This window comes from Allobosea sp. GW823-FHT02B03, assembly GCF_058797755.1.
Genome location: NZ_JBXAJY010000003.1, coordinates 582,510 through 640,180, shown reverse-complemented (window position 1 = coordinate 640,180; position 57,671 = coordinate 582,510). Strand labels below are relative to the sequence as shown.

Genomic DNA, 57,671 nt, shown 5'->3' with positions numbered 1-57,671 from the left:
CGCAGCCGCTGAACTCGGCCCTGATCGCCGACAATGACGACGATGCGGACGAGGCGGTCGAGGCGCTGCACCAGCAGCCCATGGCGGCGCGCGCCACGCAGGTCGCCGAGAAGATCGTCGAGCGCATCGTCGAGCGGGTCGAGCGGGTGCGCGACCGCGAGAAGATGCCGGCGCGTCGCACCGGCTACATCCAGAAGGCGGTGGTCGGCGGCCACAAGGTCTACGTCCACACCGGCGAATATGCCGATGGCCGCCTCGGCGAGATCTTCATCGACATGCACAAGGAGGGCGCTGCCTTCCGGGCGATGATGAACAACTTCGCCATCGCGGTCTCGCTCGGCCTGCAATACGGGGTGCCGCTCGAGGAGTATGTCGAGGCCTTCACCTTCACCCGGTTCGAGCCCTCGGGCTTCGTCCAGGGCAACCAGTCGATCAAGAACGCGACCTCGATCCTCGACTACGTCTTCCGCGAGCTCGCCATCTCCTATCTCGGCCGGCACGACCTCGCCCATGTCGATCCCTCGGAGATCGGCCATGACGTGATGGGCGGCGGCGTCGAGCAGGGCAGGGCGGCGCCGGACGCTGTCGCGCCGATCACCTCGACCCCGCTGGCCTCCTCGGGCTTCCGCCGCGGCAAGCCGATCAACCTGCTCGCCATTCAGGGCGGCACGGCGGCGAACGATGCGGTTGCCCGTTCGGGCGGCAGCGTGACCGCGCTCGCCACCGCCGGCGCCACCGCGCTGAAGGAGGAGCCGGAGGCCTATGGCGAAGAGCAGATGAGCAAGCTCGGCTTCGCCGCTCCGGCCGCCCAGCCGAGCGCTTCCGAGCGCCGGGCCGAGGCGATCATGAAGGGCTATGTCGGCGACAGCTGCGGCGAATGCGGCAACTTCACGCTGGTCCGCAACGGCACCTGCCTGAAGTGCAACACCTGCGGCTCGACCACCGGGTGCAGCTGAGTATCTGAAGCGGCTGAAGGTATTGTAGGCGCGCCGGAAGTTTGGTCAGATTCTACCCAAAGTGCGCCTCGATGAGAGCGGAAGTCCGCCTCACCCCCAAAAATGCCCCCGCCGCATTATCGCGGCGGGCCTCAAGCCCGGAACGCGGATTTCCGAATCTGAGGGCGATCGCCCCGGGTGTGAGTGGAACCATAGTTTGCCTTTTTGACGCATCAGCGCACCGCAATTGACACATCAGCCTGCCGCACCTCGCGGCAGGCTTTTTCGGGCCCTCCTACTGCATCGCAGGCGTCAGAGAATGGCGCGTACGCGGTTGACGACGTCGCCCTGCGGCGCGCCCCGCAGTCCGGGGGCGGTTCAGCCCAGTGAGATAGCGGCCGTGCATCTCCACGCCCCTAGTGAGACGGGCATCGAGCCGCTTGGCCCAGGAGAAGATGACAGCAAAGATCCTCAACATGGTGTTTCACTCTGATGCGATCCGGTCGGAATGGCCGGTTGCACGAGAGCATGTGGGACCACGCCCATAGGTTATCGATTGGGGACAATGCCAGCCGGCATATGAACGTCGTAAAGGAAACGACCGCAGCGCTGTAACAGTCCCGGACCGGATAGGCCGTTGGCAACGTGCAGCCGTCGGGCGGTATCGCATCAACACGCGCTTCCTGAAGTTAGATGAGTGTAGCCTTTGGGCCAGGAATCTTCAGACAGCAGGGATGCGAGGGGGACTGTGGCTTGGCAGAAGGGGCCGCGCGGTCGTCACAATCATCTACCGTGAGATCACAAAAGAGCCCGACGCGGGGACGCGAGGTAGGCGCCCACAATTTCGATGAACCGTTCTGGATCGGGAGGTCGCTCGAAGCGTGAGCTCTTGAAGTCGACGCTCAACACATATCGACAAGCGGTCGAGTTCGCGACGGGCCAAAAGTCGAACGTAGAGTCATCGTTGGGGTAGGTCTCTCCCCGCAAATGCGTCTGGGCATTCAAGGCATTCTCTGCCGCCTTGATTTCTGCCTCGGTGACCACAGCACCGCCGATCGTGGCTTCCTGACGGAGCTGACCGCCCGTATCCGAGAAGATTACCGCGGGCGCCGCAAAAATGCGGCTCAGCGCAGTCGCGGCCGCGTCGACCACCTCCTTCTGCGATCGATCCTCGATGATTACGTGCGCAAGGGCCTGGAGCGCCTGGGACTGGTCTGCTGCGCGACGCGCAGCGAGCGCGAGCCGCCTGGACTCGGCCGCCACGGTGCTCACGATGGCGGAGGTCACCAACAGCAGCAGGGTTGCTGCGATCTCGGACGGCTCGGTCATCTGGAAGGTGAAGTAAGGCAGCGTGAAGAAGAAATCGAATGCCAGGACGCTCGCCACGACGGCGACCACCGACGGTCCCCAACCCAAGCTGGTCGCTGCCACAACCACCGGAATGACGAAGATGAGCGTGAGCGTGGGGGCGGTGACCACGCGATCCGCGACGAACGCAAAAAAGGTCGCGACAGCCACCAGCAACAGCGCCACGCCATATTGAGCAAGTGCGGGTAGTGGCCCCGCGCTTTCGGAGCGAAGATCGGTTGCCGAACTCAACGGCGTCGGAAACAACTCGCCCCTGTCATTGGCTGCATCTGGCATAGAACGCTCCATCGCCAGCCGACCTATCCAAGCATACGGCAGCTCACATAAAGAAGCGATATCGGGCACACGAAAGCGGTCCGGCCGTACTGGCGCTCGAAGTGCGGCAAACCATGGTTCCAGCCACACCTATGCCGAGCCTGCCCCTACAGCTCCATATCTGGACTCTGGCTCCTTGTCCGAAGGCAGACCTGAGTGGGATGGACAATGGGAGGAGGCTCCTGCGGGGCCACAGGTCCGACACTTGGGTATTTCCGATCGGCGGCGATACGACTGGGGCGGCGAATTGCCGAACGCGATTGTCGCGAAATGGCAAGACAGGCGGTCGCCTATGCTGGGAAGGGGTCTAGCTCAATGCCAGATGCGGCTGTCGCAACGACAGTTTTGTCTGTGACGCAGGCTAAACGTTCTCCGGATTCACCAACCGTCTGGCGCGGACAGACTAATGCCGTCGACTTCCACACGAGACAGAGACCATGGCTGCCAATTTACGGACCGACGAGCTCGAGGCTGCAACCGCGATACTCCATCGTTTCTCTATGCTGATCGAGAACGGTCTGGCAGCGAGGTTCTCGGGATGGCTCTCTTCCGGTGGCGCGTGGCAGGATTTCGTCCAAAGGCTCGAAACCGCCGGCTATAATCCCGCACTGCTGGCTCTCAGTATCGTAGCAATTTGCCTGATCGCCATTACTGCAACGGCAGCGATTGCCAGCTCAATCGTCAGCAGATTGCAGGCTCGGCCGCTTCTGTCCGCGGCGGCCTGGTTCGCGGCTGTCTTGGTCGTGGTGCTGGCGTCCTGGGTCCTGCTGGTAAGTCTCATCTCCGATCAAGTGCTCCGCCGCGCCTTGCTGAACTGCGTCGTGATCTCGGCTGTGGCGACCATGATATGTTTCCCATTGACCACAGGTCGCAGGTCGATCTTCTCGCGTTGGCGGCGTGATCTTGCCGTCGCAATCGGAATCGCGTCCGGCGGCCTGGTGGTGTTGGCCTGTTTGCGCGTATGGAATGCGGCCGATCCGCTGCGCGATCTCTTCGCAACATTCGCGGTGTCTTTGCCTTTCACGGTTCTGGTCGCAGCGGCGTATCTTCGTCATCGCAGGCTGGTCACCAGGGCACTGTCCTTCGGCAGCAGGGCTGGATCGCTGCGCCGGAAGCTGGCCGCAATCTGGCCCTGGCTCGTGGTCGCGATTGTCCTACTCGCTTTTGCCTTCATCCAGCTGGATTTGACGATTGGAAGGCCGACGCGGGGCGGATTGTTGCTGATTTCGCTTCTTCTGGCTCTCGCCGCCCCCCATCTCGACGTCGCCATCGAAAGGCGCGGCTGGCTGGCGGCTCGATCGCGGGGAGGCGAACTGACCGGCGCGCTATGGCGGACTTTCCGCATCGTGGTCGCCTCATCGATTCTCGCCGTACTGGCGACCCTCTGGCTCCTGCCCATTCTGGACGTCGTCGGCATCTCGCGGGGCACTGTCGTGCTGAAAGCCGCCGAGATCCTGATGCTCGTGCTGGTCATCGCCTTCTGCTGGAACTGGGTGGCGATCATGGCCGCGCGCATCAGATCTCATGCGCCGGGCGATCCCCATGTCACCACCGCCGTGGTCGGCACACGACTGACCACTGTCGGCCCGCTGCTCGTGGGCCTCGCCAAGGCCGCGCTTCTGACGCTGGGGGCTCTAACCGTCCTAGTCATGTTGGGGGTCAATGTCTGGCCGCTGATCACCGGACTCTCGATCTTCGGCCTGGCGATCGGTCTCGGCTCCCAGACATTGGTCAAGGATGTGGTGGCCGGCCTGTTCTTCCTCGTCGACGATGCCTTCCGCCACGGCGAGTACATCGAGACCTCGGGGGCCAAGGGCACCGTCGAGAGAATCTCGTTGCGCTCAGTCTCCTTGAGGCATCCGCGCGGCCCGGTTGCGACGATCCCCTTCGGCCAGATCGGGAAGATTCAGAACTTCAGCCGTGAATGGGTCGTGGAGAAGATGCTGTTCCGGGTGGCTTTGGATACCGATGTCGAAGCCGTGCGAAAGCTGTTCAAGAAGATCGGTCAGGAGGTTGCGGCGGATCCGGAACTGAACGCCGATCTCCTCGAGCCGTTCAAGAGCCAGGGCATCGCCGCGCTCGAGGAAGGCACTCTGGTGATCCGCGGTAAGTACAAGGCCCGGGCCGGGCGGCAGTTCCAGATCCGCAAGGCGATCCTTTCCAAGGTGCGCACCACGCTGGCCGAGAACAATATAAAATTGGTGCCCAAGCCGCTTCACGTGCCGCAGATGGGTGGCTGAAGTTCGGCTAATCATGTCCTGCTCTCCGCAAACGAGTTGGGACTTCATTATATTGGAAACTATGTGATCGACCCCGTTTGCGAAGAGTTTAGTGTGCAGCAGTTCAACCCTAGCGTCTGATCTGATATGCGGCACAACCCCGTCGACTCCCGCGACGAGCTTGCCATAGGCTGAGCGGCGGAGGGGCCACGCGGCCCATCGGAAGTCCGTCATGTCGGTCAGCTACCGTTCTCTTGGCGCTGCTCGGCAAGCGTGGATATCAAGGGAGGTTGTTGTGAGCATTGCTGCCTACAGGAGGAAAGCGACACTGGCCGCCGCGCTCCTCTCCACCGCATTCGTGCTGCCTCCTTCCGAGGGACGCGCTCAGGCACAGCCCGCTGTCCCGGAGTTGTCTCAGGCACGGCCCGCGGGACCCGTCTCTGGAACCACTTTGCAGAAAGCCTATGTGCGCGAGATGGCGAAGTCCGCCTACGTGTGGGGCTGGCCGCTGGTGAACCTGCACAACCGTCGCCTCGTCTTCTCGCAAGTGCCCGAATCCGGTCTTGGCGACGGCGTCCTGCCTGTCGCGCCGCTAAATCACCTGACGATGCTGACCGACTATATCGCGCCCGAGGAAAGGGCGGTCGCCTGCCCGAACCAGGATGTCGTCTACGGCTTCGGCATCTTCTCGCTCGACAAGGAACCCGCCGTCTTCCAAGTGCCCGATTTCGGCGACCGTTTCTGGGTCTACCAGCTCGGCAACCAGCGCACCGACTCGATCGGGCAAGCCGGCAAGATGTACGGTACGAAGCCGGGCTTCTACATGGTTGTGGGGCCGGACTGGAACGGCAGCGTTCCCGATGGCATCGCCGGCGTGTTCCGGTCGCCGACGAACCTCGCTTACATCATCCCGCGCGCCTTCGTAGACGATACCCCCGAGGACAAGCGCGCGATCCAGCCGGTGATCAGCCAGATCATGGCCTATCCGCTCAGCCAGTTCGACGGCAAGCAGAAGACCAAGGACTGGAGCAAGATCCCGAAGCTCGCGGACCCTGCCGGCGGCAAGCAAGGCGGCGGCGCCGAGACGCAATGGGTGAAGCCGGACAAGTTCTTCGACGAACTCCCGGCCATCCTGAAGGAAGTGCCGCCGATGCCGGGCGAGGAGGCGCTCTATGGCTGGCTCGGCTCGATCCTCGAGGCGGCAGCGAAGGATCCGGAACTGAAGGCCACGCTGAAGCAATCGGCGCTCGAGGCCGACAAGGAGATCCTGACGCCGCTCAAGGCCTTCCGCTATTCCGGCGTGCCGGTGCAGAACGGCTGGACCTCGCCGCTCAACGGCGCGAATTTCGGGACGGATTACTACACCCGGACCGCCGTCGCCCGCACCAACATCTTCGTCAACGCGCCCAACGAGACCGCGTATTTCTACCAGGAATACGATGGCGACAAGAAGCGGCTGAACGGCAGGAGCGCCTACACGGTGACCTTCGCCAAGGGCGAGGTTCCGCCCGTGGACGGCTTCTGGTCGCTGACGCTCTATGACGCCGACCACTTCTTCGCGCCGAACGAGCTCAGGCGCTTCTCGCTCGGCACCAAGAACAAGGACCTCAAATACAATCCCGACGGATCGCTGACGCTCCATGTGCAGCGCTCTCGCCCGAGCGCGGACAAGGTCTCGAACTGGCTGCCGGCGCCCAAGGGTGATTTCGAGCTCTATATCCGCGCGTACTGGCCGAAGGAGTCCGTCCTCAAGCGCCAATGGGCGCCGCCGATCGTCAACCGCGCCAAGTGAGGAACAGCAGCATGAAAAAGCTCAGTTTCGCCAAAACGATCGTCACGGCAGCGTTCGCCTCTGTCCTCGGCCTCGGTTCGTCGGCTCTTGCCCAGTCCTCGCGCTATGAAGAACTGTCGACCCTGCCGCTGACGGAAGGCTATCTGTCGAAGTCCGACACGGCGAAGCTCAAGGACGAGTTGCTGTTCCAGCGCGCGGTCCAGTCCTATCTCTGGGCCCAGCCGGCGCTCAACATCTTCGCGATGAAGGAAGGCTCGGAGAAGCTCTTCGGCAAGGGCTACAACATCCTCCCCGTCTGGAAGGAGCGCCTGAACGCCAACACCCAGGTCACCACGCCGAATTCCGACGTCATCTACGCGATGGGCTATCTCGACCTGAAGCAGGACGGGCCGATGGTGCTGGAGGTGCCGCCGGGCCTCCAGGGCATTCTCGACGATTTCTTCCAGCGGCCGATCTGCAATCCGGCGCCCGTCGCGGAGAAGACCTGGTATCCGGAACCCTATTCGAAGGACATCTGGTGCGGCGATGTCGGCCTGCCCGGACCGGATAAGGGCAAGGGCGCGAAATACCTCGTGATCCCGCCCGACTACACCGGAGAGATCCCGAAGGACTACATCGTCTACAAGTCGCGCACCTATAACGTCTTCGTCTTCTGGCGGGCCTTCTTCCACGATCCCAAGGATCTTTCGGGGCCGGTGAACCTGATCACGCAGACCCGGATCTACCCGCTCGGCAAGAAGGACGGCGCCAAGCCGATGCAATTCCCGGATGGCTCGGCGGCGGCGCCGAAGATGCTCTATCCGCAGGATGGCAGCGCCTTCGACATGCTCTCGCGCTTCATCGACAGCGAATATGTCGATCCGACCGACGCCGACATGCGCGGCATGCTCGCCAGCATCGGCATCATCAAGGGGCAGCCCTTCGCTCCTGATGCGCGGACGCGCGAGATCCTCGACCGGGCCGGGCGCACCGCCTTCCGCATCGGCCGCGCCATCGCCTACGATCCGCCGCCGATCGTGCCGAACACCCGCTGGTACAAGGACCGGCAATGGGTGAACCCGTTCCCGGCGAATACCGAGTTCACCGGGCCGTCCTTCAAGTACCTCGATCTGCGCACCGGCTTCTTCGCGCTTGCCTATTCGGCGAGCCCGGCGATGGCGGTGAACATGGCCGGAATGGGCGCGAAATATCCCGTCGCCTTCACCGATGCCGATGGCGATCCGCTTTCGGGTGGTAGGTCCTACAAACTGCATCTGCCGAAGGACATCCCGGCCGGGATCTTCTGGTCCGTCACCGTCTATCGGCCAGAGACCGCCTCGGGATTGGCCAATGGCCAGCCCTTTCCGTCTCTCAATACGATGGACAAGCCGGAGATGAATGCCGACGGCTCGCTCGATCTCTATTTCGGGCCCCATGCGCCGTCCGGCAAGGACAAGAACTGGCTGAAGACGGTTTCCGGCCAGGGCTTCTTTGTCATCCTTCGCCTGTACGGTCCGACACAGCCCTTCTTTGATCAGAGCTGGGTGCCCGGCGATGTGGAGAAGGTGAAGTAGTAGTGCCGCAATTTGCCTCGACGATCGGACTGGATGAATGATCCAGGCCGATCGCCCCGGTAAACGGCTGCTCCCCCGTTCCTCACACTGAATTTAGTCGGTTCCAGTCAATGGACCCGGCCTCGTTCTTGCCGACCGGGCTTCTCGAAACGAATGAGCACGACATGAGCGCACTCGACATCTTCGCCTGGATCGTCCTGGTCGTGCTTTTAGCCAGCACCGTTTTTGTAATCGTCTTCATGGCAATGTGGCCGGGTGTGGTCGCCAAGCGACGTAACCATCCCTGGGCGGAGGCCGTCGCGATCGGCGGCTGGGTAACGCTCTTCCTCGGCTTTATCCTCTGGCCGGTCGTTCTGATCTGGGCCTATGTCGACGTGCCATCAAGCTCGCGGCGGCCGGTGCTAGACGAGAAAGCGGCACGATGATCGTCGTCCTCCTCAATAGCTATCTCGCGCTGCTCTTCATCCTCGTAAAGCTGCGCGTCGTGCCCTTCAACCTGTTCTGGAAGGTCTCGCCGGTTCTCGTCCTGCTGCTCCTGCTGATCGGGTTGTTCATTCCCATGGGTTGGGGCGCGCCTCAGGGGGCGGCCTTGGTGGTGCGTAACTCGGTGGCGATCGTTCCCGACGCGGCCGGCGAGGTCATCGACGTTCCGGTACAACCCAACCAACGGCTCAAGGCGGGCGACGTGCTCTTCCGAATCGATCCGGTGCCGTTCCAATCCCAGGTCGATGCGCTTAGCGCCCAACTCAAATTTCAAGAGACGCGCCTTGCCGAGATGACGCAACTCCAAAATCGGGGAACCGGCCGCTCCTTCGATGTCGAGCAACGCGAGGCCGAGGTCGAGCAACTCAGGGCACAGCTCATCGGTGCCCGGTGGAACCTAGAGAAGACCATAGTTCGCGCCCCGGCCGACGGCTACGTTACCAATCTGGCGCTGCGCAAGGGCGCACGGGTGACCAATTTGCCGCTCGCCCCCGTCATGGCCTTCATCGACACCTCGGACACGATCGTAGGCGTCGAGATCAATCAGATCGACGCGCGCTATCTCGCCCCTGGCCAGCCTGTCGAACTGACCTTCAAGATGACACCCGGCACGGTGCAGACCGGCAAGGTCGAGAGCATTCTCCAAGCCGTCGCCTCGGGGCAGGTTCAGACCTCAGGGCAAGCAGTGACGCCGAAGGCGCTCCAGGCTGCCCCCTTCGTTGCGCGCGTCCGGTTCGACGACGAAGGCTTCGCGAGGTCCCTTCCGGCTGGCAGCGTGGGCACGGCTGCGATCTTTACAGATCGCGTCAAAGCCGCCCACGTCATCCGGAAGGTGCTCCTGCGGCAGATCGCGATCACGAACTACGTCAACCCGTTCTAGCAAGATGGAGGATCACCATGAGATCGGTTCTCTCAATCGCCGCTACAGAGCTTGTCGCCGCCTTCGCGATCGTGTTGATCGCTTCCAATACGGTGCAGGCCCAGACCCCTGGACCGGCCCCGAAACTACCTCCCGAGCAGGTGCGTGAGGAAAAGGCCTATGCGGCGGGCGTGCAGACGGCGATCTGGGGGCAACCCTTCGTCGACAACGTCCACACTCTGGGAGCGGGTCTTAAGGCCGGTGCGGTCGGTTTGAACTACTACCGCAAGTTCCCCGACCTGAAGACGGCCGCCGACAAGTTCGTCAACACACCCAACAACGTCTCGATCGATGGCTATGGCGCGGCCGATCTCGGGACGGAGCCGATGGTTGTCAGCGTCCCGGCTCTCACCGAGAAACGCTGGTACATCGTCCAGATCGGCGACTACTACGACCAGATCGTCTACAATATCGGCGGCAGCAAGGATGCCGAGCCGGGTCTCTTCCTGCTCACTGGTCCGGACTATCATGGCCCCATCCCCGCCGGCATGAGGGAGATCAAGGTCCGCACCCGCCTGGCGGTCGTCGCCAACCGTGTCTTCGTCAACGGCGAGGCCGATCTTCCCGCCGCCCGCGCCGTACAAAAGGGCTTCCACCTGCTGCCGCTCTCGGTCTTCCAGAGCCAAGGCTTGCGCTACGAAATTCCCAAGCAACCGGATATCTCGCGCTACCAGTTCGCCCCCACCGGGCCGGAGGCGCTGCGTGTGTTCGAGACGATCGGGTTTGGCATGAAAACCTTCCTGACCTTGTCCGACGATTTCGGCGATGCGGATGTCGGAGCGGCCCATCAGATCGGCCTAAGCGTGGCCAAGGGCTTCGACTGGCAGTCGCTCGACGAACCCACCAAGCGTGGCCTCGCGAGGGCTGCGGTAACCGCCAAGGCCATTATCGAGGACACGTTCGCCAACGCGGCGGAGAACGTGAACGGTTGGCGCTACATGATGGGCGGCGGCCGGGCCGGGGCGAACTACGCCGTGCGGGCGGCCTTCGCGGCGAACCTGACCGGCGCCAACGTGCCGGAGGAGATCCTCTATCCCAACACCCGCGTCGACGATAAGGGCGCGCCGCTTACGGGCACCAAGAAGTACGTCCTGCACTTCAACGCGGACAAGCTGCCGCCGGTCTCTGTCTTCTGGAACCTCAACATGTACGACGAGAAGGAGTTCTTCATCGAGAACGACTTTAAGCGCTATAGCATCGGCAGCACCACGGACGGCCTCAAGAAGAACTCTGACGGCTCCATCACCATCCTGATCCAGAACGAAAGGCCCGCGGACACCTCCAACTGGCTGCCGGCGCCCAAGGGCGACTTCAACCTGACCATGCGGCTCTACGGCGCCCAATCGCCCATCCTCGATGGCTCCTATCGGCTGCCGGGCGTACGCGTCCAACCCTGAGCTCAAGCCCATTACCGTGACAGCGCGGCAATAATCCGGTCGATGGGGCCGTGAGAGACGCTCATTGGGCCGCCGAAAGGCACGTCCATATCGACGATCAGATAGATGGTCGCTGCCATGAGGCTGGCGGCCAGGACGATCGACGTGACGACGACGAAGTTTGCCGGGGCGCGATAGCCGAAGCTCGCGAAGATCAGGATGAGCCAGAGGACCACCATGCCAAGAAGAGCCGGCCGGATCGTCCCGTCAGCCTGCTGAATGAGCTTCCAGCGCAAGTCAAAGATTGTTTGATATTTCGTCAGAGCCTGCTCCCAAAGAGCCATCTGTGCGCCGTCGGCCGGCTTCATCGCGCGCAGACTATCGCCCGCCCGATCGAGCAGATCTTCGCCGATCTGGTTTGCGTCAGCCTGGGCGGAGACCTTCGTTCGGGCAGAAGCATAGGCCTGCTTGACGTAGTTCAGGAGGTCGCGGCGCGTGGCGTCGCCCTCCTCGCCGAAGCGTCGCAGGAGCTTGTCGAGCAGGATGATCTCCGTGGCCATGGCATGGACATCGCGATCGGCCGTTTCGAAGGTGTTCTTTGCGGAGTTCACCATGAGGCCGAGGACGAGCGAGGTCACCACGACGAAAACGTTTGCGACCAGCCTGACAATCGCGGCCGTGTCCTCCTGGCGGTATCGCTCGGGCAGCCTGCGGTGCAGGAAGAGGCTTGCCAGGCCAGCCAACGACAGGACGGCAAAGACAGTCAGGGCGGCGATAAGTTCGTAACCGGCCAAGGGCGCTCCCCTCCCGCAAATCTGGTCGGTTTTGGGTGCTAGCGAGCCGCGACGTCAGTGGCTTCGGCGGACCGGATTGCAGGCGGTGCAGCCACCCACGCCTTCCTGCTGCGGCCATGCTCACGCCCGAATGCATAGAGCTTCCGCATTTCCTCGGTGTCGAACAACATGGTTCCCGCGTCATCGACCTCGGCGGGAATGTAGGTAAGATGGAAGGCCAGCCGGTTCCGGCGGGAAAACTCGTAGGCGGATCGCAGAACCGAGCCCGACCGCGCACCGATCATCGTCGATAGCGAGCGGCCCACGATCGGGATCGTGCCATCCTGCGTCACCTCGAAGGACGGCTCCAGCTTGCCGTTCATGATGACGAAGATGTCGCCGCTGCGACCGGCCGGACGTTCTCCCCTGACGATGCGATCGGGAATGATGAACACGTTGGAGTAGACTCCTCCGTCGACATGCATCTCGCGGAACATCCGGATGTCGCTCTGGGCTGCGATCATCGTCGGCGTGAACACGCCGGGGATGCTGGCCGACGCGGTCAGAACCTGCCTGAAGAGATCGTCGGCTCCAGCGACGCCGCTTGCCGCGATGGCGCCCATGTTCCAGATCACCGGGCGTTGGGCGTCGAGATTGGTGGTGAGGACGAGCAGGCGCCGCCCCTTGCGATGTTCCTGGGCGACGGCGGCGATGATCTCCGGCGTTACGAACCGGCGCGAGAGCGCAAGCAGCTTGCCGCTGTCGAAGACGCCCGGGCCGAAGAGCGCCCGCAGCGGATCCGGATCATCGACGAGCGTGATCCCGTAGCCGGCCGTGTACATTTCGCGGAGCGTGTCGTCATAGGCCTGGCCGAGGAAGGCGAATGGCGCGATCAGTGCGCCAGTGCTGACGCCGGACACGATCGTGAATTGCGGGCGCGTGCCGGTTTCGCTCCAGCCCTTCAGAACGCCGGCCCCGAACGCACCGTCTCCGCCGCCTCCGGACAAGGCGAGGTAGGAGAATCGTGCGCGTGACTGGCGGGCGAAGCTGTTGGCGTCGTCGGCCAGGCGCGTCGAATCCGCCCAATAGCGTGCGGACGGGATGCCGGGTATCTGGGCCGAGGCCTGCTCGGCAGCGGTGAACTGATCGCGCATCCCGGCCGCGCAGCTCCCGAGGGCGAGTGCGAAGAGGAGAGCCAGGGCTCGACGACCTTTTCCTGCTTTGAAGACCTCTGTCACCACGTCACCTTCAGTCCGAGCCGCCCGTCATAGGCATGGGACCGGCCGTTCAAGCCGATCTGCGCAACGAGGTCGGCAGCGGTCACCGAGCTTCGGTTCATCATTACCGAAGTGGGATGTGAGGTCGAGATCGACGGCAAGTACGCGGGCGGTCATGTGCGACCCAAGAACAAGGCCGAGATCGCGTCGATCACTCTTGCTTGACTTGGCCTTTCCCAGCACGGGCGGAAGCGAGAGGACGACCCCGAGCAGGACTAGCCCGAGCGCCGCCGCCAACGCCCAGAGGGCGCCGCGAAAGCCGAGCAACTCCAGCCGCAGAGCGCCGAGGAAGAGGCCGAGACCCTTGTTCTTCGAACCGGTGAACCAGGAGATCCAGCAACGAAGCCGCAGCGGCCCCTGCCGCCGGATCGGACGTCAGCTTTCTGGCTCTGGTCGAAGGCCTAAAAGCGACCCATCTCGGACGCTTCCTCAACATTCCTCAATGTCGGGAGAGGCGGCGTGAGCGGACGCAAATGCGAAAGTCCCTGGGCCAGATATGGAGATCCGGCCCAGGTCAATCCTCAGTCCCCGGTAGGAGCCCCGAGACGATAATCCCTCTGCAACTGCCGGGTGCTTGAAGGATAGAGCGACTGGCATTCACGCCAGTAGCCGGATTTGGGTTGCCTATTATTGGGATCCGCGCAAATCGCGGCGAGCTGCTGCTGCCGCGATTGCGAGCTCTGGCAACCGGAAACGAGCAGGCCAATGGATAGTGCAATCCCTGTCAAGACGTATGCGTTCATCACAACCTCCCTTGATCGAGGTTCGGGTGCTCGCCAACATATGATGGAAGCGAGCAGGCGCCCCCGAGCGGAAGCGCCCGCCGGGTTACTTTCGTCAGAGGTCAGTCGGAGCGGCCTTTCGTGTTCTTAATCTGATCCATGACCTGATCGAGGTTGTAGCTCGCTGGGTCCTGCATCGGCGGGAACTCCTTGTAAGATAACAGTTCCTTCATCCACAGCGCTTGGCCGATTGGCAGCATGTTCCAATCGTAGACGTAGGCGGTGGAGGGGGAGCCGATCGTGCCGCCCATACCCATGAGTGTCTTGTATTGCGAACCGATCGAAGTTTCGAAGGGATCTCGCTTGATATTGACGACCTGGGCCCAGTGAAAGGGGAGCACGCCCGAGATGAAGCCCGCCGGCGAGTCGGACACCATCGCGAAGTAGATCTTCCAGTTCTTGTAGCGCACCGCCGATGGGTCTTTGCCCGAATAGTAGAAGAACGTATCGCGCGCCGACTTTTCCGATCGCCCGAGAAGGTATTCCGCCTGGTCGACGCCATCGAGCTTGGTCTTGACGATGCCGGGATAGCTTCCGGCCATGATGCGCTGGTTCAACGCATCGCCCTTGTCCCCACCCGCGAGGTTGACGAGTGTAGGCAGCCAGTCGAGCGCCGCAAAGATCTCGTTCTTGATTGTGCCCGGCCGGATGCCACCAACTGGCCAGCGCACGAGCGCGGGGGCGCGCATGCCTCCCTCCCAGGTGCTCAGCTTGCCGCCCTTGAAGGGCGTCGTGCCGCCGTCCGGGAAGGTGATCGTCTCGGCGCCATTGTCGGTGGTGAACACGACGATCGTGTTGTTGAGCTGGCCCATGTCCTCGAGCTTCTTGAGCACCACGCCGATGTTGTCGTCCATCTGCTTCATGCCAGCCTCGTTGAGGCCCCAGTCCTTGCCGCCGGGCTCGCCGATCATGGCCTCGTATTTCGGTGAGAGAACAGTCGTGATGTGCATGCGCGCCGGGTTGTACCAGGCAAAGAATGGCTTGTTGGTCCGTCGTGGGTCGTTACGCTCGAGGAAGTCGACGACCTTGCCAGAGATTTCCTCGTCCACGGTCTTCGAGCGTTCTAACGTCAGCGGACCTTCGTCCCGGCACGTCTGATTGGCCGCAGTACCGTTGGAGGATGTGCAGAACATCACGGGGCGCGGCGGCGTGAGGCAAACGGTTGTGCTTGGATCGACCGCGCCGGGAACCGGGGGGAGACCCGGGATCGCCGTGTTCATGCACGGCGGTGCGACGGTCTGTTGGGTCGCGGTCCTATTGATGTCGGGGAAGCTCACGCCCTGCATCGCGTCGAGGTGATACAGATAGCCCCAGAATTCCTGGAAGCCATGTGCGGTCGGCAGTGCGTCAGTGTGATCGCCAAGATGATTCTTGCCGAACTCGCCGGTATTGTAGCCGAGGTCGAGCAGGAATTTGGCAAGCGCCGGGGTTCCCGGCCGGAGATAGGATGGGCTGCCCGGCAGTTGGGGCGGTATCATTCCCGTCCGCAACGGGTGCATGCCCGTGAAGAAGGCATTGCGGCCGGCCGTGCAGCTCTGCTCGGCGTAATAGTGCGTGAAGAGCGCGCCTTCCTGCCCAATCCGGTCTATATTGGGCGTCTCCCCGACCATCAGGCCGCGGTGGTAGATGCTCGGCTGCATCAGGCCGATGTCGTCGCCCATGATGAAGAGAATGTTCGGTCGAGGCGGTGTCTGGGAAGGCGTCGGCGTCTGCCCTTCGACAGGCGTCAATGCCGCAGCACCGAGCAACGCGGTCGCGCCGAGCAGAGCTGCACGGTATCGCCCGTGCCAACCATAAAGCGCGTGCTGTAAGTAGTTCTTGATCTCAGAAAGCCCACCCATCTCGTTTCTAGGCGCCATTTTCACCTCCAACATTTTTCGAAACCTAAGGCCTCATGAATGGAGACTCCTCGATATGGGCAGCAAACAGCTTTCCGCCGTCAGATCTTGAGCAGATCTTCCGAGGAGTGCGTTATATTCTAAGTGCGTTTGTATACGATCGAGCAGTTGGCCAGAGTATTTTGGCAACAAGTGCTTCAAGAGATAGCTGGTGACGTAGCGGCCAATTGCCCAAATGCTATATAGACCGCTCTGACTTCGATGTGAAACGAATTTGGGTTCAGCAGAGCGGCGGCTGCGGGAAGGCGCGCCGATGGGCGCTTCGTCGAGCTAGTCAATCTAGTGGTGAATTCGCTATGTGGCCCGCAAGCAGACGCTTGACCCGACGGATCGGCATGTCAGCAAACCACCCCTTCTGCGACCTTCGGAACGTCTGCTCAAAGATCCCGGCGACCTTCCCGGAGCCGGCAGATGCAGCGCGAGGCGGGCACGCGTCACCGAAATTCTCGGCCGCACCGCGAAGGTGGCAACCCGTCCTAATCAGCTATTTTCTGACGCTTCGGTGACCTTTCCACCTAATGCCGGATCGCCGCAACCTTCACGAGAATTTGCAGTTCCAGCAGTGCAAAACTTTGGGTCCGTTCGGAACAAAACTTTGGGTCGGAAAGCTGTTTTGGGGGGTGTTTTGGAACAAAACTTTGGGTCGGCCGTCACGGCTGTGAAGGCCGACCCAAAGATCTGCACCTAGCAGCCAAAGTTTTGTTCTAGCTCTGGCTGCTAGGGCTGAGAAAAGAGGGGACACGCAAAAGTTGTGGCGCCGCTGCGCAAGCGGAGAGCTGTGAGTGGAGCTATAGTTTGCCTTTTTTTGATGCATCCGCACGCCGCAAATGACGCATCAGCCTGCCGCAGTCGCAATGGCTTCGAGACAAGGCCCGAAACAGGCGCACACAAAAAAGCCCGGCTTCGGCCGGGCTTTCAATTCCAGGTATGAGATGGGCGAAGCATCTCGACCTTCTTCCGCTCTCGCCGCGAGGTGACATCGGCGTCGGTCTCGGCGATGTCCCTGTAGACGACCAACCGCCACGATGAATCGCCGAATTGCCCGCGCGGCCAGCTACCTGTCCGTGGAGCAGTCGATCTAGCCGCACAACCAGTCCGCGCCTCACACCTGCGGTGACGGAAGGGGTGGGACTGGGGAACGTCGCCAACGGCCCTGCTCCGATACATCCTGTTGAAAAGCAAGATCGCTTTTGCGGGGGCTCCTTCGGACTCGCTATAATCCGACGTGACTGACACGCTAACACCAGAAGCTACCTAAGGTCATCGAGGAACGGGTTGCCGCCGAGCAAGCCGAAGCCGAGGAGGGCGCGGACGAGGTTTAGGCGATCACAGCGTCAGGCGGGGGGGGAAGTGTGACAACAACTTGGGAAGATCGGCGAAGCGGGTGGATCAAGCACCCCGAAGACGCGCGCTCCAATCACGATATAGATTACTCCCGTATCGTACATTCGGGATCCTTCCGCCGATTGCAGGGAAAGACCCAGACCCTCAATCTGGGGGACAGTGACTTTTACCGTACGCGCCTGACCCACACGATGGAGGTCGCGCAGATCGCTACCAGCCTGGTTCGGCAGCTCGAGCTTTTGAAAAGCCCCGTCCACGCCATCCTTCCCACCAGCAGTCTCATCCAGGCCGTGGGCCTCGCTCACGACCTCGGGCATCCCCCGTTCGGCCATGGCGGCGAAGTCGCCTTGAACTACTGCATGCGCGATCACGGCGGTTTCGAGGGGAATGGGCAGACGTTACGCATTCTCTCCCGATTGGAGAACTTCTCGAAGGCAGATGGTGCCGACCTGACGCGTAGGGCGCTCTTGGGTGTCCTAAAATATCCGGTCGCCTTGACCGATGTTGAGAATCCGCAACTCAAGCCCACCCTAGTGGAGAACCTCACGACTATACGCACGATCGATCGCGCGCTGTCCAAGCCTCCCAAATGCTACATGGCTTCGGAACGCGACGTGGTCGATTGGATTTTGGATCTCGTGTCTACTGCGGATCAGGACGAGTTCCGATCTTTCGATGATGTTACCGGCAAGCATGCGGCCCCTCGGCACAAATCCTTTGATTGCAGCATCATGGATTTGGCCGACGCGTGCACGACCTGGAGGATGCGATAGCGCTCGGCCTTGTCGATCCGCGATCATTCGCCACTCATGTCACCGAGGATATATGCTCTCACTTTCTTGATATCCTGAAGAAGAAATACCCGAATGAGAGCCAGAACAACGTCTACGACACTCTTATATCAGGCCTTTTCGCCGGAGGCGGGACACGCAAGCGATATATCGGCCGCCTCGTCCACCACTTCGTCACGAACGTTATTATTGAGGAGGTTGGAGTCTTTACCGAGCCGTTGATGCGGTATCGTGTTTCCTTGCCAAAGGAACACAAAGCCTTTCTCAAGGCCCTCAAGAACGTCGTCAAGTTCGAGGTCATTCGAAGCGCCGAGGTTCAGCATCTGGAATTCAAAGGCCAAAAGATGGTGGTATCGGTCTTCGAAGCGTTCCTATCCGAGCCGCGCGCCTTGCTGGCCCAAGACGCCTACAAGCTGTTCGAGGATTCCAAGGGCGATGTGCGCGTGATCTGTGACCATGTGGCGGGCATGACGGACAGCTATCTCCTGAAGACCTACGACAGGCTCTTCAGCCCGCGCATGGGCTCCGTTTTCGATAAGCTATAGCGAAATCGGGCAGTTGGTTCTTGGGGCTTTGCCCCCGGCGCGCTGCAAGAGGCTTCCGCCCAGCTTCACTCGCTATCGTTCGTTGCAGCGGGTTCCCGCGAAGCCTCTTTCCGCGCGCGCCCCCATTCTCGCCGAACGGCCGGGGCGCAACACGGTTGCACCGATTCGGCAATTGCCAATTCCCCGGCTGTGACAAGCTCAGCCAAACGGCTGTGTGACGGTCCCGTGAGGTCCAAAGCGGACGGACAAGCGACGCAATGGCGCTAATCGTTGCACGATACGCGCCCAGCCGACTGATCCGAGTCATCTGGCCGGGTGGCTTGCGGCAACCGCTAGGCCATAGCCAGCTTTGCCGCTCCCCCTGGCGATGACGCAAATGCTCGAAGAAGCTCTATCTGGCCTTTGGCGTATTTCTCAACGATCAGAAGTGCTTCAGAGCACGCCTCGCGCAACTCATCTGGGCTCGGCGTCTCATCGTAATACGTTCCGTGCGACATATGGTTGATCAAAACGCTTTTAATTTCAAAGCCACCATCGCCCGCTAGAAACGAGATGAAATTCGATAAGGAGTCGCACTTATCCGGATGACAAAAGCGACCTATGGCTTCCAGTACGCATCGAACTGCGTTCCCAGTGGTATGGTCTGGCTCCTTACCGCCATGAACATCGAATACTTCCTTCAAATGAAGATCAAATGGAGCAATGTACTGCGCGCGCTTTGAGATTTTATGCTCGCCGTTTGCTACATGGAGGAAGAAAGCGCCTTCATTCTGAACAACGCTATTTGTCACGCAGACGTTGAAGAAATAACTGCTATGGGTGAAGAGGAGCAAATCCGGTCTCCGCCCTTTCGCATTTTTTATGTCTGCGGGGTTTATCGATAACTCTCCTGAGGAGCCGATATTCAAATTTTTCAAGGTCTGCGCGATTGCAAAAATGAAATCGTACGACATCGATGTTATTGGATCATCAAAAACAAGGAATAACTTCTCATAGTCCGATGTCGATTTAACTTTCCGGTGGGAGCACGCCACAAAATAACAGAACGCGATCGCCGTCTTTTCTCCGTCGCTTAGAGTTCTACTAGCGCCGCGCGCCATCTTTCGATTGCCGCGATTCAGTACAAATTCCTTGCTGTCGAAGGTGTATTTGTTGCCAAAGAAACTTTTAATGAGTGCCTCAAATGAGCTTGCAACGGGATCTTTGACGCTGGTGGAGACCTGTGACTTTTTGAGGTCGTCCAACTCTTTACGTATAATTTTCGCGTCGCGCCCCAGCGCATGAATAGCGGTGATTTCAGCCCAGTGCGCGCGAGCAAACTCCGCTTCGAATATCGGGCAAATTTCTCGCTGGAGCTTCTTGCGCTCATTGTCAGATGCCTTGACGGCTGCCGTAATGCTAACGAAGTGCTGTCCTAGGGCCGCAAGCTCGCGATTTATGGTGGTAAGAAGCTCTTGAAGATCGCCCTGAGGAACTGGCACTTGGCTGCCAGGCGCGAGCCCTTTGGTTTCAATCGCTTTATGATACTCAGCCAGAAGGTCTTCTAGCGCGTCGAAATGCTCACTCACGCTTGGCAAAGCGACATCGCGTTGAGAAGGAACGCATTTTCGCAAACTCTCAAACTTCAGAATTTCGCGAGCAACGTCAGCCACGCGTGCTCCAAGCGTGCTGCGGAAACTCTTTACATCACTCCAAGCTGCGCGGAGGTCCTTCTTGTGCTTACCTTCGGCATCCGCGAAGTATGAGATGTACAGCTGAATGTAATCGCTTGCCGGGGGGTGTGAGATCGACTGCTGGCAGAATGGACAATTTTTATGATCGCTGTCCTTCAAAGCTTCGAGTCCCGCCTCGAAGAAATCCGGTCGTGCTGAAAGTAGATTTTTTATCTCATCCGAGATCGTTGAAGGAGAGGTAACTTTCTCGATTAGCGCGATGATATCATTCAACCGTCCGGCGTTGAATTGAGCCATTTCGACTGCCTCGGGGCAGTCCGGTTCTGCCGGTATATTTTTTAACGCATCGAGGTCAGAGATAATATCTTTGACTGATCTTCTATTTAGAGCGGGCTGAGTCGCATGAGAAAGCACGCTCTCTAAGCCGCAATCCATATATTCCTTCAATCGCTTGTTAACAGCAGCTTTGTTCGCGAGTTGCTCGATTTTTTCCCTCTCCAGGCTGTCCTGGAGCACAATTCGAGCCTTTGAAATGGCTTTCTCATTTTCTGCGAATTTTTCTTCGGCTTCCTTGGTGTCGATATTCACCTGGTCGAGGCGTATCTCGCTCTCGATATTTCCGTCCATGTCAAAGTTACGTTGCCTAAGTTCGCTATGTACAAAATCCTCCGAGAAAACATGGAATATTCGATCGTGCGTGTTAGCGGATACCTGTTTGTGGCGCAGGTTGAGTGTAAGGTCTGCGAGGTTCCCGCTGCCCTGAACCAGAGAAAAGCTTCCTTGGCTATCCTGAGATTCCTCCGCGACAAGATCAAATGCTGCGTTTGAAACGTCGCCCCCTTGAGCATGCACGTCGAGGTAGCGAAGGGCGCGTGTAAGGAACGATTTTCCGGTGCCGTTGCGCGCGTAGATCATATTTTGAGCGTTCTTGCTCAAAGTTGCGTTAAGCTTGGCCACGGGCCCCAGAGACGAGGCAGAAAGCTGCAAAGGCGGTTTTGGTGCTGTAGACATTGATAGCCTCCCCAGGTGGAGAATATCATCAGCTCAAGCAATCGCCACATAGACAAATCGACTATGCGGCAGCGAAGGCGCCAAATCTGCCGAATTACCATAAATGAACCTCGCCGCGCTGACGCCAGCAGATCGAGTGCCTTCGTTACAAGAGCCAGTCGCGTGACATCATCGTCACAATCACAACCGACAGCATCAGCAATTAGACGCTCTGGATTCCTGCCGCCGTACAGCTCCGACTTCAATCCGATCGAGAACACCTTAGCCAAGCTGAAGGCGATTCTCCAAGCCAGGCCTAGCGCAGCATCAGCACTCTCTGGGACGCCGTCGGCGCAATCGTCGGCCTGGTTCTCTCCAAACGAGTGCGCCAACTACTTCAAGGCCACCGCATATGAACCAGATTAAACCGGAAACGCTCTAGTGTGCCTGAAACCGGACATTCGCAGCGTCGGCAATAGGCCAGCAGCGCTCCGTGAATGGTTGCGTGCGGCTATCCTTCCTCAGCACGATACGGCCTCAATGGATCTCGAGAGGTGCCGGGACGAAGCGCTGGCTTTGGTCTGGTGGAGCGGCGAACATTGAGCGCCTCCGCATAAGACGGAGGCTCTGCCAGGGCCCTTGGCCATGTTGATCGCCGATATTCGGAAGATTGGGTCTAGCCGGCCACGCGTTGACTTCCCAAACCTCTCGCTGCGAGCGTTAGGCGGCCGGTAACCATCTTTCCGGAGCGCTCCCGGACACGGCCAACGAAATCGGCGAATGGATCTCGCGACCTGGAGGAACTCGATCACCACGAGAGCCTCCTGTCGCAACCATATGATAACTCGGTGTCAGAACCACGAATTCGTCAACGCCCGGAGTGGCTTCCGGGCGAAGGTGGAGGCTTGCCATGAACGTTACACTCTCGCCGCTCTCGTATGAAACCAGCACAGCGAATCCTTACGAAGCCGAGAGCGGAATCCATGGAGTTCTCGATGCAAGATTGCTGACCGAGCCCAGGATAATCGACTTTCACCGCAGCAGCCGGGCGGACGCAGCTCTGGTGTCGTCTGACGCGCCACCGGGCTCGGTCGTGCGCATCGCCCGGACGTCCGATCGGGCTCTCACGATTGTGGCGATACCCGAGGGCCGCGAACAGTTCCCAGCTCTCAGGCAGAGCTTGTGCAGGCGATGGAACCGCAAGGATATCCTCGTTCTCAGCGAGCACTGGCTCCGCCGCCGACCTCATCTCAATGGTTCAGCCCTGATTGCCGAGAGCGCCCGATATCCGGTTCCACCGCTGGCCAACGTCCTGATCGCAGAGCATCTGATGGATCAAGGCGGCAGTTCCTATCTGGGCGATTGCGCCGGCTACCTGCCAAGGACGCAGGACCCCATTCGAGCGGTCCTTTCGCTTGCTGCCGCTAAGGCAATCGCGATCGATATCTCCCGGCCAATCGGGCCGTGGACGCGAGTGTCCCTGCCGCCTTCACGCTGAAGGCATAGCGACCTCGATACCCAGGCGTCCGCCGTCCATGGCCAGGAACGCCGTCTCTCATTCCGTCTGAACCCAACCAACGTCGGTCCGTAACCGGACCGCGAGCGATGGAACACGCCTATGATGTACACTTATGCCGATCAGCGCCCAGTGCCCCAACTCGCCCCTGAAATCGAACGGCTGAGCAGCCTGCTTGCGGACCTCGAGCGGATACGGGCCGGGAAGCATCCGGACGAGTCCGATCTGGCCGGTGCGCCAACGCTCGACCACTGGAGCCTGGCAGAACGGCGCACGATCGCCCTGATCGGAAAGGTCCATGGTCACCCGACGATCCCGAACACCCGGCAGGTCTGCACCTCCGATCTCTGGTTCGTCGCTCCCGCCTTGGGGTACGCCCGCACCCTCAATCGCCTCTACGCCCTGGGTCGCAGACATCACCTCTCTGACCGGTGGGATTTCCGATGAGCCCGCGTTTTGAGATAAGTCGCCCTGCTGGCTGCCACGACGCGAGCGCAATGCTGGCTCGTACTCTGATCACCCGCGGACTGCGCCGCGGGGGAGCCCATCACGTGCTGCTCGGTTACCCCGGTATCGTCGGACTCATCGTTCCAGAGGTCGATGCCGAGGTCTATGCCAGCGTTGCACGAGACATGCTGAAACGTCATCGCGTCTCATTCTTTCCCAACGACTTCGATGTCGTTCACTGGACCGGCGAAGCGCCAAAACCGGGGTCTCGGTCGCATGACGAGGCGCTGAAGACGCTCCTGCCGAAGACAGAACGAATCTTCGGTGTCGCGTCCAAGCAGAGTGATATCCCGGACCTGTTCCGGCTGGTCGCCGATGTTGTCGTCGAGATCGACCCCGTCGACGTGCGAGCCTTGCGAGGCGTCTTCGCGGCTGTGCTAGGCCGCATTCCGTCGGATCATGACCTTGCACCGGCGGCCGGAGCGCCGTTGCACTTGCTCGGGGCGGCGATCAAGCGTGGCCGTAACACAGGGTGGGCCCTTCGACGACTGCGAGGTTTTCTGGCGGCCGCTTCAGCTCCCAGGCCCGCTCCAGAGAAGACGGAATCCGGGCCAACGCTTTCCGAGCTCCATGGCTATGGCGAAGCGGCGGAATGGGGGCGGGCACTCGCCATCGACCTCGCCGACTACCGCGCCGGAAAAATTGCCTGGATAGACGTGGACCGAGGCATTGTCCTTGTCGGTCCGCCTGGTGTCGGCAAAACCATCTACGCTGGCGCACTGGCGCGGACCTGCAATGTACCGATCTTCGCGCATTCGCTGGCCCGGTGGCAGGCTAAGGGGTATCTCAACGACCTCTTGAAGGCGATGCGGGCGGCCTTCGCAGAGGCCAAGAAGAACGCACCCTGCATCCTGTTTCTCGACGAGCTCGATTCGTTCGGAGACCGCGAAAACCTCCACGATCGTAATGCTCAGTACGTCCGAGAGGTGATCAACGGATTTCTCGAATGCCTGGATGGCGTCGAGGGGCGCGAAGGTGTCGTCGTCGTCGGAGCGACAAACTGGCCGGAGAGGATCGACCCAGCGATCCTTCGGCCGGGCCGTCTCGACAGGCACATCCGCATACCGCTGCCCGATGCCACGGCCCGCGCAGGGATACTCCGACACCATCTGCGTGATGCACTGCCCCAGGCTGATCTGCCGGGCATCGCCGAGCGGCTCGAGGGAGCGACGGGCGCCGTGATCGAGCAGATCGTCCGCGACGCCAGGCGGAAAGCGCGGTCCGAGCGTCGCGCTCTTGTCGTCGAGGATCTTCTCGCGAGCTTACCCGCGCGCGTCCGGCTGACGGACGCAACGTACCGACGCGCCTGCGTGCACGAGGCCGGTCATGCCGTAGCAGGATACGTGCTGCGGGGCGTGTCCGGCAGCACGCCGGTTCAGGTAAGAGTTTTCCGCGAAGTCGCGATAGGCGGGCAGGGCGGTCAGACCGATTTTGGGCACTCACCCGGCGGCGAGCGAACCGAGGCTTTCCACGTCGCCCAGATAACGACCTTGCTAGCCGGCCTCGCCGCCGAGCAGATCGTCCTCGGCGAGCATGCCGATGGCGGAGGAGGCGGTGAGCAATCCGACCTTCATCTGGCTACCGTCCTCGCTGCCAGCATGGAAACGTCGCTCGGGCTAGGGGATAGCCTTACCTACTGCTCATCAAATCGATCTGCGGAAGTCATGGCGTTGATCCGTGCCGACCCGATGCTGCGCCGGCGCGTCGGCACCCGCCTGGATGTCTGCCTTCGCCGCGCCCGGGGCGTCCTCGACGAGCACCGCACCGCTTTGGACAAGATCGCAACTGCCCTCGGCGACCGTGGTCGCCTGACGGCGGACGCCATCGCTCGCGCCTTCGGCAGCGAGGCACCTCCGACCGATCGGTTGGATTGTCAGGACATGGTCAACCCGGCGCTAACCACCGTTATCGCCTGCGAGGCATGAGGCAGGAATAGTGGCCTTCGAGATCTAGATCTTTGCCGGGGGACGGTGTTACGGAGCGCGCCCCTCTCGGTCTCGATCGATGCCGCGAAGGGCTCAAATCTCCTTCCGGGTCAGCCCTGAAGGATCTGCCAACCGGACCATCTCACGAGATGGCCGCAGCCAGAGGAGGCAAGAAGATGTCGAACGCATTCGCCCATGCCCCTCTCGGCGCCAGGCACAACACGCTCCTCGTCATATCGGCCTGACGACGCTCGGACCTCGGTCCAGCGCATCGAAAGTCCGCCCCAGGAGGCACTCGCCTCTTCGGGGAATTCATCCGGCGCATTCCGTGCGCCGAAACGAGGAGTGCTGTCCAATGGCTACCAAACTGAACCCCCTGCTGAAACCGATCACCGTCAACGTTGCTGCCAACGATGACGTCCGAATTTCCTCCGCCGGTGGCTTCGTCGAGACCACCGGCGGGGGCTGGCGCATAGCGCGGATCTGATCGTTGAGCCGGGGCCGGAGAAGCCCTGGAATCCTGCCCAGCCTTCCCTCGCCAGCCGCTTTCCCAACCAGAAACAAGGATCCTTCGTCGGCAGCTTCGTTGACCCCGTTACCGATCGCATCCTTGTCTACGAGAGCAATCTCGAGCGTGGACTTGCGTACATCCTGCGCGCCAATTCGCAGGTGGCTCGCATCTGGGATCAGCCGGACGCGGTTTCCTATCTAGATGACGCTGGGAAGCTCCGCCGCCACACGTTTGATTTCCGGGTGACGCTGCACTGCGGTCGGCGGATTGCTTACGCGGTCAAGCCGAAAGGCCGGGTCGAAACGAGCGGCATCGACCGCATCCTCGAACTGATCCGCCAGCAGGTCGGCAGCAGGTTCGCGGACGCTTACGTCCTGCGAACCGACGCGCACATCACAAATATCCGTGTCGATAACGCCCGGCTGATCGTCTTCTCGCAGGCCGACCGCGACGAAGACCATGTCGATCGGATCCGCCAGATCATGGCCCCGATCGCCGGCGCGGTCCGCATCGCCGATGTCGCGATGAGGGCACGGCTGGAGGGGCATGCCCTCCGCGCGATCGCCTGCCTCATCGGAGATGGCTCCCTCCGGCTCAACGAGCCCGGACTCATCGAGCCGCGGGCCTTCATCACGGCCACGCGGGCAGCCGCCTGATCTCCCAACGATCTCCAATCACGAAAGGAACCGAGCATGATGACGACCCCTTCCATTCCTCCCATGGCTCTCGCCCCGACGGATCGGATCCGTGTTGACGAAACGCCGCTCAGGATCATCAGCGCCAATCACCGCGGTGTCGTCGCGGCCGGTGATGACCACCTGCATCAGTCCTTCACTCACCAGGAGCTGCACGCCCTCCTTGAGGCGGACCGTCTTCAGATCGACCAGGGCTTCTTCTCGGCCAGCGCGGCTCGGCTGCGCCTGGATCAGGGGAACCTTCAGCTTGCGGACCTCGACAACGAGGAGCGCGGCTGGGTGAAGTATCGCCACGAACTCCTCAAGCGCTTCCTTCGGTACGAGGCTGCGGGCGAATTCAGCCGCTCTGAAGCGTCGCTCCGGAAAGCGGGGCTGCGTATCCACGCCGAACTGACCGCGGAAGGCTTGAACGGCAAATCAAAGCGTCTCTGTCGCCAGTCCGCCAAGAAGACCTCCGGCAACAAGCAGGCTGACGAGGCGACGCATCACCACGCGCCCAGCCCGTTTCAGCTCGGGAACTGGCTTCGTCGCTTCGAGCAGCATGATTGCAGCGAAGAGGCCTTGATCCCTCGCTATCGCCGCTCCGGCAATACCGATCCCAAACTTCCCGAGGATGTCAGGGTGGTGCTCGCGAAGCAGGTCGAGGGCTATTGCGACAAGCGCAAGCTCACCGGCAAGAACATCTGGGAGAAGGTGAAGGAGGAAGTCGACGCCCTCAACGCGGTCAGGGCAAACGCCAATCTGCCCGCACTGCCGGTTCCGAGCCTAAAGAGCGTGTATCGCGCGATCCAGAAGCTCGATGCCTTCCGTGTGATGGCCGGCCGTCAGGGTGCGGAGGTCGCGCGGCGCAAGTTCGCCATCGTCCACGAGGGCATCCGCGCGGCGCGCCTGCTCGAGCGCGTCGAGATGGACGAGTGGAAGGTGACGATCATGGCGCTTACGGTCGACATCGAGACCTGGAAGCGCATGACGCCCGCCGAACGCAAGAATGTCCCCCGGGTCCGCTGCCACATCACGGCGGCCATCGATTGTGCCTCGCGCTGCGTAATGGCGCTGCACCTTCACGAGCACGCGCCGTCGCGCACCTCGTCGATCGCTGCGCTCCAGATGATCACGCAGGACAAGGCCCATCTGCTCGAATCGACTGATCTGTCGTCGATCTGGTTCATGCGCGGTCGGCCGGAGCTTCTGGTGACTGACGGTGGCGCGGCGTTCAAGGATCACATTTTCCGCCGCACCACCGCCGACCTCGGGGTCGATCACCTGTATGCGCGTAAGGGGTTCCCCGAAGATCGCGGGACGATCGAACGTTTGTTCGACACCCTTGAGCACTATCTCTGCGCCGAATTCAGCGGCCGGACCTTCCGCAGCGTTGGCGAGCGCGGCGAATACGAGTCCGAACTCGAAGCCAGCCTCACCGTAGACCAGCTTCGCCTCGTTCTCCCGATGTTCGTCGCTCGGTATCACAACACGGAGCATGAGGGGCTCGGCGGCGAAACGCCTCTCAACGCCTGGAACCGCTTGGCCCGCGAATGCTCGGTCCGTCCCGCTCCCAGCCCCAGTCAGGCCCGGAACATCTTTGGCCTTCGGACTGCTCGGCGCATCAGCGGTCGCGGAGTTCGCTTCCTCGGCCTGCACTATCAGTCGCGCGAGGTCCAGGAGCTGCGCCGCAAGTTCAATCAGCGCCCGGTCGCCATCCGCGTCGACCCTTTGAACATCGGCGAGATCTCTGTCAGCACCGATGCGGGCTGGGTTGCCGTCAAGTGCGTCGAGGACTTCGCCAAGGGGCTGAGCGCAGCCGACTGGATTGCCGCCAACGCCCGGCTGCGCCAGCGCTTCGCTGCCGAGGCAGCGATCGCGCGTCCCGCGCTCCTGGAGGCCATTGCTGCAATTCGCGAAGTTGCCCGCAGCGCCCATGAGACCGCCGGGCTGAAGCCGAACGTCATCTCCGACGCTGAATTCAATGCGGCTGAGAACGGCCTGCTCAGGACGTTCCGTATCCGGGAACAGGCCGCGCCTGCCTCCAACGAGAACGACGACATCCTTGGCGTGGCGGAGGCAGAAGGCTTCTCGGCCGGCGGCAACGATCGTCTCGAGGAAGGGGACGAAGAACACGACGACATCGCCGAGGACGGCGACATGAGCCTGGAGGACTGATGATGAGCATGCAGTTTCAGCACATCCTCGAGGCGCCTGCGGACGACGCTGCCGATGTCCATGGACGCCATGCGGCGGACGCCGCCCGCGCCCGTCGCGTGGCCGCCCTTGAAAAGCTGCACGGCAGCTACGTGAAGACCGGCCGTGATCGCGAGCTTGAGGCAGAATTCGATCGCCTGATCGACACCTCATCGCTCGTGCTCAGCGGTCGCCGTGCCGAGGGGCGCGCCCTCGTCGTGGTCGGCCAGAGCGGCGCAGGCAAGACCCACGCGATCAGGCGGCTGATCGAGGGGCGCCGCGAACTGCTTCCCGAGAACCTTACGCTCGGGATGTCCTTGCCGATCGTATCGATCACGGCGCCGTCGCCCTGTACCCTCAAGCAGCTCGGCATCGAGCTGTTGCGCCTGCTGGGGTACCCGATCGATCGCGACGTTCGCGAAAACGTCGCCTGGAACCGGGTCCGCGAGCAGCTTCGGCTCCGGAAGGTCCAGATCGTGCACATCGACGAGGCGCAGCACGCCGTGCGCCTCATGAACGACCATGAGATCCAGAAGCTCTCCGACACGTTCAAGAACGTGATGCAGCAGCCTGACTGGCCCGTCTGCCTCGTGCTTTCGGGGTTGCCTTCCCTCGTCCAGTTCGCACAGCGGGACGTCCAGTTCGGCCGCCGCTGCCGCTTCTTGAGCTTCGACGGCATCTCGTTTCCGAGGGACATCAAGCGACTGCGCTACATCGTCGAGGCGATCTCGACCAAATGCGCTTACCTCCCGTCCGAAGGCCTGGAGAGCGACGAGTTTCTTGCCCGCCTTTGCCGGGCCGCCGAAGGCCAGTTCGGGCGTGTCATCCAGATCTGTCGGTCGGCGGCGGAAGAGGCCATTTTCGCGGGGGCTCACACACTCACCGTCAGGCATTTCGTCGACGTCTACGCCGCCGCAACCGGCTGTTCGCCGGATGCCAACGTCTTTGCCGTGCGCGACTGGGAATTCGTGCCGACTGGCGTCTCTGCCATCGCTGCGCCGCTTGATGGCGAGGAGGGCGGATTGACTGAACCCAAGCGCCGCAAGGGGAGGGGATGACCATGCATGCTTCGCTCGCCATGTCCCTTCCGCCCGGGGCCGAAGAGACGCCGACCAGCTTTGCCTCTCGCCTCAGTGCGCTGCACGGCTGCCCGACCTTCAACACGTTCTGCCTCGACATGGGCTTCTCAGCCTCCGAGCTCATTCGGGGGCACGATGGGGCTCTTGCACGATTGGAGCGCATCGGAGGCGTGCCCGAGGGCATGCTGCGTCCGTACAGTCTCCGGCACTCGAAGGACGGCATCCTGCTCAATGGCGAGGCGCTGCGGCAGAAATCCTTGCGGCGTGGGCGGGTTCACATCTGCCCGTCTTGCATCATCGAGGACATGGCCAGCCAGCCGGGGCCGGTCCCCACTCGCCCGTTCGCTCGGTCGTCGTGGTCGCTTTCCTCCATCCGGTCCTGTCAGTGCCACGGCATTCCCCTGGTCCCCCTGCACGAACATCGTGGCGGCATCCACGCGTATGACTTCGTCAGGGTCATCGAGGCGGTGATCGACACTATCGGCACCCTCGTCGAGCAGGTTGATCCCGCTCCGCATTCGACGCTGGAACGTTATCTGCTGGGGCGCCTGTGGGCCCCCACGGTCAACGTAGCGCTGCTTGACGCGCTGCCCTGGTATGCGGCGGCCCGTTCCTGCGAGATGACTGGCGCCGTATCCCTCTTCGGCGCGCAGGTTCGCCTGGCTCGGATGTCTCAGGCCGATTGGTCGCGAGCTGGCGCAGAGGGGTTCCGCATCGCTCAGGGCGGTCCGGCAGCAATCGCGGACCTTATGGCCAACCTCCGGGCCTCGTCGACGCCTCGCGACTGGGGCCTGCGCACGACCTTTGGCCGGCTATACGAGTGGCTCGCCTACGAGAACAGCGATCCGGTCTACGATCCGCTCCGCGATGCGATCAGGACCTGCGCGATCGAGACGATGCCGCTCGGTTCCGGCGACGAGGTGTTCGGCAAACCCGTGAGCGTCCGGCGGCTGCACTCAATTCGGTCGGCACACCTCCAGACAGGCCGCCATCCGAAGCGGCTGCGCAAGCTTCTGCTCGAGGCCGGGATTATTCGCGACATCGATATGAAGCTGCCGGACAACCACGTCCTGTTTTCGGCGGATCGCGCAGCCGCCTTGCTCGAGGATGCGCCGGACTCGATGTCGCTGAACGCGGCAGGCGCCTATCTCAATGCCCCGCGCCTCCACGTCAGGATGCTATTCGAGAACGGCTTCATCCGCCCGTTCGTCGAAGGAAAGATCGGCAGCCACGCATTCGCCCGCGGCGAGCTGGACAGCTTCAGGGACCGCCTCCTCGGGCAGGCAGTGCCCATCGCGAAACTCGGCGACGACCAGGCGATCATCCCCGATGCCGCGAAACAGGCCTGCTGCTCGGCGATGGAAATCGTCGGGCTGCTCCTCGACGGTCGCCTTCGGTGGGTCGGAAAGCTCGATGGGCGGCGCGGCTATCTCTCCGTCGCCGTCGATGTCGCCGAGGTCCGTGAGAACGTCCGGCTCGAAGATCATGGCGGGCTGTCGCTCAGGGAGGTTGAGCGTCGGTTGCGGACCAGCACCAAAGCCGTCGAGGCGCTGACCGGCCGCCAGGTCCTTTCGTCTCGTATTGCCAGGAACCCGACAAACCGCAGCCCGCAGACCATCGTCATGCCGGAGGATCTCGCAGCGTTCCAGGCGGACTACGCGAGCCTAGCTGAATTGTCGTCCGGTCGGGACGTCACCTCGCGTAGCCTCAAGCGATCACTCGACGAGGTCGGCATCCATCCGGCCTTCGATCCCGAAACCGTACAAGGCTATTTTTATCGCCGGGCCGATCTGCCCTTTTAGTCACGGCGGCACGTTTCGAACGATCAGCCCTTGGGTTCGCCCAAGGGCTTTTTTTATGACTGAAGGCCCGACGACCTCGAAAAACTGCGGCAGGCTGTTGCGTCATTTGCGGCGATCCCAATTGTCACAACAGAAATAGACTCAAGCAAATACAATGACTTAGTAAAATTTTGCGGCAAACCTCGGTTCCATTCACAGGAGGCGGCACCTAGTGCCGCCTCTCCGCTGACCAGAACAAGTCGCCGAGCAGCCGGCGCTAGCTACCAGCCAGGCTTATGTTCAGCTCGACAGGTGAGGGCATCCATTCCGCGATCGCCAAGGCGGAGCGACGTGACGGGCTGAAGCTGCTGTTGCTGGACGAGGTGCACTATCCGCTGAGGCTTCTTCGGCTGCGATCAAGCACCCGGCCGCGGCGTGCGCAGGCAGCGTTCAGCCAGTACCCGTCAATTCTGGCAGCGTTGCAGGCCGAAATCCGCAGAAGGCCGACGAGGTCATGCGCGACCATCGTCTAAGCGCACGCTTCGGTGCGTTGGCTGCGACGGAGAAGGCTCGCCGATAGGAACAGTCCTACGGATGCTGCATCCCGGGGCGCGCGGCGCTCCTGCAGGCGATCATGCTTGGAAGCTCCAACCGGGTGACGGAAGCCGCCCTCCGCTGGAACGTCTGCTTGCGGCATTGGCGCAATATCCGGCACTTGCCCCTTTGCTGACCTTCGACAAATCTGTTTTCCGGCAGCGTTGACGAGCTGCGTATTCGTTAGAGCAGCGTGAGCCACTCTCAGTCCTGCTTTCGTCGCGTAGGCCAGCTGTCTTCAGGTGCCGACCCAGGTGACGACTTCCGACTGCACCGCTCGTTCGGTTCTAAAGCTGTTCGCCGCATGGGCATCGTCCGGCCAGCCGAACGATATGCCGCAGACCACCCTCCGGCTGTCCGGCAGGCTGAAATGCTCGCGGATATCGGCGGCATACTCGGCGAGAGCTCCTTGCGCGATCGTGCCGACGCCCAGCGACTGGGCGGCGAGCATGAAATGCGAGACATAGCCGCCGCAATCGACGGCGCCGTACACGCCGAGTGCTTCGTCGCTGGTCACGATTGCGACATGCGGGGCGTCGAACAGCGCGAAGTTGCGCATGGTCTGATGCGCGTAAGCCGCCTTGTCGCCGCGCTCGATGCCGACCGCGGCATAGAGCTGGAACCCGCAGGCCCGCCGCCGCGCGAGATGGTCGCCGGCATATTCGCGCGGGAAGGGGAAGTCGCGCCGGGCGGGTGCCGATGCGCCGGCCTTGTCCAGCATCAACCGGCGGAAACGCTCCGTTCCCTCGCCCCGGGTAATCAGGAGCTGCCAGGGCTGGACATTGCTCCAGGACGGCGCCCGCTGCGCGATCGCGAGAATCCGGCCGATCAGTGCCTGCGGAAGCTGATCGGGGAGGAAGGCGCGGCAGCTGCGCCGCGCATCGGCAAGCCGCTCGAAGGCAAGGCCGTCTTCGGCCTCCAAGGCGACGGGTGTCGGCAGGCTCCGTTCCATAATACTCGTTCCGTCTCTGGCGCGCCGTCTCTGCGGGCTACGCGAAGGCAGCGGAAGCGCCGGGCTAGCGGCCCGCGTCGGTACCCTTCGCGCCGGGATTGGCGCCGAGCATCATGGTCAGCAGGCAGATCGCGAAGGAGAGCAGCGTCAGCATGGTCGACACGGCCGCGATCACCGGCGTGTTCTCCCACATGATGCTGCTGTACATCTTGACCGGCAGGGTGATCGTCGTCGGCCCGTTCAGGAACCAGGCGATGACGACCTCGTCGAACGAGGCCAGGAAGGCGAAGAGGAAGCCGGCGAAGATCGGGATCTTCAGCTGCGGCAGCACGACCTGAAGGAAGACGCGCGCCGGCGAGGCGCCCATCAGCATCGCTGCCTTCTCCAGCGCCGGGTCGACCTGGGTCATGCCGCTGAGGACGAGCATGACGACGAAGGGTAGCCCGTACATGGCGTGAGCCAGGACCAGGGTCGAGAACCGGCCCTGCTGCCCCGTCGCCGCCGCCAGGAAATAGAGCCCGAGCGCGATCACGATGACCGGCACGAACATCGGCGAGATCACCAGCATCTGCACGGTCGAGCGGCCAAGGAACCGCTCGCGCGCGAAGGCATAGGCGGCGGGGATGCCGATCAGCGTCGCCAGCACCGAGGCGGCCGTCGCGACCTGCAGGCTGTTCCACAAGGCTGCAAGCCAGGCTTCCGAGCCGAAGAACTGCCGGAACAGGTTCAGCGACAGGCGGGACTTGTCGAGCGTGAACTCGCCCGCCTCGGAGAGCGAGATCGGCATCACGACGAGGCTGGGCACGACCAGATAGGCGTAGACCAGGCAGGCGAGAACCGTCGAGGCGCGCGGCAGGCGCATGGCGATGCGCCGGCTGGGCTTTGCAGTGACCGCGGTCATGTCAGCGTCCCACCTTGAGCTGCAGTTTCAGGATCACGCCGGCCAGGAGCCCGCAGAAGAGCAACAGCAGCAGCGCGATGATCGAGGCGCTCTGCCAGTCCAGGACCTCGCGCGTGTAGAGGTCGATGACGTTCGCCATCATCATGTCCTGGCGGCCGCCGAGCAGGGCCGGCGTGACGAAGAAGCCCATGGAGAGGACGAGGCAGAGCAGGAAGGCGGCGAGGACGCCAGGTAGGCTCTGCGGGAAGGTGATCGACCAGAACACCCGCATCGGCGAGGCGCCCATCACCTCGCCTGCGGCCTGGATCGACTGGTTCTGCGCGGACAGGCTGGCGAGGATCGGGAAGATCGCGAAAGGAATGAGCGCATTGCTCATGCCGACAATGACGGCGAAGCGGTTGAACATCATGTCGAAGCCGTCGAAACCCCAGGCGCGCAAGGCCGTGTTGATCACGCCGCGCTCGCCGAGGATCACGATGAAGGCGTAGCTCTTGACGAGGATGCTGGTCCAGAACGGCACCAGGACAAGGGTCAGGCAGACCGCCTTCCAGAGACGCTTCTGTCGCATCACATGCAGCGCGACGGGATAGGCCAGCAGGACGCTGACGAAGGCGGTCGTCAGGCTGATGTGGACCGTGTTGAGGAAGACCCTGAACACCAGGTTCGAGCCGGCGACCTCGCGAACGCCATCCAGCAGGCCGCGTTCCTCGCCGACCGTATAGGAGGCGACGAAGATCATCGGAATGACGAAGAGACCGAGCGAGACGAGCGCCGCCGGCGTGGCGAACAGCGCGAGCGAGGGCAGTAGCTCAGGGCGTCGGGTCGCGATCATTCCAGCCTCAGGCGATGTCCAAGATTTTATCACTATGTGCCATCTCTTATCAATTTACAATATCGACCGTCGACAATATGGTTGGCTATCGACGCGGCGATGGAGAGCCGCGCAGAGGGGTCAAGCATGAGCACGGTGGCACTGAGCGGCATTGCGAAGAGCTACGCGAATTTTGTCGCGCTTAACGATGTCGATCTGACGGTTCCCGAGGGCGAGTTCCTGACGCTCCTCGGTGCCTCCGGGTCGGGCAAGACGACGCTGCTGAACGTCGTTGCCGGCATGATCGCTCCCGATCGCGGCGTGGTGTCCATCGGCGGCCGAGACGTCACTCATGTGCCGCCGCGCCAGCGCGGCCTCGGCATGGTGTTCCAGAGCTACGCGCTGGTGCCGCACATGTCGGTCTTCGACAACATCGCCTTCCCGCTGCGGATCCGGAAAGTGTCGGCGGCCGAGATCAAGAGCCGCGTCGAGAAGATCCTCGATATCGTGCAGCTCGGGCATATCGCGCATCGCAAGCCGCGCGAGCTCTCCGGCGGGCAGCAGCAGCGCGTCGCGATCGCGAGGTGCCTGGTCTACCAGCCGCCGGTCATCCTGATGGACGAGCCGCTCGGCGCGCTCGACAAGAAGCTGCGCGAACAGCTCCAGCAGGAGATCCGGCGCATCCACAAGGAGATGGGCATCACGATCCTCTATGTGACGCACGATCAGGAGGAGGCGCTCTATCTCTCGGACCGGATCTGCCTGATGAATGCCGGCCAGATCGAGCAGCTCGGGACGCCGCAGGATCTCTACTTCAAGCCGGCCAATGCCTTCGTCGCCGACTTCATCGGCGAATCCAACCTGCTCGCCTGTGATGTCGTTGCGCCCGGACGGGTCCGCCTCGACGCTTCGGGCCAGGACATTCGCATCGCCCAGGATGCCAGCGGTTCCGCCAACCGCCTGATGATCCGCCCCGACAAGATCGCCGTGCTCGCCGATGGCGAGAGTCGTGCGAACGAGGTCTCCGGCCAGATCGAGGAGATCGCCTTCGTCGGCGAGACGATGCGCCTGACGGTTCGTAGCGGCAGCCAGGCCTTCACGGTGAAGGCCCCGACGAACCGCTCGGCGGCTGAACGCAAGATCGGCTCGACCGCCCGGCTCGGATGGGAGCCGCAGGACGCGTTGCTGCTCGAGGCCAAGTCCTGAGCGCGGCTCCGGAAGGAGCCAGGTCACTGCTCGTCCGGAATGCCCGGCCCGGATGCTCGCCGGGCTGATGGCGCTCGGAACCTGCCAGCGCTCTGAGCCTCGATCGAGTGCTTCCCTTCAAGCTTTGCTGCACGAGAAAGGGCCGGTGCTCGCGCACCGGCCCCTTCTGCTGTTCCTTGCCGAGGCCGGCCTGTTCACGCCGGCCTCGTTTCCGTCAGAGCAGCAGCCATTCCTTGAAGCGCTTGTCGAGCGTGTCGTAGTTCTTGCCCCAGAATTCGTCGTCGATGAAGGCGTTGGTGGGGCTGGTCAGGTTCGGCAGCCATTTGCGGGCGTCTTCGGACATCAGCTTGGTCGCCTCGGTGAGCACCGGGGCGAGGCTGAGCTTCTCGGCGAGCTTGGCCTGCGTGTCGGGCTGCAGGGCGAAGGCGAGATACTCCATCGCCGCCTTCTTGCGCTTCGAGCCCTTGAGCACCGACATGTAGTTGAACGCGTTGACGTTCTGCTCGAAGGAGAAGGCCAGCGGCACGCCCGTCTGGACGGCAGCCCGGATCCGGTTCGGATAGGCATAGATGAAGTCGATCTCGCTGCTCTGGATCAGCGTGACCATCTGCGGGGTCTGCTCGAACCATTTGCGGACATGCGGCTTGATCCGCTCGAGCGCCTTGAAGCCGCGCTCGACGTCGAGCGGGTAGAGATCCTTCGGCGCGACGCCGTCGGCGAGCAGCGCGACCTCGAGCGTTTCCGAGACGCGGTTGCGGAAACCGCGGCGGCCGGGGAAGGCACCGGTGTCCCAGAGCTGGGCGAAGGTCTGCGGGCGCTTGGTTGCAGTGCCGGTCGTGTTCCAGGCGATGCCGCCGCAGAAGATGTAGTTCGGCACGCGGTCACGGCCGACGCCGCCGACGATCGCCCCGGTCTTGACGATCGAGGTGTCGATGTCCTCCCAGTAATTATTGTTCGAGCCGGCCATGATCAGCGGGCCGGAGGCGTCGAAAATGTCCCATTCGACATTCTTCGAGGTGACCTGCGCCTTGACCTTGGCGAGGTCCGGCGTGTTCAGGATCTGGACGGGAATGCCGCTTGCCTTGGTGAAGGGATCGGCGATCACCTCCTTCAATGCTTCGGCATACGAACCGCCATAGCTGACCATCACCAGCGGCTGCGCCTGGGCGCGGGCTCCGATGATCGCGGGGGCATAGGCGGTGAAGGCGGCCGTTGCGGCAAGGCCACCCAGGAAGCGGCGACGATTGCTCGCCGGGAGCAGTTCAGGCTTGTCAGTCATATCCCCTCCTTATCGTATATTGATAACTTATATCTAATATCGTTGCATAACGGTCGAGGATGTCAACGCCGAAACTGGGGTCGCGGACGGAAATGCGCCCGCTTTGGCCCGCCGCCATTCGTTGCCTTCGGCCTCGCGCCGCCATGCCGCGATCTCATGGCGTCGCCGCCAGCTTTTCGGCGTCCCAGCCGTCGTCGAGCGCCTTGCTGAGCTCATGCTTGCGGATGCGCTGGGTCGGCGTACGCGGGAAGTCGTCGGCAAAGGCGACGAAACGCGGTACCTGGAATTTCGCCATGCGCTCGCGGCACCAGGACAGGAACGGCTCGACCGCGAAGGGCGCCCCGACCGGCTTGATGAAGACCTTGAGGTCTTCGTCTCCGAACTCGTTGACCACCATGATCGCGGCGCTTTCCTCGACCTGCGGGTGCTGGTTGATCACGCGCTCGACCTCCCAGGCCGAGACGTTCTCGCCGCGCCGGCGGATGCTGTCCTTCTGACGGGCGAAGAACCAGAACACGCCGTCCTCATCCTGGCGGACCAGATCGCCGGTATGCAGCCAGCCGTCCCGGATCGTCGCGGCCGTCGCCTCGGGACTGCGGTAGTAGCCGGGCGTGACGATGCCGGGCTGCCTGCCGCGGATCAGCAGCTGGCCGACCTCGCCGGTGCCGGCGGGCTCGCCTGCTTCGTCGATGACGCGCGCCTCGAAATAGGGCAGGGGGACGCCGAGCGCGCCCGGAATGCCGCGGGTGTTGACGATGTTGAGCGCGGCCGTCTCGGTCATGCCGAAGCTGTCGCGCATCTCGATACCGAAGCGCTCCTCGAAAGGATGCCAGGTCTGTGTCGGGCAGCCACCGCCCCAGGCGACCCGGATGCCGTGGCTGCGATCCTCCGGTCCCGGCGGCTGGCGCAGCAGCAGCTGGAGGACGCCGCCGACATAATGGATATGGGTCGCCTTGCTTTCGCGCGCCCAGCGCCAGAAACTGGAGGCGCTGAAACGCTCGACCATGGCGAGCGTCACCGGCCTATACAGGGCAAGCACCACCACCTCGATACCGAAGAGATGGTACATCGGCTCCCAGAACAGCGGCACGTCGCCTTCCTCGATGCCCGAGAGCAGCAGCGAGCTCGTCGCCGCGGCGCGATACATCGCATCGGTCATCAGCACGCCCTTCGGCGCGCCGGTCGTGCCGGAGGTGTAGCAGATGGCGACGATGTCGCCGGATCGGCCGCGATGAGCCGGCTTGCCTTGCGGGCCATTGGTGACCGCGACGAAGCCTGTCACCTGCGTCCGGGCATTCGGTTGCGGCGGGCTCGCGCCGCGCCAGATCAGCCGCACTGGCCCGCCGAGGGCATCGAGCGCCGGCAGCAGCTGCTCCGCGAACTCCTCGTCGACGACGATCGCCTGCGGCTCGCTGTGGCTGAGCTGATAGCGCAGTCCGTCGCCCCGCAGATGCGTGTTGATCGGCACCTCGACCGCGCCGATCCGCAGCAGCGCGAGCAGGGTCAGGATGTGGTCGGGATGATGGGCGAGCATGACCGCGACGCGGCTTCCGGCCGTGATGCCGGTCGCGAGCAGGCCGTTGGCCAGCCGGTCCACCCGTTCGCCGAGTTCGGCATAGGTGATGCGTTCCTGCTGCCAGGTACAGAACACCCTGTCGCCGTGCTCGCGGACGCGCGCGTCGAGGAGATCGCTGACCGTGAGGTCAGTGTCGATATGCTGCATGATCTGCAATGCCTTGGTCTGGGCGGGCGTCAGTAGAGCCAGCGGCCGGCGTTCGCGATTTCCCAGGTCTCGCCGGTCGGGTTGCGCGCATCCGGGCTCGGTTGGCGGGAGACTGCGACGCGGCCGTTCAGCGTCCAGGCCGCGACGCTCTGGAAGGCGAAGCTGGCGTGGCGCAACGCCTCCGGCGCATCCGGCTGGAAGGGCAGGAATGAGCCGAGCGTGATCGCGAAGCGGTCGTCGCTGAGGCGCTGCAGCGCGAAATCCTGACCCTGGGCCTTGAGCATGCGGGCGAAGAAGGTCGCGATCGCCTCGGCGTCATTGCCGTCGACGCCGGCATCGGCCTTGAGTTCCCTGGCATATTGCACGGCCATGCCGCGCATCGTCTGCTCCCAGAGATAATTGGTCGTGTGGGGGCCATACATCTGCCGGAGGCAGTCTAGCGTCGTCGCGACGTATTCGCGCGACCAGTTGCGGCGCGCCTTCAGCATGCGCGGCTCTGGCCACAGGCTCTCGTCGAGGCGGGGCGCCTTGGCGGGGTCGAATTCCGGCGTATGCGCGACCTGCTCGAAACGCAGCTCCTCGCCCGGTGCGAGATCGCGGTCGTATTCGTAGAAATAGCCCTCGTCATAGGGGTCGCCCTCCATGACGAATTTGGTGGCGACCCAGCCGAGGCGCTTATTGCCCATCATCCGGCCGTTCGCGGGGTGCCAGATCGAGAAGATGGTGCGCCGGAGCGAGGCCGGCATGGCCAGCATCGACGTGCCCGGATAGGTCCACATCGGCGCGGTGTAGCGGATCCAGACCTTCTTCGGCGTCTCCTCGACATATTCCATCGTCAGGCCGCCGATCAGGTTGGTGTACCAGTGGTACTTGCCCGCCGCGACTGCCGGCGGCTCGTCCGGCGAGATGCCGAGCTTGATCAGCCCCTGCTTGTAGAAACCCTGCTGGTGCTGGTGCAGCATCAGCTGCCAGAGCCGCTTGATCGCGTCCTCGCCCTTCTCCCGGAAGACGATCGCACCCATGGCGCCGAAGGTTCGGCCCCAGAACTTCGCGGCGAGGCCGCAATCCGCCCGCAGTTCCTCGATCTCGCTCTGGGTCATGCCCTCGACTCCGGTTCATCGATATCTAATAATGAGTAGAGATATCAAATAATGATTGTCAATGTCCTTTGTCGCTAACGTTGCGAGGAGGCGAAGGTGGCCGGCTCGCAGCGCAAGGACCGTCGGTCACCTAAAATCCGGCTTGCCGGTTTCGCAGTGATCGTCATAATATGATATTGATTATCAATATTCGATAGCGACTCGCTCATTGGGGCGCTGTCGCGCAACCTCGCGAGGCCTGCGATGACCGATGCCGAACTCCTTCTGCGCCATGAGGATGGCGTCGCGATCGTCACGCTCAACAAGCCGCAGCGTCTGAACGCCTGGACGGTCGCGATGCGAGACAGCCTCGGCCAGATGCTGGCGCAGCTCGGCAGCGACGATTCCGTCAAGGCGATCGTGATGACCGGCGCTGGCGAGCGGGCCTTCTGCTCCGGGCAGGACTTCAATGAATCGCAGGGCTTCGAGCTGACCTACGACGCCAGCGAGTGGGTGCGGCAGGTCAAGGACTTCTACGAAATCATCCGCGGCATCGAGAAGCCGACGGTCGCCGCCCTCAACGGACTGGCGGCCGGATCGGGTTTCCAGGTCGCGCTGCTGATGGACTACCGCATCGGCCATGCCGGCGTGGCGATGGGCCAGCCGGAGCTCAACAACGGTATCCCCAGCGTCGCCGGTCCCTGGGGCATCTTCGCCGAGCGGATCGGCATCGCCCGCAGCATGGATCTCATCCTGACCGGTCGCCTGATCGATGCGGAGGAAGCCAAGCATATCGGCCTGCTCAACGAGATCGTCCCGCCCGCGGAGGTGCTGCCGCGAAGCATCGCCTTGGCGCGCGAACTGGGCGGCAAGCCGCCCGTCGCGCTGCGGTTGACGAAGCGCGCCTATCGCCAGGCGACGCAGCCGGCCTTCGACCGCGCCTTCGAGATTGCCGAGGACGCCCAGCGCGAGGCCTTTGCCTCGGGCGAGCCGCAGCGGTGCATGGAAGAGTTCTTCCGCATCCGCGCCGCCCGCAAATCCGCCTGACCCCAAGCGTGCACGCCATGGTGGCGCAAGGAGAAGCTTCGATGAACGAGACGCTGAGGCAGCTGTTGGAACGGCGCGCCGCGACCAATGGCGCAGATGTCTTCCTGATGTTCGGGGACGAGGTCATCACCTTCGCCGAGCTCAAGGCGCAGGTCGATGCCCGCGCGGCGGCGCTGCTGCACCATGGCGTCCGCCCGGGCGACCGCGTCGCCCTGATGCTGCCGACCGTGCCCGAGCACATCTACCTGTTCTTCGCGCTGGCCTGGCTGGGCGCGATCGTGGTTCCGGTCAGCATCCATCTCAAGGCGCTGGGCATCCGGACCCAGCTCGCCAGCGCGCAGCCGCGCTTCATCATCGCCGATGGCGGCTTCGTCGAGCTCGCCAGCGCGCTGTCCGACGATGCGCGCGTCGAGGGCGTGCTCTGGCGCGGCGAGACGCCGGCCGGCGATCCGCGCTTCAAGCCCCTCGCCGAGGTCATGGCGGAGGGCGGGGCGGTCCCCCCGCACGTCGCCGGCGGTCTCGATCGGCGCTGCATGGTCTCCTACACTTCCGGGACCACCGGCGAGCCCAAGGGGGCCGTGCTGTCCGAGCGCTGGTTCCAGATCGGCGCCAAGAATGCCGGCTTGCTGGCCGAGGTCCGGCCCGGTGACGTGCTCTTCCTCTGGGAGCCCTTCTTCCACGTCGCAGGCTGGATGACGGTGCTGATGAGCCTGCAGCATGGCGTGCGCATCGGCATGGTCGAGCGCTTCAGCGCCTCGCAATGCTGGGAGCAGATGCGCCGCTATGGCGCGACGCAGTTCCACTATCTCGGCGGCGCGATGAACCTGTTGCTCAAGCAGCCGGAGCGTCCCGAAGACGGCGACAACCCGGTCCGCATTGCCTGGGGGGCGGCGGCGCCGACCCAGAGCTGGAAGACCTTCGAACAGCGCTTCGGCGTCTCGATCCGCGAGGGCTACGGCATCACCGAGGCCGGCAACTTTACCATGCTCAACCATGACGGGCCGATCGGAGCGATCGGCAAGCCCGTCGATGAGTTCGACGCCTTCATCGCCGACGAGGAAGGGAAGCCGGTCGCGGACGGCACGGTCGGCGAGATCGTGCTGCGGCCGAAGGAGGCCGGCATCACCATGCTCGAATATCTCGGCAATCCCGAGAAGACCGCCGAGGTTCTGCGCGATGGCTGCGTCTTCTCGGGCGATCTCGGTTATCGCGACGCCGAGGGCCAGTTCTACTTCTCGGGCCGCAAGAAGGACGCGCTGCGCCGGCGGGGGGAGAACGTCTCGGCCTGGGAGGTCGAGCGCGTGATCAATGCCCATCCGACGGTCGAGGAATCGGCGGTGATCGGCGTGCCTTCGGAAATGGGCGAGCAGGACATCAAGGCCTTCGTGCGCGCCGCGCCAGATACCGCGGTCGCGCCAGCCGACATCCTGGCCTGGTGCAAGCAACATCTCGCCTATTATCAGGTGCCCCGCTTCATCGAGATCGTCACGGATTTCCCGCGCGGGCCGACGCAGCGCATCCGCAAGACCGAGCTGCCCCAGTCGACCGCCGGAAGCTGGGATGCCGAAGCGGCGCGCGAAAGCAATGCGACGGTGCGCTGACGATACGTCATTGCTTCACATGCCGATAAGAACGGTCGGATATTGCTATTCCTGATCCGGCCGGCCATAGGTGGAACCGTCTGGTTTCCAAGCTAAGGGCTCGGCATGAACAGTGGCAAATCTGCCGCAAAGACGGCTCGTCCTGCGGGCGAGTCCGGCCTCTTCAACTCGTCGCTGGAGAAGGGGCTGAGCGTCCTGCAGGCCTTCGACGACGGCCGTCCCAGCCTGACGCTGACGCAGGTGGCGTCCGTCACCGGGCTCGAGAAGAGCGCTGCCCAGCGCTTCACGGCGACGCTGGTTGCGCTCGGCTACCTGCAGAAGGACCAGGCGACGCGGCAGTACAGCCTCACCTCGCGGGTGCTGCAACTCAGCGCCAATTACCTGCGCTGCCACGCCCTGCTGGAGCGGGCGACGCCCTATATGCTGGAGTGGAACAGCCGCTATGGCGAGGCGGTCAATCTGGCCGAGATGGACGGCACGGACGTGATCTTCATCGTCCGCTACCGGAACCGTCACGTGGTCAGCCCTACCATCGTCGCCGGTTCGAAATTCCCCTGGTATATCAGTGCGCTCGGGCAGGCCATGGTGGCCTATAAGTCACCTGAGGAGCGCTCCCGCATACTCGACGCGACGCAGCCCGTCGCCTATGCCAGCCAGACCCTGGTGACGCGCGAGGCGCTGGAAAAGCGTATCGAGACGATCCGGGCCGACCGTTTCGCGATGACACACCGCGAGTCCTTCGAGACCGAGATCTCGCTCGCCGCTCCCGTCTTCGGGCCGACCGGCGCCGTGATCGCCGCGGTCGGCACGGCCGTGGTAACGACTCAGTGCACGGTGGAAGAGGCGCGCACCCGCCTTGCGCCGGCCCTGCTCGATCTGGCGCAGGCGGTGTCGAGCCCGTCGCAGGTCAGCAGGCCCGACAGAGGCTTCTAGTGCTCAGGACCTATCAATCGGGCTTGAGAATGCTATTTGCGGGCCTGTGGGACCAGCTCACGAAGGACGAACAGGCCCCTTCACCCTAAGGCCTGTCTTTGGTCGCGATTGCGCTCAGGAATCTCGCGATCGTCAGCGCTCCGAGATAGGAGGTGACGCCGGTTCCGACATCGAGCGGCGGATTGACCTCGACGAAATCGAAGCCGACGACGGCAAAACGCCGCGCGGCCGTGTCGAGAATGCCGGAGAGTTCGTCGAAGCGCATGCCGTCCGGCTCGGCTGAGACGCAGCCCGGGACCAGCGTCATGTCGTAGGCGTCGACATCGATGCTGACATAGACGCAGGCGCCGTCCGGAATATGGGCGAGCGCTCCGGCTGCGCCGAGTTCCCGCAGCTTCGGCATGGTGACGATGGTGCTGCCATTGGCGCGTGCATCGCGCACGTCGCTGGCGCGCGTCCTGAAGCTGCGAATGCCGATCTGGGTCAGGCTCTCGACATGCGGCAGCGCGTGCAATTGCCGGAAGGCCTGGCCGTTGGTGTGCCGCAGATCCTCGGTGACGGCGCCGTAGTCCATATGCGCGTCGAGCTGCACGACATGGACCGGCCGATCATAGCCCTGAAGGATCGGGAAGGTGATCGAGTGGTCGCCGCCGATGACCACCGGCTTGCCCCCGCGCCCCAGCACCGTCCGCACCGCCTGGGTCAGGTTATGGAAGGTGCGGGCCGGATTGGTCGGCCAGATGTCGACGTCGCCGCAATCGACGAGGCGACCGGTGGTGACGAAGTCGGGCGCCAGGACGCTGTCGCTGTCGATGTCATAGAGGCCGCCAGTGCCGAAACGGAGCGAATGCTCGCGGATGACGCGCGGCGCGAAGCGCGCGCCCGGCGCGAATGGCGAGCCCTCGTCGAAGGGCACGCCGATCACGGCGAACTCGGCCTCGAGGGCCGCCACGTCCGCGCAGTAGTTCGCGCGCAGGAAGGTCGGCACGCCGACGAAGCCGCGGTTCAGGCGGTCGGCGGCACCACGCATTTCGGTCACGTCTTGCTCCATGAAACTGGTGAGCGGGTCGCGGCCAGCATGCTGGCCGCGAGAGCTCATTTGTCGAAATAGCCGGCGCGTACGGCCGCACCGATCAGGTTGAGGAACAGCCTGCCGGCCGTGATCGCCGAGATCCGGTTGACGTCACGCGAGGGGGTGATCTCGACGATGTCCATGCCGACAACCCGGCCCTTGCCGACCAGCCCGTGGATCAGCTTGCGGGCCTGATGGAAGGTGACGCCGCCCGGCGCAGGCCCCTCAACCGCCGGCATGATCGAGGGATCGAGGCCATCGGCGTCAATCGTGATGTAATAGCGGGCATTGTCGGGAATGCGGGCGAGGATCGCGTCCATGCCGACATCGTGCAGCTCATAGGCGGTGACGATGTTGGCGCCATAGGCCTTTGCCGCCTCGACATCGGCGCGCCGGGCGCTGCCCTGCGAACGGATACCGATCTGGAAGATCTCGGTCACATGCGCCATTTCCGAGGCGCGCCGGATCGGGCTGGACAACCCCTCGCGCACGCCGCCGACATCGTCGCGCCAGTCGATATGCGCATCGATCTGGACGAGGACGAGCGGGCCTTCCCCGTCCAGCGCCTTGAGCACCGGGATCGGGATCGCATGGTCGCCGCCGATCACCAGCGGCATCGCGCCGGAGGCGACGATCTTGCGCATAGCCTCCTCGGCACGCCGCGAGTGCGAGGCCGGGTCATGCATCTCCCCGACCACGTCGCCGCAATCGACCATGCGGATCGGCCTGTCGTCGAAGAGCGGTCCGCCAATGTCGAAATCATAGCGCTCGAGCGAGCGCGAGACCCGGTCCGAGGCCTGCCGCACCGCGGTCGGCCCGTTCGACTGGTCGTTGCTGACATTCCTGATCGTATAGGGGTGGCCATAGGGAATGCCGAGGAAGGCGATGTCGGCCTTCAGATTGTCGAGATCGAGCGCGAGCTCGGAGAACAGGAAGGTGGCGTGGCCATGCTCCGGCGCGCTGGTCAGGGTATCGGTCATCTTGGCCTCGATGGTGGCGTGAAGGAGGGCCGCCGCGGCGGCCTATTGGAAGTGAGAGAGGAACAGCCGCAGGCGTTCCGAACGCGGCCTGTCGATGAGTTCGTCCGGCGGCCCCATCTCGGCGATGCGGCCGGCGTCGAAGAAGACGATGCGATCGGCGACCTTGCGCGCGAAGCCGAGCTCATGGGTCACGACCACCATGGTCATGCCTTCCTCCGCGAGCTCCTTCATCAGGCGCAGCACATCGCCGACGACTTCCGGATCGAGCGCCGAGGTCGGCTCGTCGAACAGCATGAGTTCCGGCTTCATGGCGAGCGCACGGGCGATCGCGACGCGCTGCTTCTCGCCTCCGGACAGGTCGGCGGGCATGCGGTCGGCCTTGGCCGCGAGCCCGAACCGGGCCAGCAGCCGGCGCGCTTGCGCCTCCGCCTCATTGCGCTCGACGCCGCGCAGCCGGATCGGTGCGCGGGCGATATTCTCCAGCGCGGAGAGATGCGGCCAGAGATGGAACTGCTGGAAGACGAGCCCGACGCGCGGCCGCATCCGGTCGATCTGGCGCCCGGACTGCAGGCGCGTCCCGCCGGCTGCGGCGGGCTCGCGGCCGATATAGTCCCCGGCGATGCGGACCGTGCCTTCGTCCGGCCGCTCAAGATAGTTGATGCAGCGCAGGAAGGTGCTCTTGCCGCAGCCGCTCGGGCCGATGATGCAGACGATCTCGCCGGCCCCGACATCGAGATCGACGCCAGCGACCGCGGTCATGGCACCGAAACTCTTGCGCAGTCCGCGCACGCTCAGCACGGGAAGCGCGGTCATGAGCGTGGCTCCGGCTCGAGCGAGAGATAGCGCGCCGCCAGGCGATGGCGCGAGGAGAAGCCGCGTCGCCCCTGGCCGCCCAGTCGCCGTTCCGAGGCGCGGAAACCCGCCGCCAGCAGCGCGGTCAGGCCCCAGTAGATCGCCGCCGTCGCCAGGAAGACCTCGAAGGGCGCGTAGGTCTGGCCCTGCACGATCAACCCCTGATAGGTCAGTTCGGCGACCGAGAGCGTCGCCAGCACGGCGCTCTCCTTCACGAGCGAGATCGAGGTGTTGGTCGCCGCCGGAATGAAGAAGCGCAGCATCTGCGGGAAGATGATCTCGCGCAGGGCCCGCAGATAGGACATGCCGATGGCACGGGCCGATTCCATCTGGCCGCGCGGCACGGAGAGAATGGCGCCGCGAACGATCTCGGCGAAATAAGCGCTACCGAACAATGCGAGCGCGACGATGCCGGTCGTCATCGGCTGTAGCCTGAGCCCGAAGAAGGGCAGCCCGTAAAAGAACAGCGACAGCATCACGATGAACGGGATGTTGCGGAAGAGTTCGACATAGGCCATCGCCGGCCAGCTCATCACGCGGCGGGGCGAAAGCCGCAGGAGCGCGACCGGGAAGGCGATGAGCAGCCCGGCGGCGATGGCCGCGAGCGAGATGTAGACGGTTGCGACCGCGCCCTTGGCGAACAGTCCTGCATTGTCGGCGATGATCGAGAGGTCGAGCGCCATCCTAGCCCCTCCGTACCGCGAGCCGGCGCTCGAGCATGCCGCCGAACTGGCTGACGAGGACGTTGAGCAAGAGAATGATCGCGGCCGCCGCGAGCATGGTCTCGAACGGCCGGAACGTCGTTGCCGAGATCTGCTGGGCGGTGCGGAACAGCTCCACCACGGTGATGACCGAGAGCAGCGCCGTGCCCTTGAGGATGATGGTCGCCTCGTTGACCAGCGGCGGCAGGATGCGCAGCAGGAGCTGCGGGATCACCACCTTGCCCCAGATCGCGCGGGCCTTGAGACCGAGCGCGATCGCCGCCTCGACCGGGCCGGGATCCATGTCGGCGAGGCCACCGCGCATGATCTCGCTGATGAAGATCGTGCTGTTGAAGGCGATCGCGCAGATGCCCGCGGTCAGCGGATCGAGCTGCAGGCCGAGTGCCGGGAGCCCGTAATAGAACAGGAAGATCTGGATCAGAACCGGCGTGCCGCGGATGAAGCTGATCACGACGCCGATCGCCAGATTGACCGGCGCGATCTTCAACGAACGCAGGATGGTCAGCAGGATGCCGCCGGCAAGGGCGAGAGCCATCGCGGCGGCCGCGATGGCGATGTTCGTGCCCGTCGCCCGCAGCAGCGCAGGCAAGGCGGCGAGTGCGGCCTCGACACTGAAGTCCATTGCGGGAGCGCCTGCGCGTTCGTGCTAGAGCGCACCGGCCGGCAGGTAGCTGGTATCGGGCAGGTCCAGCTTGATGCCGAGCCATTTCTCCTGCAGCTCGCCCATCTTCCCGCTGGCCCGCAGCTCCCTGAACACGCCGTTGACGAAGTCGCGGAGCTCGGCATCTTCCGGACGGGTCGCCCAGGCGAGATAGGTCTTCCGCTCGGTCGCAGGCCCGACGATCTCGAAGACGCCCGGCCGGTCGCGCATCAGCAGCAGCATCAACGGCAGATTGGCGATCGCGGCGTCGACGACGCCGCTGCCCACGGCCAGGAAGGTGTCGGAGAAGGCAGGGAACAGCTTGAGCTCGCCGAAACCCTTGCCGCCCTCGGCCTTCAGCTTCTCGTCCAGAGCCTTGGCGGTCGGCTCGACCGAAGAGGCGAGCTGCGTCGCGACCACCTTGCCGTTGAGATCGGCCAGCGAGGAGATGGCGGCATTGCCCTTGCGCTTGAGCACGTGGGCCTGGCTGATGCCGGTCGGCATGGTGAAGGCGTAGCGGTTGGCCCGTTCCTCGGTCAGCCCCAATGAGGTGGCGACCAGATCGAACTTCTTGGCGATCAGGCCAGGCAGGATGCCCTGGAAGGGCAGGTCGAGCTGCTTCAGCTTGACGCCGAGCTTGCCGGTAACCTCCTCGAGCAGGTCCCGGCCGAGGCCGACGAGCTTGCCGTCGCGCACGAATTCGAAGGGCGGGTACTGGCCCTCGGTGGCGACGACCAGTTCGCCGGCCTTCTTGATGCGCTCCAGCGTGGTCTCGGCGCTGGCGCTACGGCCGGAAACACCCAGCAGGCCGGCCCCCAGGATTCCGCGGTTCAATGCACGACGCGTCAAAAGCATGGACAGTTCCCCTTACCGCCAAGTGCCCGCCCGATCGTTGTCATGCGGGCGTCTTCGAAGAGCGGAGAAGGCTTAGGCGCCAGCCCGGGGCCGGGCAATCGATGACTTGCTCAAGAAATGGGCGCCGATAGGTCCCGCGCCGAACAGAAAAGAACTAAACTGTTATATCGCAATATCTTACACTATGCCTCCATCGAGGCATCAGTGAGCATGATGCGAGAAGCTCATGATTCAAGTGACAGACACTCAACAAAAAGCGCTATGCTGAGCCGATGGAGCAGGCCTTCCTCAACCTTCACCTGCGCGAGCTCGCGATCTTCGCCGCGATCTGCGAGCGCGGCAGTCTCTCCCTCGCAGCACGCGATGTCGGCATCACCCCCTCCGGCGTGTCGCATGCGCTGACCCAGCTCGAGCGCCATTTCGGCGCACCGCTGCTGGATCGCTCCCGCCGGCCGACGATGCCGACCGTGCTCGGAAGCATCGTTCGGCGCCATGCCGAGCTGATGATCAGGCAGGCCAAGGTGCTCGATGCCGATGTCCGCCTCGGCTTCGACGCGCTGTTGCCGAGCATCCGGATCGGCCTGATCGACTCGCTGGCGATCCATTTCCTGCCCCACTTCATCAGGGGCGCGAAGAAGCAGATTCGGGCGTTCTCGATCTCGACCGACTTCAACACCGGACTGCGCGCGCGTCTGCTGGACCGCAGCCTCGACCTGCTGGTCGCTGCCGGCCGCTTCGACGATGCGGCAGGCCTCGAACGCCATGACGTGATGGACGAACCGATTGCGCTACTCGTGCCGAAGGGGGCGCCGGATCTGTCCGACCTTGCCGCCTTCAAGGCCTATGCGATGCAGAGTACCTTCGTGCGCAACAGCCTCAGCAGCGATCTCGGCCGGCTGATCGACCGCCATCTCAGGCGGATGAAGCTGGAGCCGGAATTCGCCTTCGCCTTCGACAGCGTAGACTCGGTTGCGGCGATGGTCGCAGGGGGCTTCGGCTGGGCCCTCCTGCCCGCGACCTCGATCGCACGCAGCATCAGCCATCTTTCGGCGATCGAGCTGCGCCGCTTTCCCGGCCCGGCCTTCAGCCGGCCGATCTCGATTGTGGCCCGCGCAGGCGAGCTTGGCCCATTGCCCGCCAAGGTCGCCGACGTCTCGCGGGCCATCTTCCGCGATGTCTACATGCCGATGTTCGGCGAGCTGATGCCCTGGGTGACCAGGGAGGTGAGGTTGCATCCGACCACGGCATCATGACATCGGCAGATCGATCGACAGGTCCGGGCATCGTCGGGGTTTGCCAACCGTGCGCTTGCAGATGAACTGAGCGCCGGCGATCCAGTCGGGCCTGTTCCCAACCTAATCGAACATGATCCGCGAGCGCGACGCTGAACCTGCAGTCGGGAACGACGGCCGCGGTCGCGATCGAGATCTTCAACGAGGCCTTGAACGACAATCTGGCCGTAGTATCGGCGCGCGGCACGGTGCTGAGCCTGCCGACCTTCCTGCCGCCGGCCGTTCTGTTCACGCTCTTGGGCAGGAAGGAGCAGGCGCTGGTCTAAGGCCTCGAAAAACTGGAGCTGCTTTCGAGCCGGGCGCGCGGCCGCTCCTGGCCAAGCGCGGCAATGCTGTCCTGCGAACCGTCGCCGTTGCCGGCCAACCGCCGCGCAGATCATCCGTGAACGATCGCTCCGTTTGCGATCACCATGCTCGGCATTTGACGCTCGACGACGATCTGCGGCAGGTGAAGCGCCTCGAAGGCGATCAGGTCGGCGCGTGCGCCAACCTTGATCTCGCCGTCGCCCAGCCCCGCGACGCGTGCCGGGATCGTCGTGGCATGGTCGAGCAGCGCCGCGATGTCCTCGTCGCGCCGCAGCCCGAAGCGATAGGTCGCGAGCATCATCCGGTCGATCATGCCGATAACGGAGGAGGGGTTCCAGCAATCGCGGATATTGTCGGAACCGAAGAAGACGTCGACGCCCAGTTCGCGCAGCTTTGGAATAGGTGGGCAGCGGTCACCGCCCGGGATGCTCGACAGGATCGTGACCTTCGCTTCGCGCAAGGCCTGTGCAGTCGCCTCGAGGCGGGCGGGCGCGGCATCGGCGAGGGCGAAACCGTGGCTGATCGTCGTGCGTCCTTCCAGGCCGGCGGCGCGCGTGCGGGCCACGATATCGTCGATCTCGGCGAGGCCGGTCTCGCCGCCATCATGGAGATGGATGTCGAGCCCGCGCCCATAGCGCTCGGCCAGGCCGAAGATGACGTCGAGCTGGCCCTTCTGGTCGCCATCGATGCCGAGGGGGTCGAGCCCGCCGATGAAATCGGCGCCCATGCGCAGGGCCTCCTCCATGTACTCGGCGGCGACCGGGCAGGTCACGACGCCGCTCTGCGGAAAGGCGACGATCTGGATCTGAACCCGGTCCGCCCAGCGCTCGCGCAGCTCCAGCACCTCCTTCAGCGTATCGAGCTTTGAGACCTCGTCGATGTCGACATGGGTCCGAAGGCTGGTCGTGCCGAGGCGCAGCGCGGTCTCGAGCAGCTTCTCGGCGCCACGCTCCACAAGGGAGGCCGGATTGGCGCGGCGGTGCGCCTTCTCGTCGTCGATGCGCGCCCGGATCGACGGCGCGGAGCGATGCGGGCGCCAGGGCAGGGCCAGCAGGGTCTTGTCGAGATGGACATGGCCGTCGGTCAGGCCGGGCAGGACGAGCTGGCCGCTCAGGTCCAGTTCCCGGCCACGCTGCATCGGATCACCTGCGGAACGTATGGCGATAATCCTGCCGCCGGAGATTTCGATGGAAACCAGCCGGCCATCGGCGAGCCGGGCATTGTCGAGGGTCAGATCGGAGGTCGCGGTCATCAATATCTCGCATTGAAGCTGCGGAAGCCCGTTTCGGGCGCGGGCATCGGCCAGTCCTGATAGAACCGCCGCAGATAGGGATGAAGCGCCGTCGCCAGGCTGCGCCGGGTGGCTTCCGCCTCGGTCGGTGGGCGCTGCAGCGACCTCCCAAGCTCGGTAAGCACCGCCTCCTTGTCGATGGCGGTGATCTTGCCGTCGCTCAGCACCCGGCGGCCGTCGATCAGGACATCGCGGATCATGCCGCACTTTGCCCTCTGGACGAGCGCCGAGACAATGTCGGTGTCGCCATCGAGGTATGGCCTCGACAGCAAGGCGCCGTCGACGATGACGATATCTGCCGCCCTGCCGACCTCCAGACGGCCGATCAGCCGGCCGAAGCCGGTTGTGGCGGCGCCGTTCTCGGTCGCCATCCGGAAGATCTGGCGTTCGGAGAGCGGCTCGAAATCATGGCCGGGCGAGCGCTGGAGATTCCATGCGACACGCATTTCCTGCAGCATGTCGCGGTCGTCGTTGATGCCGGCCTGGTCGATACCCAACGCCACCGTGATGCCGGCCTGCTGGAACTCCTTCACCGGCGCGACACCGCTGCGCAGGCGCAGGCCGGAACTGGCGTTGTGGCAGACGCAGGTCCCGGTCTTCGCGAGGAGATCGATATCGGCTTCGGTGCACCAGATGCCGTGGCCGATCGTCATCTTCGGGCCGAGCAGGCCGAGATCGGCAAGGTGCCGGACCGCGCTGCCGCCGGTGTCAGCTTGAGCGAAATGCCGCTGATAGGGTGTCTCCAGCAGGTGCATGTGCAGGCCGACATCATAACGCTCCGCCAGCTTGCGCTGCGCGATCAGGCTTTCGGGCGTGCACCATTGCAGGTTAGCCGGCGCGAGCTGCACGCAGCTCAGCCCATCTTCGGCGGTGCCGAACCGGTCATGCAGGGCCTCGAAATGCGCAGTGAGGTCCTCGACCGAGCTGGGTGTCGTGGAAATCATGCCCTCGAGAGGCGCGCGAAGCTCTGAGGGCAGCGACGCCAGGAAGGCCTCCTGCGCGCCGTAGACGAACCTGTTCCGGTCGCGCCACATGAAGGAGTAGGAGGCGCGCATGCCGATGTCTCGATAGGCGCGCATGATCGCGTCCGGCGCGGCGAGCCAACCCTCGCGCGGCCCTGTCGGTCCGCCATGGATGTGCTGGACGGTGGTGACGCCCGATTCCACCATCTCCATGGCCGAGTAGAGCGTGTCGAGATACGGATCGACCGATCGCCAGCCGATGAAGCGCGGCAGCCAGAGCTCGAGCGGCAGGAAAGGCGTGCCGTGCTGGAGCGGGGTGAGCCCGGTATGGTGGTGAGCGTTCACCAGTCCCGGCATCACGATGTCGCCGGCAGATCCGAAGACCTCGGCTCCGGGATTGGCCATCGACAGCTGCTCGAACAAGCCGAATTCGGCAATGCGACCGCCCGAGACCAGCAGCGCATCGCCCGCATGCAGCTCCGCCCGGTCGTCGTCTATGCCGCACAGGATATGCCGTCCGCGCACGATCACCGGGTGGGCGCTCTCGGCCAATTCTCGCAATGGCACCGTCGTCATTCCTTGCGGAAGGCCCGGCAGTCGGCGGTGCGCCAGCCCACCTTCACCGAAGCGTCGCGGGCGATGCTGACCGGCACCTTCATCGGGTCGCCCTTCGCGATCAGCTCCTGGCCGCCGAGGCTGAAGACGACGCGCGTGGCTTCGCCGAGATAGACCTGCCGTTCGACTATTAGGGTGAAGACGTTGTCTGCCGCCTCGGGGGCCAGGCTGATGCGTTCGGGGCGCAGGCAGAGCACCGCGCGGTCGCCGACCCCGAGCGGATCGATGGCGGTCGCGGTCACGAGGATGTCCGGGGCCAGGCGAACCGTGACCGTGCGCTGCGCGCTCGCAACGACTTCGCCTTCGAGCGTGTTGTTCTCGCCGATGAAGCCGGCGACGAAGGCATTCGCCGGGCTCTCATAGAGCTCTTCGGGGGGCGCGAGCTGTTGGATCCGGCCCTGGTCGAAAACGGCGATCCGGTCGGACATGGTCAGGGCTTCTTCCTGATCATGCGTGACATAGACCATGGTGACGCCGAGGCGCTCGTGGATCTGCTTGAGCTCGTATTGCATGCGCTCGCGCAGCTGCTTGTCCAGCGCCCCCAGGGGCTCGTCGAGCAGGATCAGCTCCGGCTCGAAGACGAGGGCGCGCGCCAGCGCGACGCGCTGCTGCTGGCCGCCTGAAAGCTGCGCCGGCATCCTTGCGCCGAACGGCCCGAGCTTGACCATGTCGAGCGCCGCCGTGACCCGCTGCGCGATCTCGACTTCGGGCATCTTCCGCGCGCGTAGCGGATAGGCGACGTTGTCGGAGACCGTCATGTGCGGGAAGAGCGCGTAGTTCTGGAAGACCATGCCGATGCCCCGCTTGTAGGGGGGCAGGGTCGTGATCTCGCGTCTCTGCAAGGTGATCCGGCCATTGGTCGGGGCCTCGAAGCCGGCGAGCATCATCAGGCTCGTGGTCTTTCCCGATCCGGACGGTCCGAGCAGCGTCAGGAACTCGCCGCGGGCGATGTCGAGATTGAGGTCCTTAACGACGAGCGACTGTCCGTCATAGCTCTTCTGGACATGCGAGAAGCGAACCAGCGGCTCGCTGGCCGGTGCGGCGTCGGTCGCCATGGCTTGGATGCTCATGAGTTACTCCGCCCAGAGGGGCAAGGAAGGGGGGAAGCGTTCGGTCACGGTCCGGCCGAGGATGTCGTGGCTGGGATGGGCGTCCCAGACCGCTTGGCTCGATGCGGTGACCTCGGCGAGGATCTCGTCCTCGTCGGCGACGAGGAGGCGCCCGCCTTCGACCAGGACCTTTCCGTCCACGATGACGCTGCTGACGCGATCGGGCCCGGCCAGGTGGACCAGCGCCCTGATCGGGTCGGGATTGGCCCCGAACGACAGGGAGCGGGGATCGACCAGGACGATGTCGGCCTTCGCGCCCGACTCCAGGTGGCCGAGATCGGGGCGGGCGAGTGCCGAAGCGCCGGCGAGGTTGCTGGCCCGGAAGACATCGGCGGCGGCGCCCGCCTCGAAGTTTCCATCGGCGAGCTTGTTCATCAGCGACGCCATCCGCATCTCCGCGAACATGTCGAGCGGGTAGGTGTCGGTCGCGAGCGCGACGTTCACGCCGGCGCGGCGGAAGCGGTCGAAGCTCTCGAGCGCGATGCCGCGGCGCGCAAAGGCAACCGGCGAATGCGCGACATTGACGCCCGTCGCGCCGAGGATCGCGATGTCGTTCTCGACTGGATAGCCGATGGCGCTATGGGTCGAGATGTAGACGCAGTGCGCGAGGATCGTGCCGGCGTCGAGAACGCCCTCCTGCGCCAGGCATTGCACCGGCGTCAGGCCGGTTTGGCCCATGGTCTCGTAGAACTCGCGGTGCTGCTCCACGAAATGCAGGGTGAAGGGAACGCCGAGCGCGGTGGCGACCTTCTTGGCTTCCTTCCGCAGCTCCGGCGTCGAGAGGTAATATTCATCGAGCGCGACAAGCCCCGAGACGCGCGCGTCCGCCGTTTTCGGCAGGCGTTCGATGAAGCGAGCCGTGGCTTCGAGTGACTGGAAACCGGCTTTCGTATCGAGCTCGCTCGATACCTTGCCATCCTCTTCCAGCCAGTAGCGCCCTCCCGTCACGACAGGGCTCCAGACCAGCCGGATGCCGAATTCCCGAGCGGTCTCCAGCATCATCTCGCCGTCGCGTGGACCGGCCGGGGCGAAGGCGACCACGGTCGTCACGCCGTTGCGCAGCAGCGAGGCAAAACCGTAGCGCAGCGAGGCCCGCGCATCCTGCGGCGCGAGGAAGCCGGGGCGGCCGACCCGGTTCTGGGGAAGGAAGTGCAGGAAGCTCGATCTGACGAACTCCCTGCGCCCGCCGTCGACCAGCAGTCGCGGCCCTTCATGCGCGCCGATATGGGCGTGCGTGCTGATCTGGCCGGGTATGGCGATCAGCCCGCGAGCATCGATCCTGCGCTTGGCCGGTCCCGGGAAATCCCTGCCGACAGAGAGGATCTCGTCGCCGGCGATCGCGATCGAGCCGCCTTCAAGATAGCGATGCTGCTCGCCGTCGAAGGCGACGACCAGGCCTCCGGAGATGACGAGGTCGGCGATCTGCTCGGTCATTGATCTGTACCTCCGGGCCGGCGCATCCGCTCCGACCGTGCGCGAAGCCACTCCATCACCAGCATCAGGACGACGGAGACCATCAGCAGCACGACGGCGGCCGCGGTGATCGTGGGCGAAATGTTCTCGCTCACGCCGCTGAAGATCTGTCGCGGCAAGGTGCGCTGCTGCGGGCTGGTGATGAAGAGGGCGATGACGAGTTCGTCGAACGAGGTGACGAAGGCGAAGACGCTGCCTGATGCCACGCCGGGTGCGATGATCGGCAGGGTGACGGTCCGCAGCGTGCGCAGGGGCGAGGCGCCCAGGCTGGCGGCGGCCCGGGGAAGGTTCGGGTCGAAGCCCTGCAGCGTCGCCGAGACAGTGATCACCACGAATGGCAGGGCCAGCGCGATATGGGCCAGGATCAGGCCGATATAGGTGCCGACGAGGTTGACCGCGGCAAAGAAGTAGAAGGCCGAGACCGCGATGATGACCACGGGCACGGCAATCGGCGTGACCAGCAGGGCCATGATGAAGGGCTTCAGCCGGAATCGCGCGCCGTGCAGCCCGAGCGCGGCCATCGTCCCGAGCACCGTCGCGGCGATCGTCGTCACAATGCCCACGAACAGGCTGTTGAGCAGCGCTCCGGTCCAGAGCGGGCTCGTGAAGAACTCGCGATACCATTGCAGCGACCAGCCCGGCAGCGGGAACACCAGGAGCTGGCCGGCCGTGAAGGACAGCGGAAACACAACGAAGATAGGCGCGACCAGGAAGGCGAGAACCGCGAAGGCGAACACGCGGGCACCGCCGAGCGCGAGCCGTTCGGTGAGGGTGATGGAAGAGGTCGATCGCATGTCAGCGCACCCGCAGACGGTTGAAGCCGACGAGCTTGCCCAGCGCCAGATAGATCGCTGCGACGACGATCAGCAGGAAGGCGCCGAGCGCCGAGGCCAGGCCCCAGTTCACCGCCGAATTGGTGAAGTAGGCGATGAAGTAGCCGATCATCTGGTCGCCCGGGCCGCCGACGAGCGCCGGCGTGACGTAGAAGCCGACCGACAGGACGAAGACCAGCGTTCCGCCGGCGGCCACCCCCGGCAGCGTCAGGGGCAGATAGACCGTCCGGAAGACACGCAGCGGCGAAGCGCCGAGCGATGCGGCCGCGCGCAGATGGTTGCCGGATATGCCCTTCATCACGCTGTAGATCGGCAGGATCGCGTAGGGCAGCAGGACGTGGACCATGGCGATCAGCACGCCCGCCCGGTTGAACACCAGCGGCAGGGGCGAGTTGATGATGCCGAGCGCCATCAGCGTCTTGTTCACGAGGCCCTCGTTCTGGAGAAGGATCACCCAGGCGGTGCTGCGCACCAGCAGCGATGTCCAGAACGGCACCAGGACGAGCATCAGCATCCAGCTGGCCGCGCGCTTGCCGGCCCTCGCCATCACGGCGGCGACCGGAAAGCCGATGAGCAGGCACAGGGCTGTGACGGTCAGGCTCACGGACAGGGTCCGGCCATAGAGGTCGATGAAGATGCGCTGGTCCGGCGCGACGCGTTGGAGCTCACCCTCGGGGGATTTCTGGAGATCGAGCGCCGTGAGGAGATAGAAGTCCGTCAGGCGTCCGGATTGCTGGTGCAGCACGCCCCATAGCGCCGGCTCTGCCCATTGCAGGTCGATCGCGATCAGCGCGTCCCGCGCGGACGCGCCTTCGGCGATCGGCATGCGCCTTGCCGTCTTGGTTAGAAGGCCGCGAGCGCCAGGCATGGCATAGTTGAGCCGCCGCCCGATCAGCCCGAGCGACGGCTGCCCGCGAATGGCATTCAGATCCGCCGCGATGGCCGCGAAGGCCGCTTCATCCGGCTCACCCTTGCCCGACCAGCTTCGCATGACCTCGGCGGTGCGCGGCAGATAGGTCTGGATCTCGGGGTTGTCGACACTCCTGAACATGAATAGTGCGAGCGGAAGCACGAAGAACAGGGCGGTGAAGATCACGCTCGGGGCAAGCAGCGCCAGCATCTTGATCAGATGCTTCCGCTCGGAAGCACTCACCTGAGCCGCCAGCCGCGAACTCTCGACAGTCGCGACCGGCACAGATTGGGATGACATCGATGCCATGACTGTCATTGAGCTACGAAGGTCGCAAAGCGTTGACGGATGGCGTCGCCGTTATCGAGCCAGAAGTTGATGTAGCGGGAGCCTGCCTGCATCATGCCGTTG

General features: G+C 63.6%; 47 protein-coding genes and 1 pseudogene (2 of these 48 cut by a window edge). 24 read left to right on the top strand and 24 right to left on the bottom strand.

The window, feature by feature from the left end:
• Window positions 1-956, top strand: the 3' end of a protein-coding gene (locus AC1REK_RS12600; RefSeq protein ID WP_327524663.1) for a vitamin B12-dependent ribonucleotide reductase. 2,773 nt of this gene lie to the left of the window's left edge; 956 of the gene's 3,729 nt are visible here — the last part of the coding sequence; its start codon lies beyond the left edge, outside the window; the stop codon is at window positions 954-956.
• Window positions 957-1,733: 777 nt separating this feature from the next.
• On the opposite strand, the gene AC1REK_RS12595 is transcribed toward AC1REK_RS12600, so the two are convergent.
• Complete coding sequence (locus AC1REK_RS12595) at window positions 1,734-2,579, bottom strand: DUF4118 domain-containing protein (RefSeq protein WP_492267777.1); 846 nt, start codon at window positions 2,577-2,579, stop codon at window positions 1,734-1,736.
• Window positions 2,580-3,055: 476 nt separating this feature from the next.
• Between AC1REK_RS12595 and AC1REK_RS12590 the strand changes: the two genes are divergently transcribed.
• The 6 genes from AC1REK_RS12590 (at window position 3,056) to AC1REK_RS12565 (ending at window position 10,981) form a co-directional block, all read left to right on the top strand.
• Window positions 3,056-4,858, top strand: coding sequence for a mechanosensitive ion channel family protein (locus AC1REK_RS12590; protein ID WP_492267778.1), 1,803 nt, complete (start codon window positions 3,056-3,058; stop codon window positions 4,856-4,858).
• 430 nt (window positions 4,859-5,288) lie between these two features.
• Window positions 5,289-6,629: a DUF1254 domain-containing protein gene (locus AC1REK_RS12585; RefSeq protein ID WP_492267779.1), complete on the top strand. Its 1,341-nt coding sequence runs from the start codon at window positions 5,289-5,291 to the stop codon at window positions 6,627-6,629.
• Between the two features lie 11 nt (window positions 6,630-6,640).
• Window positions 6,641-8,182: a DUF1254 domain-containing protein gene (locus tag AC1REK_RS12580; RefSeq protein WP_492267780.1), complete on the top strand. Its 1,542-nt coding sequence runs from the start codon at window positions 6,641-6,643 to the stop codon at window positions 8,180-8,182.
• A gap of 164 nt (window positions 8,183-8,346) precedes the next feature.
• Window positions 8,347-8,607 (top strand): DUF3302 domain-containing protein, encoded by a 261-nt coding sequence (locus tag AC1REK_RS12575; protein ID WP_492267781.1) that lies wholly within the window; start codon window positions 8,347-8,349, stop codon window positions 8,605-8,607.
• Window positions 8,604-9,545, top strand: a complete 942-nt coding sequence (locus tag AC1REK_RS12570; RefSeq protein WP_492267782.1) for an HlyD family secretion protein — start codon at window positions 8,604-8,606, stop codon at window positions 9,543-9,545. Before AC1REK_RS12575 ends, AC1REK_RS12570 begins: the two co-directional genes overlap by 4 nt.
• Window positions 9,546-9,562: 17 nt before the next feature.
• On the top strand, window positions 9,563-10,981 hold the full coding sequence (locus AC1REK_RS12565) for a DUF1254 domain-containing protein (protein WP_492267783.1): 1,419 nt from the start codon (window positions 9,563-9,565) through the stop codon (window positions 10,979-10,981).
• Between the two features lie 11 nt (window positions 10,982-10,992).
• Here AC1REK_RS12565 and AC1REK_RS12560 read toward each other — a convergent pair whose 3' ends face one another.
• The 3 genes from AC1REK_RS12560 to AC1REK_RS12550 form a co-directional block, all read right to left on the bottom strand.
• Complete coding sequence (locus tag AC1REK_RS12560) at window positions 10,993-11,754, bottom strand: bestrophin-like domain (RefSeq protein WP_492267784.1); 762 nt, start codon at window positions 11,752-11,754, stop codon at window positions 10,993-10,995.
• 38 nt (window positions 11,755-11,792) lie between these two features.
• Window positions 11,793-12,974 (bottom strand): patatin-like phospholipase family protein, encoded by a 1,182-nt coding sequence (locus AC1REK_RS12555; protein ID WP_492273796.1) that lies wholly within the window; start codon window positions 12,972-12,974, stop codon window positions 11,793-11,795.
• A gap of 880 nt (window positions 12,975-13,854) precedes the next feature.
• A complete protein-coding gene (locus AC1REK_RS12550; protein WP_492267786.1) occupies window positions 13,855-15,651 on the bottom strand; it encodes an arylsulfatase in 1,797 nt (598 codons plus the stop codon).
• A gap of 1,505 nt (window positions 15,652-17,156) precedes the next feature.
• On the opposite strand from AC1REK_RS12550, the gene dgt reads away from it, so the two are divergent.
• Window positions 17,157-17,807 carry a dGTP triphosphohydrolase gene (dgt, locus tag AC1REK_RS12545; RefSeq protein ID WP_492267787.1) on the top strand — a complete coding sequence of 217 codons (651 nt, stop codon included), beginning with the start codon at window positions 17,157-17,159 and terminating at the stop codon, window positions 17,805-17,807.
• Complete coding sequence (locus AC1REK_RS12540; protein ID WP_492267788.1) at window positions 17,783-18,370, top strand: hypothetical protein; 588 nt, start codon at window positions 17,783-17,785, stop codon at window positions 18,368-18,370. The genes dgt and AC1REK_RS12540 overlap by 25 nt, the downstream gene beginning before the upstream one ends.
• A gap of 332 nt (window positions 18,371-18,702) precedes the next feature.
• On the opposite strand, the gene AC1REK_RS12535 is transcribed toward AC1REK_RS12540, so the two are convergent.
• The gene (locus AC1REK_RS12535) at window positions 18,703-21,054 is read right to left on the bottom strand and encodes an AAA family ATPase (RefSeq protein ID WP_492267789.1); all 2,352 of its coding nucleotides are present in this window, start codon (window positions 21,052-21,054) and stop codon (window positions 18,703-18,705) included.
• 198 nt (window positions 21,055-21,252) lie between these two features.
• On the opposite strand from AC1REK_RS12535, the pseudogene AC1REK_RS12530 reads away from it, so the two are divergent.
• The 10 genes and pseudogenes from AC1REK_RS12530 to AC1REK_RS12485 form a co-directional block, all read left to right on the top strand.
• Window positions 21,253-21,459, top strand: a pseudogene (locus tag AC1REK_RS12530) (transposase); the annotation flags it as partial.
• 484 nt (window positions 21,460-21,943) lie between these two features.
• A complete protein-coding gene (locus AC1REK_RS12525; protein WP_492267790.1) occupies window positions 21,944-22,531 on the top strand; it encodes a hypothetical protein in 588 nt (195 codons plus the stop codon).
• A 120-nt stretch (window positions 22,532-22,651) separates the two neighbouring features.
• Window positions 22,652-22,996, top strand: coding sequence for a DUF6634 family protein (locus AC1REK_RS12520; RefSeq protein WP_492267791.1), 345 nt, complete (start codon window positions 22,652-22,654; stop codon window positions 22,994-22,996).
• A 104-nt stretch (window positions 22,997-23,100) separates the two neighbouring features.
• Entirely contained in the window at window positions 23,101-24,981 is a 1,881-nt protein-coding gene (locus AC1REK_RS12515; protein WP_492267792.1) for an AAA family ATPase, read from the top strand.
• 355 nt (window positions 24,982-25,336) lie between these two features.
• Window positions 25,337-25,468 carry a hypothetical protein gene (locus AC1REK_RS12510; protein ID WP_492267793.1) on the top strand — a complete coding sequence of 44 codons (132 nt, stop codon included), beginning with the start codon at window positions 25,337-25,339 and terminating at the stop codon, window positions 25,466-25,468.
• A gap of 182 nt (window positions 25,469-25,650) precedes the next feature.
• Window positions 25,651-26,148: a hypothetical protein gene (locus AC1REK_RS12505; protein WP_492267794.1), complete on the top strand. Its 498-nt coding sequence runs from the start codon at window positions 25,651-25,653 to the stop codon at window positions 26,146-26,148.
• Between the two features lie 36 nt (window positions 26,149-26,184).
• A complete protein-coding gene (locus AC1REK_RS12500; protein ID WP_492267795.1) occupies window positions 26,185-28,344 on the top strand; it encodes a TnsB C-terminal domain-containing protein in 2,160 nt (719 codons plus the stop codon).
• On the top strand, window positions 28,344-29,420 hold the full coding sequence (locus AC1REK_RS12495) for an AAA family ATPase (RefSeq protein WP_492267796.1): 1,077 nt from the start codon (window positions 28,344-28,346) through the stop codon (window positions 29,418-29,420). Before AC1REK_RS12500 ends, AC1REK_RS12495 begins: the two co-directional genes overlap by 1 nt.
• A gap of 2 nt (window positions 29,421-29,422) precedes the next feature.
• Window positions 29,423-31,243 carry a TniQ family protein gene (locus AC1REK_RS12490; protein ID WP_492267797.1) on the top strand — a complete coding sequence of 607 codons (1,821 nt, stop codon included), beginning with the start codon at window positions 29,423-29,425 and terminating at the stop codon, window positions 31,241-31,243.
• Window positions 31,244-31,518: 275 nt separating this feature from the next.
• The gene (locus AC1REK_RS12485) at window positions 31,519-31,755 is read left to right on the top strand and encodes a hypothetical protein (protein WP_492267798.1); all 237 of its coding nucleotides are present in this window, start codon (window positions 31,519-31,521) and stop codon (window positions 31,753-31,755) included.
• 299 nt (window positions 31,756-32,054) lie between these two features.
• On the opposite strand, the gene AC1REK_RS12480 is transcribed toward AC1REK_RS12485, so the two are convergent.
• From AC1REK_RS12480 to AC1REK_RS12470, 3 genes are all read right to left on the bottom strand, one after another.
• Window positions 32,055-32,768: a nitroreductase gene (locus AC1REK_RS12480; RefSeq protein ID WP_492267799.1), complete on the bottom strand. Its 714-nt coding sequence runs from the start codon at window positions 32,766-32,768 to the stop codon at window positions 32,055-32,057.
• Between the two features lie 64 nt (window positions 32,769-32,832).
• The gene (locus tag AC1REK_RS12475) at window positions 32,833-33,669 is read right to left on the bottom strand and encodes an ABC transporter permease (protein ID WP_492267800.1); all 837 of its coding nucleotides are present in this window, start codon (window positions 33,667-33,669) and stop codon (window positions 32,833-32,835) included.
• A 1-nt stretch (window position 33,670) separates the two neighbouring features.
• Window positions 33,671-34,501, bottom strand: a complete 831-nt coding sequence (locus AC1REK_RS12470; protein WP_327524666.1) for an ABC transporter permease — start codon at window positions 34,499-34,501, stop codon at window positions 33,671-33,673.
• Window positions 34,502-34,627: 126 nt separating this feature from the next.
• On the opposite strand from AC1REK_RS12470, the gene AC1REK_RS12465 reads away from it, so the two are divergent.
• Window positions 34,628-35,686 carry an ABC transporter ATP-binding protein gene (locus AC1REK_RS12465; RefSeq protein WP_492267801.1) on the top strand — a complete coding sequence of 353 codons (1,059 nt, stop codon included), beginning with the start codon at window positions 34,628-34,630 and terminating at the stop codon, window positions 35,684-35,686.
• A 214-nt stretch (window positions 35,687-35,900) separates the two neighbouring features.
• Here AC1REK_RS12465 and AC1REK_RS12460 read toward each other — a convergent pair whose 3' ends face one another.
• The 3 genes from AC1REK_RS12460 to AC1REK_RS12450 form a co-directional block, all read right to left on the bottom strand.
• A complete protein-coding gene (locus AC1REK_RS12460) occupies window positions 35,901-36,965 on the bottom strand; it encodes an ABC transporter substrate-binding protein (RefSeq protein WP_492267802.1) in 1,065 nt (354 codons plus the stop codon).
• A gap of 154 nt (window positions 36,966-37,119) precedes the next feature.
• On the bottom strand, window positions 37,120-38,688 hold the full coding sequence (locus AC1REK_RS12455) for an AMP-binding protein (protein WP_492267803.1): 1,569 nt from the start codon (window positions 38,686-38,688) through the stop codon (window positions 37,120-37,122).
• 29 nt (window positions 38,689-38,717) lie between these two features.
• Window positions 38,718-39,788, bottom strand: coding sequence for a hypothetical protein (locus AC1REK_RS12450; protein WP_492267804.1), 1,071 nt, complete (start codon window positions 39,786-39,788; stop codon window positions 38,718-38,720).
• Between the two features lie 243 nt (window positions 39,789-40,031).
• On the opposite strand from AC1REK_RS12450, the gene AC1REK_RS12445 reads away from it, so the two are divergent.
• The 3 genes from AC1REK_RS12445 to AC1REK_RS12435 all read left to right on the top strand — a co-directional run bounded on the left by AC1REK_RS12445 (window position 40,032) and on the right by AC1REK_RS12435 (window position 43,348).
• Entirely contained in the window at window positions 40,032-40,814 is a 783-nt protein-coding gene (locus AC1REK_RS12445; RefSeq protein ID WP_327524671.1) for an enoyl-CoA hydratase/isomerase family protein, read from the top strand.
• 41 nt (window positions 40,815-40,855) lie between these two features.
• Complete coding sequence (locus AC1REK_RS12440) at window positions 40,856-42,415, top strand: AMP-binding protein (RefSeq protein WP_492267805.1); 1,560 nt, start codon at window positions 40,856-40,858, stop codon at window positions 42,413-42,415.
• A gap of 105 nt (window positions 42,416-42,520) precedes the next feature.
• Entirely contained in the window at window positions 42,521-43,348 is an 828-nt protein-coding gene (locus AC1REK_RS12435; RefSeq protein ID WP_327524673.1) for an IclR family transcriptional regulator, read from the top strand.
• An 85-nt stretch (window positions 43,349-43,433) separates the two neighbouring features.
• Here AC1REK_RS12435 and AC1REK_RS12430 read toward each other — a convergent pair whose 3' ends face one another.
• From AC1REK_RS12430 to AC1REK_RS12405, 6 genes are all read right to left on the bottom strand, one after another.
• On the bottom strand, window positions 43,434-44,378 hold the full coding sequence (locus AC1REK_RS12430) for an arginase family protein (protein ID WP_492268203.1): 945 nt from the start codon (window positions 44,376-44,378) through the stop codon (window positions 43,434-43,436).
• A gap of 65 nt (window positions 44,379-44,443) precedes the next feature.
• Entirely contained in the window at window positions 44,444-45,400 is a 957-nt protein-coding gene (locus AC1REK_RS12425; RefSeq protein ID WP_327524674.1) for an agmatinase, read from the bottom strand.
• 42 nt (window positions 45,401-45,442) lie between these two features.
• The gene (locus AC1REK_RS12420; protein WP_492267806.1) at window positions 45,443-46,213 is read right to left on the bottom strand and encodes an amino acid ABC transporter ATP-binding protein; all 771 of its coding nucleotides are present in this window, start codon (window positions 46,211-46,213) and stop codon (window positions 45,443-45,445) included.
• Window positions 46,210-46,935, bottom strand: coding sequence for an amino acid ABC transporter permease (locus AC1REK_RS12415; RefSeq protein WP_327524676.1), 726 nt, complete (start codon window positions 46,933-46,935; stop codon window positions 46,210-46,212). Before AC1REK_RS12415 ends, AC1REK_RS12420 begins: the two co-directional genes overlap by 4 nt.
• Window position 46,936: 1 nt before the next feature.
• A complete protein-coding gene (locus AC1REK_RS12410; RefSeq protein ID WP_492267807.1) occupies window positions 46,937-47,596 on the bottom strand; it encodes an amino acid ABC transporter permease in 660 nt (219 codons plus the stop codon).
• Window positions 47,597-47,620: 24 nt separating this feature from the next.
• The gene (locus AC1REK_RS12405; RefSeq protein WP_492267808.1) at window positions 47,621-48,469 is read right to left on the bottom strand and encodes a transporter substrate-binding domain-containing protein; all 849 of its coding nucleotides are present in this window, start codon (window positions 48,467-48,469) and stop codon (window positions 47,621-47,623) included.
• A gap of 272 nt (window positions 48,470-48,741) precedes the next feature.
• On the opposite strand from AC1REK_RS12405, the gene AC1REK_RS12400 reads away from it, so the two are divergent.
• On the top strand, window positions 48,742-49,722 hold the full coding sequence (locus tag AC1REK_RS12400) for a LysR family transcriptional regulator (RefSeq protein ID WP_492267809.1): 981 nt from the start codon (window positions 48,742-48,744) through the stop codon (window positions 49,720-49,722).
• 415 nt (window positions 49,723-50,137) lie between these two features.
• Here the strand turns inward: AC1REK_RS12400 and AC1REK_RS12395 are convergent, their stop codons facing one another.
• The 7 genes in view from AC1REK_RS12395 to AC1REK_RS12365 are tightly spaced (at most 14 nt apart) and all read right to left on the bottom strand, a layout consistent with a single transcriptional unit that may run on beyond the window.
• Window positions 50,138-51,319 (bottom strand): amidohydrolase, encoded by a 1,182-nt coding sequence (locus AC1REK_RS12395; RefSeq protein ID WP_492267810.1) that lies wholly within the window; start codon window positions 51,317-51,319, stop codon window positions 50,138-50,140.
• A complete protein-coding gene (locus AC1REK_RS12390; protein ID WP_492267811.1) occupies window positions 51,319-52,887 on the bottom strand; it encodes an amidohydrolase family protein in 1,569 nt (522 codons plus the stop codon). The genes AC1REK_RS12395 and AC1REK_RS12390 overlap by 1 nt, the downstream gene beginning before the upstream one ends.
• 5 nt (window positions 52,888-52,892) lie before the next feature.
• On the bottom strand, window positions 52,893-54,005 hold the full coding sequence (locus AC1REK_RS12385; RefSeq protein ID WP_492267812.1) for an ABC transporter ATP-binding protein: 1,113 nt from the start codon (window positions 54,003-54,005) through the stop codon (window positions 52,893-52,895).
• A gap of 3 nt (window positions 54,006-54,008) precedes the next feature.
• Window positions 54,009-55,478 carry an amidohydrolase family protein gene (locus AC1REK_RS12380; protein ID WP_492267813.1) on the bottom strand — a complete coding sequence of 490 codons (1,470 nt, stop codon included), beginning with the start codon at window positions 55,476-55,478 and terminating at the stop codon, window positions 54,009-54,011.
• A complete protein-coding gene (locus tag AC1REK_RS12375) occupies window positions 55,475-56,311 on the bottom strand; it encodes an ABC transporter permease (RefSeq protein WP_492267814.1) in 837 nt (278 codons plus the stop codon). Before AC1REK_RS12375 ends, AC1REK_RS12380 begins: the two co-directional genes overlap by 4 nt.
• Window position 56,312: 1 nt before the next feature.
• A complete protein-coding gene (locus AC1REK_RS12370; protein WP_492267815.1) occupies window positions 56,313-57,560 on the bottom strand; it encodes an ABC transporter permease in 1,248 nt (415 codons plus the stop codon).
• 14 nt (window positions 57,561-57,574) lie between these two features.
• Window positions 57,575-57,671, bottom strand: partial view of an ABC transporter substrate-binding protein gene (locus tag AC1REK_RS12365; protein ID WP_492267816.1) — the 3' portion only. It continues 965 nt past the right edge of the window; 97 of the gene's 1,062 nt are visible here — the last part of the coding sequence; the start codon falls outside the window, past its right edge; it ends in the stop codon at window positions 57,575-57,577.

Excerpts from the sequence above, each read along its gene's own strand:
- AC1REK_RS12400 (WP_492267809.1), top strand. The coding sequence starts at position 48,742 with ATGGAGCAGGCCTTCCTCAACCTTCACCTGCGCGAGCTCGCGATCTTC.
- AC1REK_RS12450 (WP_492267804.1), bottom strand. The coding sequence starts at position 39,788 with ATGACCCAGAGCGAGATCGAGGAACTGCGGGCGGATTGCGGCCTCGCC.
- AC1REK_RS12465 (WP_492267801.1), top strand. The coding sequence starts at position 34,628 with ATGAGCACGGTGGCACTGAGCGGCATTGCGAAGAGCTACGCGAATTTT.
- AC1REK_RS12415 (WP_327524676.1), bottom strand. The coding sequence starts at position 46,935 with ATGGCGCTCGACCTCTCGATCATCGCCGACAATGCAGGACTGTTCGCC.
- AC1REK_RS12470 (WP_327524666.1), bottom strand. The coding sequence starts at position 34,501 with ATGATCGCGACCCGACGCCCTGAGCTACTGCCCTCGCTCGCGCTGTTC.
- AC1REK_RS12575 (WP_492267781.1), top strand. The coding sequence starts at position 8,347 with ATGAGCGCACTCGACATCTTCGCCTGGATCGTCCTGGTCGTGCTTTTA.
- AC1REK_RS12590 (WP_492267778.1), top strand. The coding sequence starts at position 3,056 with ATGGCTGCCAATTTACGGACCGACGAGCTCGAGGCTGCAACCGCGATA.
- AC1REK_RS12410 (WP_492267807.1), bottom strand. The coding sequence starts at position 47,596 with ATGGACTTCAGTGTCGAGGCCGCACTCGCCGCCTTGCCTGCGCTGCTG.
- AC1REK_RS12510 (WP_492267793.1), top strand. The coding sequence starts at position 25,337 with ATGGCTACCAAACTGAACCCCCTGCTGAAACCGATCACCGTCAACGTT.
- AC1REK_RS12440 (WP_492267805.1), top strand. The coding sequence starts at position 40,856 with ATGAACGAGACGCTGAGGCAGCTGTTGGAACGGCGCGCCGCGACCAAT.
- AC1REK_RS12435 (WP_327524673.1), top strand. The coding sequence starts at position 42,521 with ATGAACAGTGGCAAATCTGCCGCAAAGACGGCTCGTCCTGCGGGCGAG.
- AC1REK_RS12385 (WP_492267812.1), bottom strand. The coding sequence starts at position 54,005 with ATGAGCATCCAAGCCATGGCGACCGACGCCGCACCGGCCAGCGAGCCG.
- AC1REK_RS12580 (WP_492267780.1), top strand. The coding sequence starts at position 6,641 with ATGAAAAAGCTCAGTTTCGCCAAAACGATCGTCACGGCAGCGTTCGCC.
- AC1REK_RS12380 (WP_492267813.1), bottom strand. The coding sequence starts at position 55,478 with ATGACCGAGCAGATCGCCGACCTCGTCATCTCCGGAGGCCTGGTCGTC.
- AC1REK_RS12475 (WP_492267800.1), bottom strand. The coding sequence starts at position 33,669 with ATGACCGCGGTCACTGCAAAGCCCAGCCGGCGCATCGCCATGCGCCTG.
- AC1REK_RS12495 (WP_492267796.1), top strand. The coding sequence starts at position 28,344 with ATGATGAGCATGCAGTTTCAGCACATCCTCGAGGCGCCTGCGGACGAC.
- AC1REK_RS12420 (WP_492267806.1), bottom strand. The coding sequence starts at position 46,213 with ATGACCGCGCTTCCCGTGCTGAGCGTGCGCGGACTGCGCAAGAGTTTC.
- AC1REK_RS12375 (WP_492267814.1), bottom strand. The coding sequence starts at position 56,311 with ATGCGATCGACCTCTTCCATCACCCTCACCGAACGGCTCGCGCTCGGC.
- AC1REK_RS12395 (WP_492267810.1), bottom strand. The coding sequence starts at position 51,319 with ATGACCGCGACCTCCGATCTGACCCTCGACAATGCCCGGCTCGCCGAT.
- AC1REK_RS12525 (WP_492267790.1), top strand. The coding sequence starts at position 21,944 with ATGAACGTTACACTCTCGCCGCTCTCGTATGAAACCAGCACAGCGAAT.
- AC1REK_RS12480 (WP_492267799.1), bottom strand. The coding sequence starts at position 32,768 with ATGGAACGGAGCCTGCCGACACCCGTCGCCTTGGAGGCCGAAGACGGC.
- AC1REK_RS12595 (WP_492267777.1), bottom strand. The coding sequence starts at position 2,579 with ATGCCAGATGCAGCCAATGACAGGGGCGAGTTGTTTCCGACGCCGTTG.
- AC1REK_RS12490 (WP_492267797.1), top strand. The coding sequence starts at position 29,423 with ATGCATGCTTCGCTCGCCATGTCCCTTCCGCCCGGGGCCGAAGAGACG.
- AC1REK_RS12430 (WP_492268203.1), bottom strand. The coding sequence starts at position 44,378 with ATGCGTGGTGCCGCCGACCGCCTGAACCGCGGCTTCGTCGGCGTGCCG.
- AC1REK_RS12370 (WP_492267815.1), bottom strand. The coding sequence starts at position 57,560 with ATGTCATCCCAATCTGTGCCGGTCGCGACTGTCGAGAGTTCGCGGCTG.
- AC1REK_RS12425 (WP_327524674.1), bottom strand. The coding sequence starts at position 45,400 with ATGACCGATACCCTGACCAGCGCGCCGGAGCATGGCCACGCCACCTTC.
- AC1REK_RS12565 (WP_492267783.1), top strand. The coding sequence starts at position 9,563 with ATGAGATCGGTTCTCTCAATCGCCGCTACAGAGCTTGTCGCCGCCTTC.
- AC1REK_RS12455 (WP_492267803.1), bottom strand. The coding sequence starts at position 38,688 with ATGCAGCATATCGACACTGACCTCACGGTCAGCGATCTCCTCGACGCG.
- AC1REK_RS12445 (WP_327524671.1), top strand. The coding sequence starts at position 40,032 with ATGACCGATGCCGAACTCCTTCTGCGCCATGAGGATGGCGTCGCGATC.
- AC1REK_RS12485 (WP_492267798.1), top strand. The coding sequence starts at position 31,519 with ATGTTCAGCTCGACAGGTGAGGGCATCCATTCCGCGATCGCCAAGGCG.
- AC1REK_RS12570 (WP_492267782.1), top strand. The coding sequence starts at position 8,604 with ATGATCGTCGTCCTCCTCAATAGCTATCTCGCGCTGCTCTTCATCCTC.
- AC1REK_RS12535 (WP_492267789.1), bottom strand. The coding sequence starts at position 21,054 with ATGTCTACAGCACCAAAACCGCCTTTGCAGCTTTCTGCCTCGTCTCTG.
- AC1REK_RS12500 (WP_492267795.1), top strand. The coding sequence starts at position 26,185 with ATGATGACGACCCCTTCCATTCCTCCCATGGCTCTCGCCCCGACGGAT.
- AC1REK_RS12520 (WP_492267791.1), top strand. The coding sequence starts at position 22,652 with ATGATGTACACTTATGCCGATCAGCGCCCAGTGCCCCAACTCGCCCCT.
- AC1REK_RS12550 (WP_492267786.1), bottom strand. The coding sequence starts at position 15,651 with ATGGCGCCTAGAAACGAGATGGGTGGGCTTTCTGAGATCAAGAACTAC.
- AC1REK_RS12405 (WP_492267808.1), bottom strand. The coding sequence starts at position 48,469 with ATGCTTTTGACGCGTCGTGCATTGAACCGCGGAATCCTGGGGGCCGGC.
- AC1REK_RS12460 (WP_492267802.1), bottom strand. The coding sequence starts at position 36,965 with ATGACTGACAAGCCTGAACTGCTCCCGGCGAGCAATCGTCGCCGCTTC.